The organism is Flavobacterium soli DSM 19725, assembly GCF_000422705.1.
Lineage (GTDB): Bacteria > Bacteroidota > Bacteroidia > Flavobacteriales > Flavobacteriaceae > Flavobacterium > Flavobacterium soli.
The window spans coordinates 1-57,671 of sequence record NZ_AUGO01000009.1 but is presented as its reverse complement, the minus strand read 5'-3'; the positions used below and the strand labels follow the sequence as shown (position 1 = coordinate 57,671).

Here is a 57,671-nt window from a genome sequence, read left to right as displayed (position 1 = left end):
ATAAATCAGGGCTTTTCATTAAGGACGTTTCCTCAATCTAAAATCCTAAATCTAACAATCTAAATGAAACTATTAGTAGATAGTGGTTCCACAAAAGCCGACTGGATTTCTATCGATGAATCCGGAAAAGTTCTTTTTACCACGCAAACATTAGGATTAAATCCGGAAGTTCTTGGAAAAGAGGAAGTCATATCGCGTCTTGAAGATAAGTTTGATATTTCTCATAATAAGAAAAATGTCTCCCATTTATATTTTTATGGAGCAGGTTGCGGAACCGAAAGGATGAAAAATTTCTTAGCTGATATTTTTCAGGAGTATTTTACAAATGCAATAATTTCTGTCCACGAAGATACCTATGCAGCAGTTTATGCTACGACACCAAAAAACGAAAAAGCAATTGTTTGTATTTTAGGAACAGGTTCTAATTGCAGCTATTTTGATGGAAAAGTGTTGCATCAAAAAGTACAATCGCTTGGCTATATTGCTATGGATGATTGTAGTGGAAATCAGTTTGGACGTCATTTAATTCGTGGTTACTACTTCAACAAGATGCCAAAAGATTTGGCTGAAGCTTTTGAAAAAGCACACAATCTCGAAGCCGATGTGATCAAGCATCATTTATATAAAGAAGCTAATCCGAATGCTTATTTAGCCACTTTTGCTAAATTTTTGATTCAGCATAAAGAACATGAGTTCTGTAAAAAGATCATTTATTCATCCATGCAAGATTTTGTAGATTTTTATATTACACAATATGAAAATTGTAAGGAAGTTCCAGTACATTTTATTGGCTCAATCGCCTTTTATTTGAGAGAAGAATTAAAAGAAGTGATGGATAAAAACGGACTGCATTTAGGAAATGTACTTCGCCGTCCAATTGACGGATTGATTCAGTATCACTCTTTAAATAAATAATAAATGGAAATTGCTATAATAGCACATGATCGTATGAAAGCTGATATGGTGCAGTTTCTAAACAAGAACAAGGCACTATTAATTGCAGAGAAAATCTCACTGATTGCTACCGGAACAACAGGTTCCAAAGCTGAAAATGCGGGATTCAGGGTTCAAAAAATGCTTTCAGGACCTTTGGGTGGAGATGCACAAATTGCTGCAAGAGTAGCAGAGGGAAAAACCCAAATGGTTTTGTTTTTCAAAGACCCAAACTCCAGCCATGCCCATGAAGTGGATATCAATATGCTAATTAGAGTGTGTGATGTACATAATATTCCATTAGCAACCAATGAAGCAACAGCACAATTGTTGTTGAATGCAATTAGTATGTAGTTTTCAATCCCAGTATTTAGTTTACCATATTGCGTAAAATAAAAAAGTCCAATTTCTAATTTGAAATTGGACTTTTTTTATTGATTTTTTTAGTGTTTACAACACCCACTATTTATTTACTGCGACTTAAAACCAATTACTACTTAATAGCAATCATAGAAATTTCGACATTTACATTCTTTGGCAAGCATGCTACTTGAACTGTTTCTCTTGCAGGAGCGGTTTTTTCATCAAAATAACTTCCATAAACTGAATTTATTCTAGCAAAATCATTCATGTCCATGATAAAAATTGAAGTTTTAATTACGTCCTCAAATGTCATTCCGGCGGCTTCAAGAACAGCTTTCATATTTTCCATTACTTGCTTGGTTTCGGTTTCAATGTTATCTAAAACTAGTTCCATTGAGATTGGATCAAGAGCAATTTGCCCAGAAGTATAAAGTGTGTTGCCCACTAAAACGGCTTGATTGTAAGGTCCAATTGGAGCTGGAGCTTTATCAGTATAAATTATTTTTTTCATATTGCTTTAAATTAATTTCAAAACTCTCAACTCATCACTCTACCTTATGACTCGATCAGGCTGTGTTCGTTTTTCCCACTTGATATCACTCAACATTCCAGATTTAATTCCGATGAAAAATCCCCAATAGGCATTTTCACCAAAAGGTGACCAGTTGAAATCCATTCGCCAACTCAATAAATCGCGTTCAAATCTCAATTGGGTAAAAGTAACACCATTTTGAACAAAATCATATCCCGTAGAAACACCCAGCTTCCATTTTGGACTGATGTCTACATTTCCGGAAATCATGATAGAATTACCCGTAATTTCATTTTGTCGAGCAGCATTTCCGTAGGTGAGAGAATAGGCTAGGGTCATGTCCCAAGGTAGATTGGTATTGAAAAATCCATCAAATTCTTCCTCTTCTTCCTCTTCTTCATCGCCAAATTGACTTCCTCTTCTGTCTCCAATATCCCTATTGGTACCAAATAGATCGTCTTCTCGACCACCGTTTCTAGCACCTTGTTCGTTTCTATTTTCGTTTTGGTCATTGCCTTCGCTTGAGAAAGAGTAATTTAATGTGATATTGGCACTGGTCATTCGAAATAAACTTCCGCCATTATCAATATTATACTTTCTAATACGTCTATTAGCGTTGTTAAGTGCATAAGGATCTAGGGTTGCACCAAAATTCACATTCATTTTATCCTTGAATAAAAGCGTTCCACCACTCACACGAACGGGAGACCAAGGCAAAGAATCGGCTGCAATGTTATAGCTAGTAGAAAAATTCAAATTGTTTAAAAGCATTACTTTCTTTGGTTCTGTTTTGGTAGAATCTTTGTCGGTCATTTTTGCTTCGAAAGTATTGCTAAGTCCAAAAGAAATAATGTTTGAATTGGTACGTCCCGGTGCCGAAAAAATCCCTTCTTCAAATCGTGTATAATCTTTTCTGATCGTTCCAGTTCCATCGGTATCATAGGTATCCCAATATTTTTCAAAACTTGGAGTATAACTGTATGATACATTTGGTCGCATCACGTGGCGAATTGCTTGAATCTTTTTTTCTTCACCAAAATTAAAAGTTCCATAAATCGTTGTTCCAATACTGCTCGAAAAGGAGTAGGTTCTAAAGGCATCAAATCCATTCACATCTTCTTTTACTTCTTGACCTTGCTCTACATCAAATCTTCTGTTTATTGTCTTTAGGTACCAAACTTCGTTATAATTAGCTCCAGTTGAAACACTAAAGTGCTTAAATATCTTGAAGTTGGTACTCAAAGGAATAGAGTGTTGGAGACCGGTTCTGGCATCACGAAACATTTCGGGTTTAAAAAACAGGGAATCTGTTGTTTGAAAACGATTTTCACCTCGAACGTTATATTGAAAGTTGATGTTCTTGATGAAACCTTTCTTTGGAGCATCTTCTGAAGCAAAAGGGAAAATCCTGTCTACACTTACTTGCAAAGTAGGAAGGGTCATGTTAATTTGCTGTGTCTGGGTGTTTTGCGAATGATTTGCCGTGAGCGACATATTCACAGATGGAACCGTATTAAATGTTTTAGAATAGGAAATAGAGGAGTTCATCGTGTTGTTTAATCGAGAACCAACATTTACTGTATTTAATGAGTTTTGAAAATACGTGCTACTTCCTAAATTCACAGAAGCTGAAAATCTAGAATTTGGATTTGCTTTTGCATCTTGTGAATGTGACCATTGAATATTATAGATATTAGTCTTGGCATAATCAGGAAAACCTCTCTCGCTTGTAATTTGGTTTTCAAATCGAATGTTTACATTTCCTCTAAAACGATACCTTTTGGCATAACTCGATTCAAATCGCAAGGCATAACTACCATTGGTGTAATAATCTCCGAGAAAAGTAAGATCATAATTATCGCTCAAGGCAAAATAATAACCCCCATTTTGTAGTGAATAGCCTTGTCTTCTAGTGTCGGTAAAAGTTGGCATGATAACACCTGATTGACTGGTTTCAGTCATTGGAAAAAAAGCAAAAGGCAAGCCTATTGGTGTTGGCACATCTGCAATGTACATATTTGTTGGTCCTACAACAACCTTCTTTTTAGGAACAAATTTGGCTTTTCGGGCTAGAAAATAATATTCGGGATCGTCAATATCTTCGGCTGTAGTGAATTTTACATTTTTCATGAAGTAAACCGAATCATTTTCTTTTTTTGCAATTTCGGCAATAAAATTCAATTCCCCTTGTTGACTTCTGGAATTCCAAATTAAGACTTTCTTGGTTTTAAAATTAAAGCGAATAGAATCGGGTTCTACTACATTTGTACCTTGTTTAAAAACAGGTCTTTGGGTATAAGCTCCTGTACTGTCTTTGATTCTACCTGCATAAACTTCGTTCTTGGCATAATCCATGACGATTATTCCTGCTTTCAGTTCAACATCTAGATAATAGAGTTCTGCTTCGTTATATAAGGTAAGTAATTTGTTTTTCTGATCTACTTTTTCGTAGTCAACGGCAACCCGTTTTACGATTCCATCCAATGTAGATTTTTTTGGCTTGACCGTATCAATAATTGATGAATCTCCAATAACTTCATTAACTAGTTCAAGTTTTGGAACTACAATTTCTGTGCTATCTGGTTGTTTTTCAGCGGGAATAACAACATTCTTTTTAGGTAACTCTTGAGAATAAATTTTTGAGGTTCCCAATGTTAAAAAAATTGCTGATAAAACGATATGAAATAAGTTTGTACGCAAAGGTTTAAATGCTATTTTTGTAAAAATATGGCTCAATTTTTGAAGTGTCAAACATACTATAAATTTTCATCAAAATAAGTACTTTTCGAAATTATAACCATAAGGTTTTTATTAAAATTAACTTTTATACAAATTATGAAATCCATACACATACTTAAATCTTTCCTAATCATACTTTTATGCTTATTTTCAGCACTGACTTTTGGACAAAACGGCAAATTTAAGGTTGTTCTCGATGCAGGCCACGGTGGAAAGGATTTTGGTAATTCCCACCACGGATTTGTAGAGAAGAAAATAGCTTTGGCAGTAGTTTCAAAACTAGGCAAAATTCTAGATAAAAATCCTAATATTGATGTTGTGTATACTCGTCAATCCGATGTTTTTATAGAATTAAGAGAAAGAGCTAATATTGCAAACAAGATGAATGCCCATCTTTTTATCTCTATACATTGTAATGCTGTCAAAAACTTTGGTCCTTATGGAACGGAGACTTTTGTAATGGGAATGGATAGAAGTGCCATGAACTTAGAAATTGCAAAAAAAGAGAACGAAGTAATTGAGATGGAAGGTGATTATAAACTTAAATATAAAGGTTTTGATCCGAAATCTCCCGAAACTACTTTGGGACTAAATTTACTCAAAGAACAATATTTGGATCAAAGTATTAGCATCGCTGGAAAAATCCAAGAAGGTTTTAGAACTGGACTAAAACGTAAAAGTAGAGGCGTTAAACAAACACCGCTTTGGGTTTTAGATGCGACAATCATGCCAGGTGTTTTGGTAGAGTTGGGCTTTTTATCGAATAAAGAAGAAGGAGAGTATTTAAACTCAGAAAAAGGTCAGGACGAATTAGCAGAATCTATTGCAAATGCCATATTTAGTTACAAAAAGGAATATTTTGGAACAGGAGATAATGAAGTGGCAGTGGAAAAATATGTTCCTAAAAATGTTACTGAAGAAAAGCAAGTAACAACTAAAGAACCTGAAGTAAAAAACGACGACCCAAAAGAAACGGCGAAAGCTGATGAGAAAGGAGTGATTTTCAAAGTACAGATTTCTGCAAGTGGTAAAAAATTAGATCTTACACCTGCTAATTTCAAAGGTTTAGGCAATCTATCTATAACAACTGATAACGGTACTTTATTCAAATATATGTATGGCAATACCTCGGATTATAACGTTGCAAAACAAAATTTAGCTGAAGCTAAAGCAAAAGGATTCGATTCTGCCTATATTATTGCATTTAAAGACGGAAAAAAAGTAAATTTGCAAGATGTTATTAAAAACTAAAATACAGTTTAGTTTCTGATATTTATTTTAAATTTGTTTAAAAACGCTATACTTTGAAAATTACAAGAGAGATTAAAACAGCCATATTGGTAATTGCTTCAATACTGCTATTCATTTGGGGATACAGTTTTTTAAGAGGAAGTGACTTGCTAACAAATTACAGAACTTTTTATGTAGATTTTGACAATGTTGAAGGATTGGCTCCTTCGGCTCCAGTTACCATTAGTGGTTTAGCAGTTGGTAAAGTTGTTGCTATCAATCTTAATCATAAAACAGCAAAGTTAAGAGTAGAAATTCAAATTAAAAGCGACTTTCCAATTTCAAAAACAAGTGTAGTAAATCTTTACGAGCCAGGTGTTATTGGAGGAAAACAACTTCAGATTATCCCAAACCTTCAAGACCCAGTTCAAGCAGAATCTGGTGAAACCTTAAAAAGTGGAGTCGTCCCTGGGATGCTAACGGCATTGGGAGATAAATTAGGGCCTGTTCAACAAAAAGTGGAGCTTGTTTTGGTTAGTGCGGATTCTCTTATCAGCAACTTGAACGATGTTTTGGATGCTAAAACAAAAAATAACCTAAAAGCTAGTATCGAAAATCTGAATACCACGATGGCTAATTTCAGCCAAACCTCTAAAAGCCTAAACGAGATTATGGCGAACAATAAAGGCAAAATTGATGGTGTAGTAACAAATTTCGAAAAAATATCCTCTAATTTTTCTAAAGTATCTGATACTATTGCAAAAGCAAAAATTGGTGAAGCCATCAATAATCTTGAGAAAACGCTTGATGGGGTAAATAAAATAGTAAAAGATTTGGAAACCGGAAAAGGAACAATGGGGAAATTGCTCAAGGACGATGCAATGTATAATAATTTTACAAAAACCTCAAAAGAATTGGAATTATTGCTTCAAGATTTGAGATTAAACCCAACACGATATATCAATGTTTCGCTTTTTGGTAAAAAGAACAAACCTTATGTTGCACCAAAAGTTACAGATTCTATAAAGTAAAAATCAGTATATGAGTTATTTAGATAATATATTTTTTGCTATCATCCTGATTTTAGGAGTAGGATATTTTACTGTAAATGTCAAAAAAATCCTTCGCAATATTAAGTTAGGAAGAGAAGTAAACCGTTACGACAACAAATCGGAGCGTTGGAAAAATATGGCCATGATTGCTTTAGGACAATCAAAAATGGTAAAAAGACCTATTTCTGGATTTTTACATATTATTGTATATGTAGGTTTTGTGATCATCAATATTGAAGTACTTGAAATTATTATTGATGGACTTTTTGGCACACATCGTGTTTTTGCCTTTATGGGAGCTTTTTATGATGTATTAATTGGGTCATTTGAAATTTTAGCAGCATTGGTTTTAGTTGCAGTTATTGTTTTCTTGATTAGAAGAAATGTTATCAAGATCAAAAGATTCATTCATTCTGATTTAAAAGGATGGCCAAAGAGCGATGCCAATTATATTTTATATTTCGAAATTGTCTTGATGTCGTTGTTCCTTTTGATGAATGCAGCCGATTATCATTTGCAAAATGTAAGTGGTGGTTTTATGGATTTTCATCCGGCAGGATCTTTCCCTATTAGCCAATATATTGCGACTTTGTTTGACGGTGTTGCTAATGGAACAGTTTATATTATTGAAAGAGCAGCTTGGTGGTTGCATATTACGGGAATTTTGATTTTCCTTAATTATTTATATTTCTCAAAACACTTGCATATTTTATTGGCTTTTCCAAATACCTATTTTGCGGATTTGAATTCAAAAGGTCAATTTGATAATTTGGAATCAGTTACAAATGAAGTAAAATTGATGATGGATCCAAATGCAGATCCTTTTGCAGCAGCTCCAGCAGGTGCAGATGCTGTTCCGGCAAAATTTGGTGCAAATGATGTGCAGGATTTAAACTGGGTTCAGTTGTTGAATGCTTACACGTGTACAGAATGTGGCCGTTGTACTTCTTCTTGTCCAGCAAACATAACAGGAAAAAAGTTATCGCCTCGAAAAATCATGATGGATACTAGGGATCGATTGGTTGAAGTAGGAAATAATATTGATGCCAACAAAGGTGTTTTTGTTCCAGATAACAAAACGTTGCTGAATGATTATATCACACCTGAAGAACTTTGGGCCTGTACATCTTGTAATGCATGTGTAGAAGAGTGTCCTGTCAATATCAGTCCGCTTTCGATTATTATGGATATGAGACGCTATTTGGTGATGGAACAAAGTGCCGCTCCAATGTCATTGAATGCCATGATGACCAATGTTGAAAATAACGGAGCTCCATGGCAGTATAGCCAACAGGACCGTTTGAACTGGAAAAACGAAAATTAATACGTAGATAAAAATTCTCTTATAGGTGAGGTTAAGGGTGTTTTTAATTTCAAATCATAAATAAATTAGAAACAAAACGAAAATGAGAACTGAAGATTTAGACAAGCAATTGGTAAAAGCCACAGAAAACGGACATACAATCAGTCCTGTTTTGCCTGAAGGAGTAAAAAATTATCTAATTGACATCGATGGAACCATCTGTGATGATATTCCAAATGAAGAACCAGAAAGAATGTTAACGGCAGAAGTATATCCAGACGCGTTAATAACATTAAATAAATGGTATGATGAAGGTCATATTATTTTCTTTTTTACTTCAAGAACTGAAGCTCACAGAGAATATACCGAAACCTGGTTGAAAAAACATGGTTTCAAATACCACGGTATGGTTATGGGAAAACCACGTGGAGGAAATTATCATTGGATTGATAATCACTTGGTTAAGGCTACTCGTTACAGAGGAAAGTTTACCGATTTAGTAGATAAAGAAGTTACGATTCAAGTTTTTGATGACGAACACCACGAATAATTTTAGATTCAGATTAATTCTGAAATCTAAATTCTAAATTCTATAATTATATGTCAGAGATTTTAAATGTGCCAACAATGGCCGAAATGCTTGCCGAAGGAAAACAACCAGAAGTTCTCTTCTGGGTGGGTTGTGCAGGAAGTTTTGACGACAGGGCCAAAAAGATAACTAAAGCATTCGTAAAGATTTTAAATCGGTCGAATGTTTCTTTTGCCGTTCTTGGAACCGAGGAAAGTTGTACAGGAGATCCTGCCAAAAGGGCTGGAAACGAGTTTTTGTTCCAAATGCAAGCCATGATGAACATTGAAGTTCTGAATGCTTACGAAGCAAAAAAAATCGTAACGGCTTGTCCACATTGTTTCAACACTTTAAAAAATGAATATCCGGAATTAGGCGGAAAGTATGAAGTTATCCATCATACCCAATTTTTAAAATCATTGCTAGACGATGGAAGATTAACCATCGAAGGCGGACAATTTAAAGGAAAAAGAATCACTTTTCATGATCCTTGTTATTTAGGCAGAGCCAATAATGTATATGAAGCTCCAAGAGAATTAATCCAGAAATTAGATGCTGAATTAGTCGAAATGAAGCGTTCGAAGGCAAACGGATTATGCTGTGGTGCTGGTGGAGCTCAAATGTTCAAAGATGCAGAACCAGGGAATAAAGAGGTTAACATCGAAAGAACTGAGGACGCTTTGCAAACACAACCTCAAGTTATTGCTGCAGGTTGCCCGTTTTGCAATACAATGCTTACCGATGGTGTAAAAAATAAAGAAAAAGAAGGCGAAATCAAAGTTATGGACGTAGCCGAATTAATTGCAAATGCACAGGATTTGTAATTTCATATAGCTGAAATCCAAAATCTAAAATCTAAAATCAAATGTACGTTCCATTCGAAAATTTACCAGAAGAATCAAAAATATGGATATACCAATCCAACAGAAAATTTTCTGAAGAAGAATTTGCAGAAATTGAAAAAGATTTGCAAGTTTTTGTAGAAAATTGGGCCGCTCACGGAACCAGTCTTGAAGCTTCTTTTCAATTAAAATACAACCGCTTTATCATCTTGGCAGTAAATCAGGAAGTTCAAACGGCTACAGGATGTTCGATTGATTCGTCGGTTGCTTTTATCCAAAGTTTAGAAAAAAAATACGATGTAGATTTATTAGATAAAATGAATGTTACATTCAAATTAGGGGAACATGTTGCCCACAAACCATTAATCGATTTCAAAAAGATGGCTAAGGACAAAGCCGTAACAGCCAATACGATTGTTTTTAATAATTTGGTAAACAACATTGCCGAATACAACGAATCTTGGGAAGTTCCTGCTGCAGATAGCTGGCACAGTCGTTTTTTCTAATCTCTTTCCCCAAATGAAATATTTCGTTTTCCTACTAGTATTTGTTAGTCAAATTTCGCTTGCCCAAAAAAACAGCAGAACCGAACAATCTGTTTGGGTCGATAGCGTTTATAACCAAATGTCGTTTGATGAAAGGGTTGGTCAATTGTTTATGGTTGCCGCTTATTCCAATAAAGACACAGTTCATACCAATGCTATCGAAAGATTGATTGAGAATTATAAAATAGGTGGACTGATTTTTTTTCAAGGCGGACCTTATCGTCAAGCTAAATTAACCAATCAATTTCAAGCAAAATCAAAACTTCCAATGTTTATTGGGATTGATGCCGAATGGGGTTTGGCAATGCGTTTAGATTCTGTAAATCGTTTTCCTTGGAACATGACCCTTGGAGCAATTCAAGATAATAAATTGATTGAAAAAGTAGGAGAGGAATATGGAAAGCAAAGCAAGAGAATGGGGATACATTTCAACTTTGCACCTGTTTTAGATATCAATACGAATCCATTAAATCCAATTATCGGAAATAGATCTTTTGGTGAGGATAAATTTAATGTGACCGAAAAAGCACTATCGTTGATGAAAGGAATTCAACGCGAAGGAGTTTTCGCTACAGGTAAACATTTTCCAGGACACGGAGCTACCGAAACCGATTCGCATCACACTTTACCAATAGTAAATTTTTCGAAGGAAAGAATCGAAGATGTAGAGTTTTATCCCTATAAAAAACTTTTTAAAGAAGGTTTGGCTTCCGTTATGGTTGCACATTTAAATGTTCCAAGTTTGGAGCCAAGAGAAAATTATCCTTCTTCGATTTCTTATAACATCGTAACTAATATTCTTCAAAAACAACTTGGTTTTGAAGGTTTGATTTTTACGGATGCGTTGAATATGAAAGGTGCTAGTAATTTCAAACAACCAGGAGAAATTGACCTAGAAGCTTTTATGGCTGGAAATGATATTTTGCTTTTTGCCGAAAATGTGCCTGTTGCCTTAGAAAAGATTTGTATGGCATATCAAGACTCTATTTTATCAGAAGAAAGATTTGCTCATTCTGTAAAGAAAATTCTGCAATTTAAATACAAAGCAGGTTTGGACCACTACAAACCGATTGATACAACCAATTTATTCAACGATGTAAATCCAATTTTGAATAACGCATTTCAATATGAATTGTATGAAAATGCAACGACTGTTCTAATCAATCAGGATGCTATCTTACCTATTCAAAATATCGAAAATGAAAATATTGCCTACGTAAAATTAGGAGACGATAATAACAGTTCTTTTCTAAATACCTTAAAGCAATATACAGAAGTTACCGAAATTTCAGAATCCAATATTGATACTTTATTATTGAAACTTGAACCTTACACTAAAGTAATTGTAGGATTTCATAAAGCAGATGGAGCTTGGAAAAAACATGATTTTAAACCCGAAGAATTAGCAAAACTAGATTCGATTGCAAAGCGTAAAAAAGTAATTTTGGATGTGTTTGCAAAGCCATATTCTCTTTTGCCAATTACAGATTTCAGCAATATTGAAGGTTTGATTGTTTCGTATCAAAACACTGATGTTTCCCAAATTGTTTCAGGTCAGTTGATTTTTGGTGCTTTTGAAGCAAAAGGAAAATTACCGGTTTCCATCAACAATTCATTTGCGGTAAATGATGGTTTGAAAACAAAAAAAGTCGATGTTTTAGGATTTACAGCTGCTGAAAATGTAGGTGTTGATTCGGCTATTTTGTCTAAAATTGATAAGATTGCACAAAAAGCAATTGATTCAAAAATGACTCCCGGAGCTCAAATTTTAGTAGCCAGAAAAGGTAAAGTAATCTACCAAAAATCATTCGGTTATCATACTTATAATAACTTGATTAAAGTTAAAAATAGTGATATTTATGATGTTGCTTCATTGACGAAAATGATTTCGACTTTGCCAAATGTCATGCAATTATATGACAATAACAAAGTAGAATTGGATACAAAATTGAGTAAAATGTTGCCACTTTTCAATAAAACAGATAAGAAAAACATCACGTTTAAGGATTTGCTTTCGCACCAAGGAAGATTACAGGCTTGGATTCCCTTTTATAAGGAAACACTAGACAAAGATAAAAAACCAAGCGAAAAATATTATAGAGCAACACCCGATTCACAATTTTCAATTCAAGTTGCAGATAGTCTTTTTATTAGAAAAGATTATCATGATACGATAATGGAGACGATTGCAAAAAGTAAATTATTGCCTAAAAAAGAATACAAATACAGTGATTTTACCTTTATTATCTTGAAAGAATTTCTTGAAAATGAAACGCATCAAACTTTGGATGTATTGAGTTTTGATCATTTTTTCAAACCATTAGGAATGAACAATACGTTATATAATCCGTTGCAACGAATTTCAAAAGATCGTATTCCTCCAACAGAAAATGATACCTACTTCCGTTACCAAACAATTCAAGGTCATGTGCATGATATGGAAGCGGCAATGGAAGGTGGAGTTGCAGGTCACGCTGGAATTTTCTCAAACGCTATGGATATTGCGAAAATGATGCAGATGTATCTTCAAAAAGGAAAATATGCAGGAAAAGAATATTTTTCTGAAAGCACTTTTGATACATTCAATACTTGTCATTTTTGTAAGGAAGGAAATAGGAGAGGTCTAGGTTTTGACAAGCAGCAACTTCCAGGAACTTCAGGGCCAACTTGTGGTTGTGCTTCTGCATCAAGTTTTGGGCATACTGGGTTTACTGGAACAATGGCTTGGGCAGATCCTAATGAAGAATTGGTGTATATCTTTTTATCAAACAGAACTTTTCCAGACTCGAATGCTCCAAATACCTTGTCTAAAGCAAATATTAGGGAAGACATTCAAAAGGTAATTTATGAAGCGATCAAGAATTGATTCATAAAGTTAATTTCATCTAAATACCGCCACTGCGAAGCCTATTTTTGCTAATTTTGTTATACTAAAAAACAAAAATGAAAATAGCAATAGTTTGTTATCCAACCTTTGGCGGTAGTGGTGTAGTTGCCACAGAGTTAGGTCTAGAATTAGCCAGACGAGGCCACGAAATCCACTTTATAACTTACAGTCAACCCGTTCGTTTGGCACTTTTGAATCCAAATGTGCATTATCACGAGGTTAATGTTCCAGAATATCCTTTGTTCCATTACCAACCTTACGAATTGGCTCTGTCAAGCAAATTGGTTGATATGGTTAAGTTGTATAAAATCGAGTTATTGCACGTCCATTATGCTATTCCGCATGCTTATGCAGGCTATATGGCAAAGCAAATGTTGAAGGACGAAGGAATAAGCATTCCTATGGTTACGACACTTCATGGAACTGATATAACATTGGTGGGAAACCATCCTTTCTATAAACCTGCAGTAACCTTCAGTATCAATAAATCAGACATTGTAACTTCGGTTTCACAAAGTTTAAAGGATGATACGATGAAATTATTCAATATCAAAAAAGATATCACGGTTATTCCAAATTTTATCGAATTGGATAAAAACCTAAACGATAAAAGTATTCCATGTCGTCGTTCGGTCATGGCAAAGGAAAATGAGCGAATTATTACCCATGTGAGTAATTTCAGAAAAGTTAAGCGTATTCCAGATATCATCAAGATTTTCTATAAAGTTCAGCTTGAACTTCCGGCAAAGCTAATGATGGTTGGAGACGGACCAGAAAAGGAAAAGGCAGAAATTTTATGTGCTGAATTAGGGATTTTAGACAAAGTAATTTTCTTTGGAAACAGTAATGAAGTAGACCGAATTTTGAGTTACACCGATTTATTTTTATTACCATCTGAAACCGAGAGTTTTGGTTTGGCGGCTTTGGAAGCCATGGCATGGGGAATTCCTGTAATTTCGAGTAACTCGGGTGGTTTACCCGAAGTAAATTTCGACGGTATTTCAGGATATTTAAGCAATGTTGGAAACACTGATGAAATGGCTGAAAATGCTTTGAAGATATTGAAAGAAGATGCTGTTTTGGCGGAATTTAAAACCAATGCATTATCGATTGCAAAACAATTTGATATCAAAAATATTTTGCCACTTTACGAAGCTTTGTACGAACAGGCTTTAGAGAAGCAAAGTATTTAAACGATTGAAATAAGTAAACATTAAAATATACCTATGAAAAAGTTATTATTAGTTCCTATAATTGCCATTATTGTCTCCTGTAATTGTAAAAAAACGACAGTTACCGAAGAAAATAAAAAGCATAAAGAACCTTTGTTTGAAGTTTTAAGCGAATCAGCTTATCAAGGAAGAGACAATGAAACTTTCGAAATCATTAAGGATAATGCCAGTTTGAAAGAACTCTACAAATCAATAAATAATGAAAATGTCCCAACAATTGATTTTACAAATAATAGAGTTATAGCTTTATTTTTGGGGCAAAGAAGTTCGGGGGGACATGCTATAAAAGTCAAGAATATTACTGAAAAGGAAAATAAAATTTTTGTAGACATTGAAAGAATAGCACCTAAGCCTGGCGAAAATGCTACAATGGCAATGACGAATCCTTATAGTATTGTAAAAATAAATTCGAATAAAGAGATTGTGATTAACAAATAACTTTCAGTGCTAGCAAAAAAAAAACATCCGCCATTAAGCGGATGTTTCTATTTTATAAAATTTTTGAATATTAGAATCTGTATCTGATCCCTAAAGCTATATCTGGACCAAAGCTATCATTTCTCCAGTCCTCAGAACCAAAATGAATCTCTGGTCTGAAATCTAAAGACAATTGCAATGGGAAATCGAATACATATTCAATACCGATATCTCCAGCTGCAAATAATCCAAGACCACTATCATCAGCATCATTATGATCATAGCTCCAGCTTGTTAAACCTCCACCAACACCTGCATACCAGTTGAAACCTCCTTCGATATTCCAAACCCATTGGTATAAACCTGTTAGTTTAATAGCATCTACATGATTGCTAGTTCTCCAACCTAAATCTAATTCAAGACGGTTGTTGTCTCCTAAGCCTCTTTGGTAAGAAACTTCACCACCAAAACCGTCATTGTCACCAACACGGATACCCAGTGCATTTTTCGAAATTTCCTGAGCTTGAGAACTAAATGCTAAACCAATTAGCATAAAAGCTGATAAGATTAATTTTTTCATAAATTTTTTGTTTTAAGTTATTTTACAAAGTTAAGCAAATAACGAGCCAAAAAACTAGACAAAATCTATCAACATTCATCTAAAAGGTTACAAGATTCCTTAGAATTTTCTACTGTTGAGAACTATAAGTATCCAAATATTCTTTTATATTTTGACTACCAGAAGAAGGTATACCCACAGAAATTTCATCACTTGATAAAGTATAGTTGATATCAGTAGTACTATAAATCATTCCAATATTAGCTGCATAATATTGTGTAGAAACTACAACATCTTGTGGATTTAAAATGCTTATAGGAAAGTCAATTCCACCACCACTAAAAATGCTTGTAATTTCCAGACTAACAATAATCTTTATCACCTTTACATCTTGATACGTGTCATGATTTGGAACGCTAAAACTCTCCAATGATTCTTGAAAAACAGATTGCATGGTATAATTAAAAGTAAGCGGGAATTCTTCATATTGATAGTTAAAAGTACCATCAATACTACTCAATTGTTGTCCATCCGAAGCATTTTCTTTAAATAATACAAAATCAGAGACATCCAAAGAAATAGGAAAACCTTCTAACAAATCAACATTTGTAGAACCTGAAACTACAACTTTGTCACCACTTTTACGGATACTGTTTTCAGCCAATGAGCTTGTATAAAAACCAAAAGGCAATTCTTTCGTTTTCAATTTCTTATAGGAATTACCACTAATTGTAGTATCATTTGCTACATATAAAGAATCACGTCCAGGAAATTCACCTTCAACATCATAGGTCCAAAAAGCTTCATTTTCCAGCGGAAAATAATTTTTTTCAGAAGGCTGATCATCGTTATTTGAATCGTCGGTTGAGCAAGAATTCATAAAAACCAATAGAAGAATTGCAAAAAAGTAAGAGTGTTTCATAATTATGAGCTTTAATTAGAAAGCGAATATAGCAATTTTTACTCTTTTGTAAACAAGAAAGACGACACAAGTTGCTGACTGAATTTGTTTTCCATTTCAAAGTAGTCTTCCTCTACATGAAAATAATCCTCTTGATAGCGGTATAATTTCCAGCGTTTTTTGTTGTATTCCAATGCTGTTAGATTCTCAATCCAATCCCCTGAGTTCAAATACATCGTTTCACCATTTTTATTTTCCTTTCTCAAAATCTTTGGCTCATGGATGTGGCCACATACTACATAATCATACTTGTTTTCAATAGCCAAATCAGTGGCAGTAGTTTCAAAATCCGAAATATGTTTGACCGCTTTTTTTACACTGGCCTTTATTTTTTTGGAAAAAGAATAAGGTTCTCTCCCTAATTTTGTCAAGCACCAGTTCACAAAACGGTTCAATAAAATCAAGTAATCATAACCTAAACCACCCAGTTTTGCAATCCATTTCGAGTGCTGAACTGACGCATCAAAAACATCACCATGAAAAATCCATGCCTTTTTTTGGTCCAATTCTAGCACAAGTTTATCAACAACACTAAAATTACCCATGTGTGCATCGCTAAATTTTCGCAACATTTCATCATGATTTCCAGTAATGTAGTACACTTTCGTGCCTTTTGAAGCAAAATCAATCAATTTCTTGACCACCTTTAAATGTGCTTTTGGAAAATAGGATTTCCTGAACTGCCAAATATCAATAATATCACCATTCAAAACCAAAGTTTTAGGTTTGATGCTGCACAAATATTGGTGCAATTCTTTTGCATGGCAACCAAAAGTGCCTAAATGCACATCCGAAATCACCACTAATTCAACAGGTCTCTTTTTCAATTTGAATCAATTTGAAGTTTTACAAATTAACCATTCCTATATTAATTGAAATCAAAAGCAAGGTTAAGAAAATGATTTGTTTTCAGGAGCTTATCCAGCTTTCCGTTACAAGTCCTCATTCGAGAAGCTTTTTTTCCAAGTCTCAAAAGGTCCCGAAGCTTCGGGACCGTTGGTCGCTCTTTTGAGCCAGGAAAAAATAGCTTCTCGAATTCCGGGCTTTCCACTTCTCCCGAAGCTTCGGGACTGGGCTAGCTTCGCACCAGGAAGCTTTCAGCAAAAAGTAAAACCATTTTTTAAAAGAATCCAAGTCAAGTAACAACTGAAAACGTTTCTGAAATTAAGGCCTGAAAACCTTACACGAGACTGATCACAAATCACTGATTGCTGAACACTGCAAACTGAACACTGAAAACTTTCCTATTCTCACTTTTAATTCTATATTTGTTCAAAACAATAAAAAATGGCTGGAAATAGCTACGGAACATTATATAAGGTTACCACTTTTGGAGAATCTCATGGTGAAGCTTTGGGCGGAATTATTGATGGTTGCCCTCCAGGAATAGAACTTGATATCGAAGCAATTCAATATGAAATGTCAAGAAGAAAGCCCGGACAATCTGCAATAGTAACCCAAAGAAAGGAAGACGACCAAGTACAATTTCTATCCGGAATTTTCGAGGGTAAAACCACAGGAACCCCAATCGGATTCATCATTCCTAACACCAATCAGAAGTCGGACGATTATTCACATATCAAAGATGCATACCGTCCAAGTCATGCCGATTATGTATATGAACAAAAATATGGACTACGTGACTACCGTGGTGGTGGAAGAAGTTCGGCTCGCGAAACTGCAAGTAGAGTAGTAGCAGGAGCGGTTGCAAAACAAGTTTTAAAAGATATAAAAATCAATGCATTTGTATCATCTGTAGGACATATTTTTATCGATAAACCTTATCAGGATTTGGATTTTTCTAAAACAGAAAGTAATCCCGTTCGTTGTCCAGATGAGGCTTCGGCTCAAAAAATGGAAGAATATATCAGAGAAATACGTAAACAAGGCGATACTGTTGGTGGAACCATAACCTGTGTGTTGCAAAATGTTCCCATTGGTTTAGGTGAACCCGTTTTCGATAAACTGCATGCCGAATTAGGTAAAGCCATGCTTTCCATTAATGCTGTGAAAGGTTTTGAATATGGCAGCGGTTTTTGTGTAGCTAAAATGAAAGGAAGTGAACACAACGATCTTTATAATATTGATGGAACAACAAAGTCCAACTTATCGGGAGGAATTCAGGGTGGAATTTCAAACGGAATGGATATTTATTTCCGAGTTGCTTTTAAACCTGTTGCGACAATTATGCAAAAGCAGGAAACAATTGATAATCAAGGAAATGTAGTCGAAATGATGGGCAAAGGACGACACGATCCATGTGTTGTGCCAAGAGCTGTTCCAATAGTGGAAGCAATGGCAGCCATTGTTCTAGCCGATTTTTATCTACTTAATAAAACTTATAAATAATAAAATCACGAGCGATTTTCTATTCTTAAAAAACAAATTATGTTCAAATCCAAAATCAGTATTGTCACCTTTATTTCAGTTATTATAGCTTTAATCATTACGTTATTATACGAGTTTGATATTGCAACTTTCAATAACGAATTTATGATGGTGGTTCGTTGGACCGTTGGTGTTCTCCTAATTGCAAATGCCTTGCACAAAAAAAACCTTACCACTTGGATCTTGACCAGTATGGTGTTGGGAATCTTTATTGGTGTTGATTTTCCAAATTTTGCAGCAGCATTACAACCATTAAGTAGTGGTTTTATCAAATTAGTGAAAACAATTGTTGGTCCTATATTATTTGCAACACTAGTGTATGGAATAGCAGGACATTCAGATTTGAAACAAGTAGGTAGAATGGCTTGGAAATCGATGCTCTACTTTTTTTGTGCCACTTCATGTGCTATTTTCATTGGCTTGGCTGCCATCAATATTACTGAAGCAGGTGTTGGAATTGACATTGCAAATATGCCTCAGGAAGAATTGCCAACCGTTACAAAAAACAATACCGTACTTGAATCGTTGCCAGAACACGTGCATGGTGTTTATAAATTCACTAGTTTCTTCAAAGATTTGTTTCCAGAGAATATCGTGAAATCTATTTATGAAAACCAAGTTTTACAAATTGTGGTTTTTTCTGTTCTTTTTGGAATTGGTTTGGCTTTGGTCGAAGAAAAAAAGCGAAAACCCTTAGTAGATTTCACCGAAAGTTTGTCGGAAACCATGTTTAAATTTACAAATCTTATTATGTATTTTGCTCCAATTGGTGTTGGAGCTGCAATGGCTTATACCGTTGGTCATCTTGGAGTCGATATTTTGAAAAACCTCTTCATGCTTCTGGGAACTTTATATCTGGCACTGATTTTCTTCTTGTTATTGGTCTTGTTGCCAGTCGCTTTGTATCTAAAAATACCTGTGAAAAGATTTATAATGGCAATCAAGGAACCTGTTTCTATTGCTTTTGCCACAACAAGTTCAGATGCTGCATTGCCAAAAGCTATGAGTGCCATGGAGAAGTTCGGTGTGCCACGAAAAATAGTTTCATTTGTAATTCCAACGGGTTACAGCTTTAACTTAGATGGAACGTCCTTATATCTTTCACTAGCCTCAATATTTGTTGCACAAGCAGCGGGAATAGATTTGAGTTTCGGAGAACAATTGATTATTGCTTTTACGCTAATGATTACTTCAAAAGGTGTTGCAGCAGTTCCAAGGGCATCGTTGATAATATTGATTGCCACAGCCGATCAGTTTGGACTTCCAGTCTTTGTAATTGCAGCAATTCTAGGAATCGATGAATTGATGGATATGGCAAGAACTTCTGTAAATGTTGTTGGAAATTGCCTTGCAACAGTTGTTATTGCTAAATGGGAAGGTGAATTTGATGAAGCCGCTCCCTATAGGGATTAAAACAAAAAGAAATAAATATAAAAAAGCAACTATTTAGCCTGTTATTAGGATAACTTGGTTGCTTTTTTATTACAAATGATTTGAGAAATATTTGACCTTAAGAGGCTGATGTTGTAAATTTATTGTTAAATTATTTGATGTGTTGAATATTATGTAGGATAATTACATAAATATTGAAAATTAAATTATAGCTTTGATTAAATTTAATTAAAAAACATAATTATGAAAAGAAAATTACTTATCGCGGGTTTACTCTTAAACTCATTTTTAGTGGCTAATGCTCAATCAGTTGTATTTGAGGACAGCTTTGAAACTTATGATGATTTTTTAATCACAGGTATTGGTGATTGGTTAACAATTGACTTAGATGGATCAACTACTTATTCAGGTGGAGGAGGAATTGATTGGGCAAATGAAGGAGCGGCTCAAGCTTTTATGGTATTTAATCCAACCGCTGCACAAGTTACCAATGCTACTTCAGGTACCGAAGTTAGGAATTTTGATCCGAAGACAGGTCTTAAATACATGGGAGCTTGGGCTTCTGTAACACCTTCTAATAATGATTGGTTGGTTAGTCCTGTACTAAATCTTACTGGAGCAACAGGAAGCAGTTTGAGTGTTTGGGTAAAATCAATGTCTAATTCTTATGGTTTAGAAACTTACAAGATTGGTGTATACACAGGAACGGGAACACCAACTACTGCTGCAGATTTTACTATTATTTCGGGAGCAGCTAATTTAGTTGCACCTTATCCTGCATGGGCAGAAAGAATACAATCATTAGCTGCATATGATGGACAAAACATAAGAATTGGTATCCTATGTAATTCTAATGATCACTATATGTTTATGGTAGATGATTTTAAAGTAACTGCTGCAACTTTAAAAGTAAACAATAATCTAGAAACTAGTTTTTCAGTTTCTCCTAACCCAGCTACAACTATTGTAAATTTGAATAATGATGCAAACATCTTAATGAATGAAGTTAAAGTTACTGACATCAATGGTCGAACAGTAAAGTCTGTAAAATTAAATAATGTTTCTAACACTCAAGTCGATATTTCTGATTTAGCTTCGGGTGTTTATCTAATGAATGTGTCTTCAGATCAAGGGACCATCACCAAAAAAATTATCAAAAACTAATAATTATTTTCAAATAGATTTGAAAGACTCCTCAAGAAATTGGGGAGTTTTTCGTTTAAAGCGATTTGATTTCAATGATTATTTTATCGTAATTTTACCATCTAAAAATTATTTTTTTGAGAACTTCTTTTTTCCGTACAATTGAGCAACCTTCGATTTTTAAAAAAAATCTTTTGATCTGGACTCAACAATTCCGTGAGATCGCTTTTTTGGATAGTAACGATTATCCTAGCCAGTATTCAAATTATGATATGGTTGTTGCTGTTGATGGACTTACTTCACTAAAAACCGATTTCCATAATGCATTTGATGATCTCAAAAGCTACCAGCAAACTACAAAAGACTGGCTTTTTGGTTATTTGGCGTATGATCTGAAAAATGATACCGAAACATTAAGTTCTGCAAATTATGATGGATTGTCTTTCCCGGATTTGTTTTTCTTTCAACCCAAAAAAATATTTTTATTAAAGGATAATCATCTTGAAGTGCAGTATCTCAGAATGTGTGATGATGAATTTGAAGAAGATTTTCAAGAAATTCAACAAGGAAATTATAATCCTAAAGAGATGGATATTCTTAAAATCCAGCAGAGAATTTCGAAAGAAGACTACATTTTTAAGGTAGAAAAAATGCTGGAGCATATTCATAAAGGAGATATTTATGAAGCCAATTTTTGTATGGAGTTTTATGCTGATGATGCTCAAATTGATCCGCTCGAAAAATTCTTGAAATTAAATGAAATCTCAAAATCGCCATTTGCTGTTTTTTTTAAGAACCAACATCAGTATTTGTTATCGGCTTCACCTGAACGTTATCTGAAAAAGCAAGGCGAAACTATTATATCCCAACCTATAAAAGGAACTTCCAAACGATTTTCTGATGTGATTTTGGATGAAAAATCGAAGCAAGATTTGCTAAATAATCCAAAAGAACGATCGGAGAATGTGATGATTGTAGATCTTGTTCGCAATGATTTGTCTCGAACGGCTCAAAAAGGTTCGGTAGAAGTAGAAGAACTATGTGGATTGTATTCCTTTTTGCAAGTGCATCACACAATTTCAACCGTAGTTTCTAAATTGGATCCAGAATATGGTCCTGTAGATGTGATCAAAACTACTTTTCCGATGGGAAGCATGACGGGTGCTCCAAAAATTTCGGCTATGAAAATTATTGATGATTTGGAAGAAACCAAACGCGGTTTATATAGTGGAGCAGTCGGTTATTTTACTCCCGAAGGCGATTTTGACTTTAATGTCGTGATCAGGAGTATTTTATATAATGAAAAAAATAAATATGTGTCGTTTTCGGTTGGAAGTGCCATAACAGCATTATCAATTCCTGAAGATGAATATGAAGAATGCTTGCTCAAGGCAAAAGCGATGCACACCGTTTTGAATTCTTAAAGTGCATGGAAACCCGAAATCTTTTTCTTATTTTTGAAAATGATTTCGAAATTCCAAAAGCATCTGTCACAAAATCTTCCTTTTCTTTCTCAAAAGAAACTTTTAGTAGCCGTTAGTGGCGGAATTGATAGCATGGTTTTGCTAGATTTGCTTCAAAAATCAGGTTTTGAAATTGCTCTCGCACATTGCAATTTTAAACTTCGAGATCAAGAAAGTGATCAAGATCAGGCTTTTGTAGAGAATTATGCTCGAGTAAATAATATTTCCTTTTTTGTCACTCAATTTGATACAAAGGCTTTCGCCGAAGATTTTAAATTTTCCATCCAAGTTGCCGCTCGTGAACTCCGTTATAAATGGTTTTATGAGATTTTGGAAACCAATAACTTCGACTATATTCTCACGGCTCATCATGCAGATGATGCTATCGAAACCTTTTTAATCAACTTATCGAGAGGTTCTGGTTTAGAAGGTTTTACTGGAATTCCGGTTCAAAAAGACAAAACAATTCGACCATTATTGCCTTTTTCAAGGGAAGAAATCTTGCAGTATGCTCAAGAAAATGCAATCGAATGGAGAGAAGATAGTAGCAATGCTTCAGATAAATATTTGCGTAATAAAATCCGACAGGAAATGGTTCCGATACTGAAATCGTTGAATCCAAATTTTCTGAATTCTTTTCAAAATACGCTCGAAAACCTCCAACAAGCCCAATCTTTAGTTGATGACGCTTCGAGAATTGTGTATCGAAAAGTGGTTGCAGATGAAGATAATCAGAAGAAAATCGATCTGAAGGAATTATTACAATTGCCTAATTATAAAGCCTATTTATTTCAGTGGTTAAATCCGTTTGGTTTCAAGGCTTGGAATGATATTTACAATCTTGTAGAAAGCCAATCCGGGAAACAAATTTTTGCAGAAGGTTTCAAGCTTTTGAAAGATCGTGACCATTTGATTTTGTCACCACATATCGAAATTGACAAAGACGAAAAATATCTGATTAAAGAAGGTCAAAAAGAAGTTAATTTTCACATAAAGTTGTCGTTTTGTAAAATTTCGACTAGTACAAATGCTTCAAATACAACTATATTTGTGGACGAAAATAAATTGAATTATCCATTGGTACTCAGAAGATGGGAGGAAGGAGATATTTTTCATCCGTTAGGAATGAACGGAAAATCTAAAAAAGTGAGCAAGCTTTTTAAAGACGAAAAATTATCACTGATTGAAAAAGAAAATACTTGGATTTTATGTTCTGATAATCAGATTGTTTGGGTCATTGGTATCCGACAAGACGAACGGTTTAAAATTGAAAAAACTACAAAACAAATCATACAAATAGCGTTACACTAATGAAAAAAATAATTTTTTTACTACTCACTGTTTTAGCTTTCTCGCATACAAATGCCCAAATTCTAAATCCCGTAAAATGGTCTACTCGTGTTGAAAAAATTTCGGATACCGAATTTAATTTGGTTTTTGAAGGAGATTTGGATCCAGAATGGCATTTATATTCCCAATTTACACCAGATGGAGGGCCAATTCCTTTAGAAATTTCGTTTAAAGATGCTGCAGGAAATTATCAATTGATTGGAAAAGCTGTAGAAAGCAAAACTAAAAAGGCTTTCAATGATATTTTTGGAGTGGATGAAATTTTCTTTTCTGATAATTTCACGGTAAAGCAAAAGGTAAAAATCATCAACCTGAAATTAACAAGTATAGATTCTGAAGTTGATTATCAGGTATGTAAGGAAGTTTGTATCAACGGTAGTAAGAAATTAAAGTTTGATTTGCCAAAAATAGCAGTAACCAAAACAGCTGAGCCAGTTGTAGAAGTTGCAGCAGTTCCAGTTGATACAATAACTACAATCGTAGCAGTTGATACTGTTAAACAAGAAACTACTGTAGCAGAAGTTGTTGAAGATCAACCAAAAGTAGAAGAAAAGGAAGAAGACAAAAAAGGACTGATTTCTATATTTTTTATTGCGTTTCTATCAGGTTTTGCAGCATTGTTGACGCCTTGTGTTTTTCCGTTAATTCCAATGACGGTAAGTTTTTTTACGAAGCAAAGTAAAACTAGAGCTGCCGGAATTAGAAATGCGATTACTTATGGAATATCTATCATCGTGATTTATGTCGCATTAGGAAGCATTGTGACTGCTGTTTTTGGTGCCGATGCTCTAAATGATTTGGCTACAAATGTTTGGTTCAATTTAATTTTCTTTGTTTTGTTGGTGTTTTTTGCAACTTCATTTTTGGGAGCTTTCGAAATCATGTTACCAAATTCTTGGGCAAATAAAGTGGACAGACAAGCTGATAGAGGTGGAATTGTAGGTATATTGTTTATGGCTTTGGCTTTGGCAATTGTATCATTTTCTTGTACAGGACCAATTGTTGGAACGTTATTATTTGAGGCTGCATCTCAAGGTGGAATAGGACCAATTGTTGGAATGTTCGGATTTTCATTGGCTTTAGCCTTACCTTTTATGTTGTTTGCAATGTTTCCAGGTTGGTTGAACACATTGCCAAAATCTGGTGGATGGTTGAATACCGTAAAAGTATTTTTAGGATTTTTAGAATTGGCTTTAGCCTTCAAATTCCTTTCAAATGCAGATTTGGTTTTGCAATTGCATCTACTAGAAAGAGAAGTTTTCTTGGCGATTTGGATTGCCATTTTTGGAGCATTGGCTCTGTATTTATTCGGGAAAATTACATTACCCCATGATAGTCCACTACCGTTTATATCAGTTGGAAGACTGATGATGGGACTTTTTGTATTGACTTTTACCGTTTATTTAATTCCTGGACTTTGGGGAGCTCCATTAAAAATTATTAGTGCATTCCCTCCACCGATGACATACAGCGAAAGTCCAAACGGAGTAGGAAATACTGCCATTCATTCTGGAGGAGGTGCAGCAGTTTCAAAACTTCCAGAAGGAGCAAAATATGGTCCTCATAATTTGATTGCTTTTGATGATTATGAAGATGGATTGGCCTACGCCAAAAGCGTAAACAAACCAATTTTGCTTGATTTTACAGGCCATGCATGCGTGAATTGTAGAAAGATGGAAAACAATGTCTGGTCAGACGAAATGGTTTTACCAATTTTGAGAGAAGATGTAGTTTTGATTTCGTTGTATGTAGATGACAAGAGAGCATTGCCAAAAGAAGAACAATTTTATTCTAAAGAGACGGATTCAGAAATTGAAACCATCGGTGATAAATGGACTGATTTTATGATTTCAAAATATAAAACCAATACGCAACCTTTATATGTATTAACTGATTTGGAAGGCAATAGCTTAAATAAGACTAAAGAATCCATTAGTTATGTGAGTGTTGATGAATATCTAGATTGGTTGAAAAATGGTTTGAAAAATTTCAAAAAATAAATTAAAATATAAATAGTTCAAAGGTGTAGCGTTTTTCTCTACACCTTTTTTTTATGTCAAAAATTCAATTTTAGAGACTTTTAAAATTGTAGCATATTTCATTCAGTATCTGGGTAATTGTGTTCTGATTTGGGTAAAAAATATACAAATTTTAAATATATCAATCTGCTAAAGTATTGGTTTTATTGTGTTTTTACCAATGGCACGTGTCTTGCTTTTTCTGTACAAAATAAAAAACCTTGTACAATCAATAAGCAGATTTAATATGAAAAGTGAAGCCATTACTTCAGAACAATTATACTCTTCGAAAAATGATAGTAGCACTACGGATACTAGTTTTTCTCATTCCATGTTCCAAATGAATCTTCAAGCATTGCAAAAAACTTTTTCTCCAATTGCAAAAATTGAAGACTTTGTAGCTAATTCTTTAGAAAATGTTTCAAGAATGAACGTGATCGTTTTAGCTGGTACTTTCCTGCTATTATTTTCTGGAGCTTTTTTAGTATATGAATTACAGCCAGAATTTGTTGAATTCAATATTGGCAGAATGGAATCTACAATTGGATTTGGTTTTTTGATTGTGACCATGGTTCTTCTGGCTTTCAAAGCAAGTTTTTTTCTTTACAAAGGATATTTATATTTGAAGTATAAGCCAATTGATTCTGTTTCGGATGAATTATTGCCAACTTGTACCGTTATTGTTCCAGCTTATAATGAAGGGAAATTGGTTTGGGATACACTCTTTAGTATCGCTAACAGTGATTATCCAGAAGCAAAATTACAGTTGTTAGCAATCGATGATGGAAGTAAAGACGATACTTGGCATTGGATGCAAGAAGCAAAAAAACGTTTGGGAGACCGATTGACTATTTTGCAGCAACCTAAAAACCAAGGAAAACGTCATGCACTTTACAGAGGTTTCAATCTTGGAACTGGAGATGTTTTTGTCACGATTGATAGTGATTCTATCATCAAAACCGATACTTTAAGAAACTTGGTGAGCCCTTTTGTAACGAATGAAAACTGTGGAGCTGTTGCAGGAAATGTTCGTGTTTTGAACAATAAAAAGGCAATTCTTCCAAAGATGTTAAATGTTAGTTTTGTAATGAGTTTTGAGTTTGTTCGTTCGGCCGAAAGTATGCTAGGTTCTGTACTTTGTACTCCTGGAGCTTTAGCAGCTTATCGTAGGACAGCAGTATTTGCTTGTTTGCCTGAATGGATCAATCAAACTTTTATGGGGCAACCTTCTGATATTGGAGAAGATAGAGCCATGACTAATATGATCCTAAAACAAGGACATCACGTGTTATTTCAAAAAAATGCTTATGTTTTAACGGATGTTCCAGAACAGTACAAAGGTTTGTATAAAATGTTCATCCGATGGAGTAGAAGTAACGTTCGTGAAAATTTAATGATGGCAAAGTTCGTCTTCAAAAATTTCAGAAAAGAATCAAAATTTGGAGCCAGATTATTGTTTATCAATCAATTTCTAACCATTGCATTATCCTATCCATTCTTGATTTTTATGTTGTTTTTTGTAGTGATGCATCCACTTTTATTTTTGAGTTCTACACTTTTAGGGATACTAATTGTTTCTAGCTTTCCCGTATTTTTTTATGCGAAGCGATACAATTTTTCAGAATCATTATGGGCTTATTCTTATAGTATATTGTACACTTTTGGATTGTTTTGGATTACACCTTATGCGATTGCAACAGCAGCAAAGAGAGGATGGTTGACCAGAGAATTACCTGCTAAATAATTAAAATCATTATTCTATCATATAAAAAAAACGGAGCATCAAGCTCCGTTTTTCATTTTATACTATGCAAAATTTAGTCAAGGTGTTCAAATTCTAATGATCCTTGCGTGATAGTCACGTTAGTTCCATTATAGCTTGCTGTATAATTAAAGGTTGCTACAATCGTATTTCCATTGTGTGAAACAACTGTAATGCTTCCTTGTGTTAGAGCATATTCATTATCATCATTTCCAACATAAGAAGCATCAAAACCTGAGTCAGTTAGACTATAAGTTCCAGGTTCCACGTCTTTTGGAAGTTCAATTCTATAAATACCAAAGTCATTATTCAATGCGGTCTGATAACCAGTAACTGCAATAGAATTATCCATACTGTTTTCCAAAATCCAAAGAGCATTACCGTTGTCATCACCGGCATTTATAGTAAATACTCCGCCACCATTTTTAGACAAACTCATACTTCCATTGCTATACAAATTTGCACTTTCCAACGATACATTTTCAATGACACCATTTGTAACTTCAATGGTTTGACTTCCCATAAAATCAACTAAAGTTCCAGAAAAAGTTCCAGAGATAGTTCCTTCGGCAGTATTAACCTCCGTTAAAGTTACTGTAAAGGAACCTCCATCTTCAGCAGATGAAAACATATTGAAAGAAGAAAGCGAAGGGATGTAGCTCATGCTACCTGGCATATCGCCTTCAAAAGTATAAGTTCCTGTAGAAAGATTGCTAATTGGAAATTGAAGTGTAACGGACGATTGATCCATTTTTGCTGCAATAATTTGAAGTACCATAGTAGAAACTCCATCCATATCTACTGTTGTAACGGATGCAGCTGCACCACCACTGAGAGATTGCCAAGCCTGCCCGTCTATGTTTGCTGAGATGGTAGCACTAGGTGTTGTGTTTTCTCCTGAATCATCGCTTGAGCATGATTGAAATGTTGTAAATAAAATAACAGCGAGTAATCCTGTAATTTTTTTGATCATAATTTAAAGGTTTGAGTTAAGCGTCAAATATAGAAACAATTGCCGGATATTCTTACAATTATTTAATGTTAACTTAATGCATACTTTTTAAATTATTTAATTTAGTAATACATTCTAAAATCCAACATTTTGCAAATGTTATAATGTTTTTCAAAAAGAGCTTCCACAACTTCGGTTACGTCATCTTCTTCTTGGCAAAGACTAAAAAAAACATTATCTAAAGCCATACTTGTTATAGTTAAAGATGATTCCCCATAACCAGAAATCGCTCTAGCTCCTGTAACATCTAAAAAATATTGTGCTTCTTCGTTGTTTAGATTTAAAGGTTTTGCATTTGAAAAATGGATGATCTTACCTTTCATTTTTCCTTCAAAAAGTTCGGCTATTTCTTCTAAACTGTAGTAATAATTGTGCAGACAGATGTTGTTTTCTTCGCCTTGCATCACCAAATAAATGATTTCATAATTATTAAAATGATGGTCTTCATAAAGCAAAATATTTAAGCTATCTTCCAAACCTTCAATGGTGTCACAGGTTTTATAAATGCTGTCGATACCTGTTTTTAGAGCAAGTTGCTCCAAGTGTTTGATGGTTTCTGTCGCACTTTCGATTTCAATATCGGGAACGGCTTCGAGGCAAAAAATAAATTTATCGGTGTTCATAGCAAATTAGAAGGGGTTTTGGCAAATTTAAAAAAACGCAAGGAGTTATTAGGTTTCCTTAATGCCAAATTAAATTTAGATAATAGATTCCTTATCTTTATCAACTATAAAACAATACAATATGAAAAAAACATTTTTCTTGCTTTGTGCAGCAGTTTTAATTTCTTCCTGCAATAAAAAGGATACAACAGTAGCTGAAAATACCGATAAACAATTTGATGCATACAAGGAATATTTTGTAGATGAATTATGGAAATTGAGTCCAGAATGGGCTTCAAGCCAAGGTTTTCATAAGTACGATAGCGTTTTGATAGTTCCAAATAGTGCCAATGACAAAAGAGTACTCGGTTTTGCAAAAGTGCAATTGGATTCTATGGGTAATTATAATTTGGAACAACTTTCAGATCATAATAAAACCGATTATTATATGATGAAAAATCTTCTCGAAGGTTTTGTTTTTTCTATAAACGAATTAAAATCTTCTGAGTGGGATCCATCAGGATATAATGTTAGCGGTTCTTTTGCCCAAATCCTGAATGGAAGTTATGATAGTTTGGACAACCGACTTCGCAATTTTAATATCAAGATGAACAATATTCCGGCTTATTATGAAGCTGCTAAGCAAAACGTCAAAAATCCAACTCGCGAACATACTGATTTGGCTATTGCACAAAATCTTGGTGGTATTTCCGTTTTTGAAACCGATTTGAAAACAGCTTTGGATAAAAGTACCTTGTCTCAAATCGAGAAAGTAGAAATTCTAACCAAATCAAAAGTTGCAATAAAAGCAATTCAGGATTATGCTTCGTGGCTGCAAAAATTAGAGAACAAGACACCACGTTCATTTCGTTTAGGTAAGGATTTGTATGCAAGAAAGTTCGATCTTGATATCCAATCTGGGTATAATGCCGAAGAAATTTATCAGAAAGCTATTTCGCAGAAAAAAGAATTGCATGAAAAAATGTATGTTCTTGCCGATAAATTATGGTCAAAATACCTGGGAAATACTCCTAAGCCTTCGGATAAATTGGTTTTAATTCGACAAGTAATTGATGAAATTTCGTTACAACATACGACTCCAGAAAAATTTCAATCGGAAATTGAAAAGCAAATTCCCGAACTTACTGCTTATGTGAAAGAGAAAGATTTGTTGTACATCGATCCATCAAAACCTTTGGTAGTTCGAAAAGAGCCAGATTATATGGCAGGTGTCGCTGGAGCCTCTATTTCGGCACCTGGACCTTATGATAAAAATGCCAATACTTATTATAATGTTGGGAGTTTGTCAGGTTGGTCTAAGGAAGAATCTGAAAGCTATTTGAGAGAATACAACGATTATATTTTGCAAATTTTGAATATTCACGAAGCTATTCCGGGACATTATACACAATTGGTGTATAGCAATCAATCGCCAAGTATTATCAAAGCCATTTTAGGAAACGGAGCCATGATTGAAGGTTGGGCAGTTTATACCGAAAAAATGATGCTCGAAAGCGGCTACAAAAATTCTGATGAAATGTGGCTGATGTATTATAAATGGAATTTGAGAACGGTTTGCAACACGATTTTGGATAATAGTGTTCATACCAGAGAAATGACTAAAGAACAAGGAATTGGGCTTTTGACAAGAGAAGCTTTTCAGCAAACGGCTGAAGCCGAAGGAAAATGGAAGCGAGTGACATTGTCGCAAGTTCAGTTGTGTTCGTATTTTACGGGTTATACCGAGATTTATGATTTTAGAGAAGAACTCAAAAGCAAACAAGGATCAGCTTTCAATTTAAAGCAATTTCATGAAAAATTCTTGAGCTATGGAAGTGCTCCAGTAAAATATATCAAGGAATTAATGTTGAAGGACGAAAAATAATTTTTCTAAGTTTCCATAAAATAATGCACTGTTTTTAATCGATAATCAAGATTAGAAACAGTGCATTTTTAGTATAGATTAAACTTTATTTTATTTTTTCAAAAGTATTTCCTTCCGTGATATCACCTGTTTTGAAGCCTTTATTAAACCAATACATTCTTTGTTCGGAAGTTCCATGTGTGAAAGAATCTGGTACTACATGCCCTTGCATTTTTTTCTGGATGGCGTCATCACCAACGGCATGAGCGGCACTCAAAGCTTCCTCAATATCGCCTGGCTCGAGCATTTGGTTCACTTTTTCGTTATGATGTGTCCAAACTCCTGCATAAAAATCGGCTTGCAATTCTAGTGCAACCGAAAGTTTATTGGCTTCGGCTTCACTCATGCCTTGTTGCATTTGCCTCACTTTTCCAGAAGTTCCCATAAGTGTTTGAACATGGTGACCAATTTCGTGAGCCACCACATACGCTACAGCGAAATCGCCACCTTTGGCACCAAATTTACTTTTTAATTCGGCAAAAAAGCCCATGTCCATATAGACTTTCTGGTCTCCAGGACAATAAAAAGGTCCAGATGCAGATGTTGCTCCACCACAAGCCGTTTCTACTTGACCTGTAAAAAGAACAAGGTTTGGCTCTTTATAAGTCATACCATTTTCCTTGAAAATTTTATTCCAAACATCTTCATTGTCAGTCAACAAAGCATCAACGAATTTACCCGTTTCGATTTCTTCTGCTGTAAGTTCTCTTTCGGTAGTTTGGGTATTTTGCTGCTGATTGAATTGCTCAATTACAGGGACTAAATTTTGTGCTTCTTGTCCTCCAAACATTGTGATGAGCAAAATGATGACACCAATAATTCCTCCACCAGCAACTACTTTTCCGCCCGACATTCCTCTTCGGTCCTCCAGATTACCACTTTCTCTTCTTCCTTGCCATTTCATAACTTAATTTTTAGTTGTTTTTTATATTATTGGTCCATTTTAAAATTACTTCTTCCAAAGTAGCTCTGATAATTGGCTTTGTAATATAATCGTCCATACCAGCTTCTAAACAATTTTCCTTTTCTCCTTTAACCGTTCCTGCAGTTAGTGCAATTATCGGAATGTCCTTTCCAGCTTCGGTTTTTCGAATTACTTTCGTGGCTTCATAACCGTTCATCACGGGCATTTGGATATCCATCAAAACAATATCTGGATGAATTGTTGCAAATAGATGTACTGCTTGTTCGCCATCTGTTCCTTCATAAATGAATATATCTGGAAAAAGATTTTTCAGTATCGTTCGAGTCAGCAACATATTGATCTTATTGTCTTCAACAACAAGAATTTTTAAATTTGAATTTAAAACTACATTATTTTTTTTAGATTCCATCGTTTTTGTCTCTTTTTCAAACTCATTTTCGTTGGAAGTTACTAAAATTAAGTCAAAATAAAACGTGCTACCCTGATTGATTTTGCTTTCAAGTTGCAATTTGCTATCCATCAAGTTTAGCAATTGATTTGAAATTGTGAGTCCGAGACCAGTTCCTCCAAATTTTCGAGTGGTCGAATTATCTTCCTGGGAGAAAGCTTGAAATATTTTTTTCTGATTTTCCTTTACAATTCCTATTCCCGTATCGGTTACTGAAAAGCGTATGGATTTTTTGCTTTCGCTGATGTCTTCCAGCACTGAAATTTTCAATTCAATCGAACCATTACTTGTAAACTTGATGGCATTGCTCAAAAGATTCAACAAAATTTGTTTGATCCGAACCGGGTCAAACCAAACGAAGGCTGGGATTGAAGGATCGATAGTAGTTTTAAGTTGCAACTTTTTATGATCCGATTCTAGTCTAACCAAGTCAATAACTTGCTTCAAGAGTTCATGGATATCATTTTTACGAATGTCAAGTTCTAATTTTCGGGCTTCTATTTTTGAAAAATCTAAAATATTATTAACAATATCCAAAAGCGAATGAGCTGATTGGTTGATCGTTAGCATGTATTTTTCTTGGGAAGCTTCTAATTTTGTATTCATCAAAAGATCCGTGAAACCTATGATTCCGTTTAAAGGTGTCCTGATTTCATGACTCATGTTGGCCAAAAATTCCGACTTTGCTTTACTTGCTGATTCGGCCATTTCCTTTGCAATAATAGCAGCTTCGGCTTCCTTTTTTTCGGTAATATCAATTAAAATTCCTTCGATATAATTGATTTTGCCATCTTTTTTAATCACATCGCCAAATTCTTCGACCCATACAAAGTTGCCATTTTTGTTCTTGATACGATAAGTAAAGTTAAAAGGTTCTTTATTTTTTAAAGCTGCTTTGGTTGCAAGCGTCACTCGCTCTCGGTCATCAATATGTACCAAATCGATCAGATTTATGGCATTCTCAAGAAAAATGGATTTGTTGTAACCCGTGAGTTTTTCAATTTCATCATTGATATAAATTTTGGTCAGCTTTTCATCGTTATTAGACAGATAAACGGTTCCAGGTATGTTATTGGCTAGAAGCTTGAATTTTTCTTCACTTTCATAAATCGTATTTTCATTGATAGATCGTTCAATAACTGCCGATATATTATTTGCAAGAGTTTGGAGTATATTAATCTCATCCTCAGTCCATTCTCGTTGGTTACTGCAATCATCAAATCCTACAAAACCAGAGAAACGGTCCTTCAAATAAATGGGAAGGATGAGTATCGATTTGATTTCGTTTGCAATTAGCAGATTTTTTAAAAAACCATCAGCAAGATTTTCAATAATGGCATTTAGCGGTTTTTTGTTTTTGGCAGAATCAATTATCTCTTTGAAATCGATATGATCAAAGTGTCGTAAAGGGGTAATTTGAAGCACTACATTTTCCTTTGCCCATTTGTATTTTTGATGAATCAGATTTGTTGCAAAATCATTTTCATAGTAGTAAACATGATCGGCATTGGTGGCTTTTCCCATAATTTCGAAGGTTTCGGAAAACATATCAAAGATACTTTTGCTAAGCAAAAATTTCTCTGTACATAATGCCAAAGCCGAAAGCAAGTCGCTTTTGTATGCTAATTTTTTTTCAGCATTTAAACGCATTTGGGATTCGATAGCCAAGGAAATGATATCCGAAATTGATCGTACAAAATTGATATCCTCATTGTCCCAAAATTTCTTTTCATTGCAGGTTTCAAAACATAAAACGCCTTCAATCTTACCATTTAGAATGATACTCACATCCAGCATCGATTTTATTTGACTATCAGTATAATAATCAATAAAGAAAAATTCATCTAAATTTTTCATTGAAATATCCGAGGCAATCACAATTTTATTTTTCTCGATGTCTCTAAAATAGTTTGGAGCATCTTTTTTTTCAAAAATTTGTCCTCTCGAAAAAGTATCTGTATTTAATTCATAAAGTGTATTGCAAACCAAACGATCTGGGGAATATTTCCAATAGCTAACTCTGTCAATAGTTGTGTCTTTTGCTGCATTTTTGATAACAAGTTCAATGATGTCATCTAGGTTTTCGAAAGTACTAAAATTTGTAGTCGATAATTTGTTGATGGTGGCGTTATACTTTTGAATTTTAGCTTGACGGTTTTGATTTTCAAATTCAATATTTTTCAAAGCTGTAATATCTCTAGCAATCCCCGAATATCCAGTAATTTCTCCAAGCGGACCCCGAAGTACAATTACTTTTTGTGAAGCCCAAATTACGGATCCGTCTTTCTTGATAAGTGGCAACTCAATGGCAGGAAAATCATTTTCAGTTTCTACCAGATCTTCATAAAAAGTCATCAACTTTTCACGGTTGTCTATGCGGATAAAACTTGAATAATTTTGGCCAATGATTTCTTCTTTACTAAAACCAAGATGAGCAATAGTAAAATCGTTGATAAAAGTGAAATTACCATCTTGATCGGTTTCAAAAATAATGTCAGTTGCCGTTTGAATTAGATTTTTGTATTGGTTTTGAATCTTAACCTGATCGGTAACATCCTGACCAATCCCAACAATTAGATCATCATTGTATTTTTTGTTTTTCCATTGGATATATTTGTATTCACCATTTTTACATTTCAGTTTCCTGATATGCAAATCTTCATCTCTTGCGGGATCATTATTTTTAGGATTAACAATTTCAGTGCTTTCTGTCAATTCCCAAAAATTCAACCCATTGATTTCACTGGGTTCATATCCTAAAACCGTAGCGATAATATCATTGCTATAGCTCAATTCACCTTTGCTATTTGTTCCAATAATTAACGAATTTCCTTTGTTTACAATATCATTTGCAAAAAGTAATTTGTCTTGAGAATTTAGAATCGCAATGTGCCTGATATAATGAATCAAAATGATAAACATTAACGAATACAAAATGATAATGAACAAATCGATTTTAATGAGATCAACTAGATAGAGTAAATAGAAAATGGTAATTAAAATCACCACGAAAACCCAATATTTTCGCAAGGAGTAGAAAACATTTGGGGCAAAGAAGAACATGATGATAAGTTCCGAAAAAGTAACAAGTTCGAAAGGAAAATAACAGATTTTGAATAGGGTATAGCTCAGTAAAAAGGTATAAGCCGAAACAAATATCTTTTGGAAATATTTTTGAACAAAGGGTACCTTGTCACTAACAAAGTAGAGAATTAGAAGCGAAATTCCGATGGAAGTATTTTCTATGAATTCGCTTTTGAGCCTAATCTTAAATAGTTCCAGCAACAACTCTGTAATAGGGAAAATCATCCCGAAAAAAATCAGGTAGATTCTATACTGCTCGATATTGGTTTTATTTTCGGAAAAATTAGCAACAAAATCTTTGTTATAGTACGAAATTCTTCTAAGAATAGTTAGAAAAATTAATGACGATATACTTGCCGCTATCAATACAAACCACCAATTGAAATAAAAAGGTGTTTCGATTTGAAAATCTTTTATATGACGTGTTATCGGATGATTTTCATCGGGTTGTAGTAAATTGGATGCATCCAAAAAAAAATTTTGAGAAAATACATTTTTACTACTAACAAAAGGCGAAACCATCAACAGTAAGAAAAAAAAACATCTGTTCAGGAAAAGCATAACTAATTCTTGGTTAATGGTTTATGCAATTATTTATGATGAAATTAATTCTTGTAAATATAGCTAAATAGAAGGTTTGTTGGGGACATATTAAAAAAAAATTCCAAAATCTGTTAATGATTTTGGAATTTTCTTATTTGCTGTAAATGCTAATATTCTGATGATCCAATTTCGTCTAGTTCATCTTTTTCTTCCATAGGGATTGCATTTCTATAAATGATATACTGTGCTGAACTAAAAATAGGAAGTGTAAAAAAGATACCAATGCACAAGGCAAAAAAACCTAACATAGCACAGATAAAGAAGATAATCATAAGCAATAAGATCATCCAAAAACGTTTGGAAACGGTGACAATACTTGCTTTAATCGCTTCCATTGCTGATAGGTTTCCAAAGATGATGAATGGGATAGTAAGTAGCGTAAGTAAAGGAACTAACGCTGCTAAAATCAAATTTACAATCGTAATTATGATCATTAAACTTAAATCATCTAGGAAATACAATTGCCCTAACTGTGACAAGGTGCTAATTCCGGATGATACAAATGTAATGACTGCAGTTGCTAAAAACAGCTCCTTGAAATGTTTAGTTTTATAGTGAGAAAATGCTGTTGAGAAATCAAAGTCTCTATTGGTTTCCGCATTATGTGCAATTTGCATAATTCCAGCCACTACAGGTGAAATCAAGGCATATCCTACTACCGATACTGCCATATTTACTAGCAAAAATGTTGTACTTACATTTCCAGAACTGTACTCCGTGAAGAAGTCAGTAAAGTTTAAAGCCAGTCCCAAAATGCCTCCAACTCCTAATGTTATCATCAAAAGAACAATGGCTAAAACAATGATGATAGCTCCTGATAATAATGCAATTTTTTTGAAATTTTCGAATGTCTGGCTTATAACATCCCCCAAATCAAGATGGTAACCGTGCTTTTTAATTTCTTGAACTTGCTCTAAAGTTGATTTCATTGAAGTGTGATTATTTTGTTTTTTATTATTTTATGAGGCATTGAAGATAAAAAAATTATATCCATTTCAGAATTTTTTTTATCATTTTTAATTTGCCTTTGTATGGTGCATAACGAAAAGGAATATCAAGCCAGTTTGCTTTCTTGACAATTGCTTTTTGGTGCGAAAAAGTATCAAAGCTTAGTTTTCCATGATAGGCTCCAATTCCTGAATTTCCAACACCACCAAAAGGAAGTCTCTTATTTGAAAAATGCACAACCGTGTCATTCACGCATCCGCCACCAAAGGAATAGTCTTGAATTATTTTTTCGGCGAAAGCGTTATTTTCTGTGAAAACATACATCGAAAGTGGCTTTTCTGATTTTGAAATTATTCGCTTCAAATCATCATTATTCGAGTAGGAAAGAATGGGTAATATGGGCCCAAAAATCTCCTCTTTCATAAGAGCACTATCCAAATTTGGTTCGTCAACGATGGTAGGAGAGAGGTAGTTCTCATCTTCATTATGGCTTCCGCCGAAAGCGATATCTTGAAATTCTATAAAGCTAACAAGTCTTTTGAGGTGTTCCTTGCTAATAATTCGAGTAAAATCAGGAGAAAGTTCTGGATTTTCTCCATACGCATTCTGGATTTCTTTTTTTAGCAGTGAAATAAGTTCGTTTTTAATTTTTGGCTTGACCAAAATATAATCTGGAGCAATACAAGTTTGTCCCGCATTGATAAATTTTCCCCACACAATTCGTTTTGCAGCCAAAGGGAGGTTTGCTGTTTCATCCACAATACAAGGATTTTTTCCGCCAAGTTCTAAGGTTACAGGCGTTAAAAATTCGGCTGCAGCCTTATAGATCAGTTTTCCAACGGCAACACTTCCGGTGAAAAAAATATAATTCCAGCGGTTTTTTAGTAATTCTTCGGATAATCTCTTGTCACCTAAAACGACAATAACATGTTTGGGATCAAATGTTTCTCGGATGATTTTGGAAAGTAAGCTAGATGTATTTGGCGTTAATTCCGAGGGTTTTAAAGTGACTTTGTTTCCGGCTGCAACGGCTGCAATTAATGGACACAATGCAAGTTGGAAGGGATAATTCCAAGGCGAAATAATCAAAACGCTTCCATAAGGTTCACTGTAGATGTATTCTCTTGAGGGGAAATTTAAAAAAGAGGGCAAAACCTTTTTAGGTTTTGCCCATTTATTGATGTTCTTTATGGTATAATTTAATTCATCGATAACGATATTGATTTCGGTTACAAAGGCTTCAAATGCAGGCTTTTTGAAATCGTTATACAACGCTTCACTAATTTCTTTTTCATACAATTTTACGGTGTATAATAGTTTTATTAGCGACTGTTTCCTGAAATTGATATTGTTTTTATAGTCCATTTTAAAATTATTGATACTGCAAGTTAATTTTAAAAATTGGATAAAACAATTGCGTTTTACAAGAATCCGAATCTGAAACCGAAATAGGCATCCGCTTGTTTACTATCGCTTGTAGCAGCAGTAATGATTGAATTTGAACCTAGGAAAAATCCACCTAATCTGAAACCAAAACCAGCTGTTGTTCCAGAAAGCTCATTGTTTCCAATTGGCAGGAAAGCTTCGAAAGGTCCAAGACTTATTCTAGGAGTGATTGAAATTGAGTTTTGAGCTGTAATTTGGTCGTTATTTTCGTTATCACCCATTTTTTGTTGCATGAAAAAGGTTACTGATAATTTAGAAATCACTTTAAGGTCTGCATATAAATTAAAAACAGTAGGAAGCTTTACTTTGATATCCTTACTATTTTCTGTTTTCTCATAGTATCCTAGGGCCTCATAAGACTCTAAGACTTCCTCAATATCTTCTAAACCTTCAACATCATTAAAATCATTAAGGTCAATTCCAGGATTATTATTGACATCCAATTTGTATGTAGAAGAAACATTATCCTCTCCTTTAAAAGTCATACTTCCGATGTTTTTTATAGAAGCTCCAACTTTTAGTTTATATCCACTGCCAATTTTGTTTTTCAGTTGATAATCGACTCCAAAATCAGTAGCCATACCATTTAGATTTCCAAATAGTGAGCCAGTATAATCGCTGGAGTCAGAAAAGCTTTCGCCAAAGTTACCTGAATAGGCAATATTTAGATTAGCTGTTGCATTCGTAAGCTTGTTTTCTAAACCATTGTTAGTGATATCACCATTAAATTGGCTCAAGCCCATATTTGCATAAGAACCAGGAAATAATAGTTTCAAGGTGACACCTCCATTAATTCTATTTCTGTCTTTTTCCCATAATTTTTTTGCAGCCGAAAAGCCTATTTCGCCCCAAACTGTTGCATTTACACGCTGGTTGCCATTACTATTAATGGTTGATGGGAGTGCATTTAGAATATCAGATTCATTAACAAGTGCATCTCCTAATTCTGAATTAACGTTAACAACGTTTGCCGTAATATGACCTTTTGAAGTAACGGCAAATCCCCAACCGCGAAAATTAAAGGCCACGCCCGGAAGGGCAAGTTCCGCATCTAGACTAAAATCTACACTTTTGTCACCGTTAAACAGAAGGCCTTCAATATCTTCTCCATCTACGATATCGCTAAATCCGATTTTGTTATTGGAAACATTTAGGCTTAATGCTGCAATTTGAACCTCAAATCTGCTATTTAAGTTAGCAAATTCAGAAGGGTTCATGTTTCCGTTCAGGATTCCAACACGTTTGGAAGTTGTAATTCCAGCAAAATGATCCTGACTAAAGCTAATTCCATAGACAAGACAACATACTAAGAGTGTAATTTTTTTCATAGGGGTACATGTTTTTGTTATGTCAAATATATGAAAAATTAGCATTTAATTAACACGTGCATTGTAAAATACCTAATTATGGGGATATAGAACCATGTGCTCTTATGAATTTTAAGTAACCACCTCAAATAATGATTATTAACTTACACATTTCTCCAAACCACTTCATCTGGAACTGGAGCAACAATGCTTACTTCTTCTTTTGATACAGGGTGTATAAAAACCAATTTTCGAGCATGAAGATGGATGCCTCCGTCAGGGTTACTTCGGTCAAAACCATATTTTAAATCGCCTTTAATTGGAGAACCAATCGCAGACAATTGAGCTCGAATTTGATGGTGCCGTCCTGTATGCAGGTTTATTTCTAAAGCAAAATAATTGTTGAGTTCCTTGATGATTTTATAATCCAAACTGGCAACTTTGCTTTCGGGAACTTCTTTTGAATGTGCTTTTGAGGTATTATTTTTTTCATTTCTTTTCAGATAATGAACGAGTTTAGCTTCTTTTTCTGCGGGTTTATTTTTGACAACAGCCCAATAGGTTTTTCGGGTTTCCCTGTTTGCAAACAATTCATTCAATCGTGTCAATGCCTTTGAAGTTCGTGCAAAAACCACAATTCCAGTTGTTGGTCGGTCAAGCCGATGCACCACTCCTAGGAAAACTTCACCAGGTTTATTGTATTTCTCCTTTATATATTCCTTGACGACTTCGCTTAGAGGTTTGTCGCCCGTTTTATCGCCTTGTACGATATCGCCAACACGCTTATTAATCACAATAATATGATTGTCTTCGTGCAGGACTTGGAGATTGTTTTTATCGGAAACTATTTTCATTACCAAATTATCAAATTACCAAATTTTCTAATTTGATTAGTATTGTTCTTTTTCATTCGGGAAATCACTCGACTTAACATCTGCGACATATTGACCAATAGCTGTAGTCATTCCGTCATATAAATCCATGTAGCGTCTTAAAAATCTCGGACTAAATTCGTTGTTCATACCCAACATATCGTGAATAACTAAAACTTGTCCGTCAACACCGCCACCAGCACCAATTCCGATAACGGGAATAGCGATACTTTTAGCTACTTTTTCAGCCAAATGAGCTGGAATTTTTTCTAAAACCAATGCAAAGCAACCGATTCTTTCCAACAATTTTGCATCTTCAATCAACTTTTCAGCTTCAGCATCTTCTTTTGCACGAACGGTGTAAGTTCCGAATTTATAGATAGACTGTGGGGTCAAGCCCAAATGTCCCATAACTGGAATTCCAGCATTCAAGATCTTCTTTATAGAATCTTTAATTTCGCTTCCACCTTCCAGTTTTACGGCGTGACCACCGCTTTCTTTCATGATTCTGATAGAGGAACGAAGTGCTTCTTTTGGGTCAGATTGGTAGCTTCCAAAAGGCAAATCTACCACAACTAAAGCTCTAGAAATTGCCCTCACAACACTCGAAGCATGATAAATCATTTGGTCTAAAGTGATGGGTAAAGTCGTTTCGTGACCCGCCATTACATTCGAAGCCGAATCGCCCACTAAAATCACATCTACACCAGCGGTATCCACGATTTTTGCCATAGTAAAGTCATAGGCCGTCAACATCGAAATCTTTTCGCCATTGGCTTTCATTTCAATTAGCGACTTGGTTGTAATTCTTTTATAATCCTTTTTAGCTACAGACATCTCAGTTATAAGTTAAGAGTTATAAATTATGAGTCGTTAATTGATTTTCAATTTGACCCAAAAATAAGTTTGTAAATGTACAAAATTGCTTTTGGTAAGGTTGTACCATCAAATGTGTTTTTTAGCTAACTTTACAATGGTAATTTTAAATATCTAATTATGAGGAAGTTGTTTTTAGTAGGATTGATTTTTACTTGTCAAATGATAACAGCACAGCAGGCTGAAGTTCAAAAAGTTATTGAAGATTTTTTTGTTGCTTTTCATGCAAAAGATACCATCAAGATGAAGGATTTTTGTGATGATAAAATGATCCTAAAAATTATTGAAGAAAATAAGAATCAGGTTTTTACAGAATCATTTTCAGATCTTTTGAGATCTATTGGTACTACTCCAGAAGATATTAAATTTCAAGAAAATATTTTGTCATATGACATAAAGATAGATGGAAAATTGGCTTCTGTTTGGGCTCCTTATGAGTTTTATGTAAACGGAAAATTGAGCCACAAAGGAGTTGATGTGTTTCAATTGTTTTATGATGAAAAGCAATGGAAAATCATCAGTTTGATTTATAATATCCGATGAGTTTAGGCAATGGGTAATTTGAAATAAAAACTGCTTCCCAATCCCAATTCACTTTCCACACCAATGCTTCCTCCTTGAGCTTCAATAAATTCTTTAGAAATGGCTAAACCTAATCCAGTTCCCGACTTATGACTGCCTGGAATTTGGAAATACTTGTCGAAAACTTTCGATTGGTAACGCTTGTCGATTCCTTTTCCTTTATCTTTAACTTGAAAAATTAGCTGATTGTTTTCTTCTTTTAATTTTACAACAACCACACTGTTTTCTGATGAATACCGAATGGCATTGGTCAGGAAATTAATCAAAACCCAAGATGTTTTTTCGCTATCGGCTCTCACTTCAGATAAATTAACATCAGCTTCAACTTGCAATTCAATTTGCTTTTGTTCAGCTTGAATTTTAACCGCTTCGGTTGCATATTTTACAATGTCATTCGGATTGCTTTTCTCAATATTCAACTGAATATTTCCGGTTTCTAATTGCGATAATTCTAATAATTCGCCTGTGATTTTCAATAATCGCTGACTGTCATCTTTAATACTGTCTATCAATTGTTTCTGGTCGTCATTTGTAGTTCCTGTCGAAGTGTTTTCTAATAATTGCAAACTCATTTTAATCGATGCAATTGGCGTTTTCAATTCGTGTGAAACGGTTGCTATAAAGTTGGTTTTTGCAAAATCTAGTTCTTTGAAAATCGTGATGTTTCGCAAGATAATTACGTTTCCAATATCAATTGATTGTTCTTCTCCTGTTGGTTTTATCGTGATGTTTACCGTTTCTTTTTCGAAATAACTTTCTTTTCCATCAGCAAAAATTTTCATAGGATGTGTTTTCGGACTTTCCAATTCATTAATGATTAAGGACTTCATCAAATCGTTTTTCAAGGCCAAAGTTGTTGCAAATTGTCCTATAACTTCTTCTTGTTTTAGTCCGATAATCTTCAATGCTTCATCGTTTACAAACAAAATAATTCCATCATTATCTAATCCAATAATTGGGTCGTGCATGTTGTTAATTAACGTTTCCAATCGTTTCTTTTCGAAAGTCAATTTATGCAAACTACTATTAGAATATTCTTCTAATTTTTCAGCCATCGAATTGAACGATTTTGCTAAATCGCCATACTCATTATGATTTTGAAAATGAACACGTTCAGAGTAATTTCGGTTGGCAATTTGCTTGATGCTTTCGGTCAATTCCTTTATCGGATTGGCAATATTATTAGGCAAATTAACTAACAAATTAAAAGCAATTAAAAAGCATAGAGTCCCCACAATTGCAATCCATAGATTGGCGGTTTCGGCGGTTTCTTTTGCAATATCGCTTTTTTCTTTGATGGCATTCATATTGAGTTTCATAATCTCAAAAATATCCTGCCTAATTTGGGATTTCAAGCTTTCATCCGTTCTGTTTTTTTCTAATAGTTGAAAATTTTCCTGCAGATTCCGGGTTACTTTTTCCTCACCAGTTTCAGTAATATTGGCGAGTTGTTTTTTTAAATTGGTTTCGAATAAAAGAATTGCTTTGGGTTCATCTTTAGTAATTTCATCCAAAGAAGAAAGCATATTTCTAGAATATTCAAGTGTTATATAATTTGCTTTGAGTATGTTTTGCGTGTCTTTTTTTATGGAGAAAATATAAAAGGCACTCACCAAAGAAAGTATTATTATTAGGGTGAATAATAATCCTACACCAAGATTTAGTTTAGTTTTAATTTTCATATCAAGAAAGAATTACAAGGTCAACATTGGATTTCGAAAGGCTATTTAATAATCGTCTGAAAATAGTTGTAGACAAAATTACTTTAAATAAATTGAAATGCGGTTTGCCAATACAAACCGTCGTAATGTTTTTTTGCTCCACAATTTTCAGCATCGCATCAGTAATATTCGAACTTTCAATCTTGATTACTTCGGCACCTAATTGTGTTGCCAATTTGAAATTATTAATCAGGTGACGCTGTTTGTCCAATGCAATTTTATTCGGACTTTCTTTTGGTGTTTCCACATATAAAACATACCAACTTCCGTTGTAATAACTCGCCAAACGTGCCGCTTTTCTAATCACAATTTTAGCCGTTTTATCATTGCTACTAATACAAGCCAGAAGTTTTTCGTGCTTTAAAGCCAGATTTTTCGGAACTTCATTCTCCACTTTCCGAACCACTTGACTGGCTACTTCTTTTAAAGCCAACTCACGCAACTGCAGGATTTGTTCGGCTTTAAAAAAGTTAGCTAATGCAGTTTGGATTTTATCTTCTGTATAGATTTTTCCTTGTTTCAATCTTGAAATCAAATCCTCCGAAGTCAAATCGATATTCACTACTTCATCTGCCAATCGCAACACATTATCGGGAACCCGTTCTTGAACATCAACGCCAGTAATGCGTTTTACATCTTCGTTCAGACTTTCAATATGCTGAATATTCACAGCCGAAATCACATTAATTCCAGCTTCTAAAATCTCCAAAACATCTTGCCAACGCTTTTCATTTTTGCTTCCTTCGATATTGGTGTGTGCCAATTCATCTACAATCACGACTTCAGGACGTAAATTGATAATCGCCTGAACATCCATTTCTTCGAGATTTTTTCCTTTGTAGAAAATACTTCTCCTCGGAATGACAGGCAAACCGTCTAACAACTCGTGGGTTTCTTTTCGAAAATGGGTCTCGATATAACCAATTTTTACATCGATTCCGTTCTTCAAAAGTGTGTGAGCTTCTTGCAACATACGAAACGTTTTTCCTACACCAGCACTCATTCCGATGTAGATTTTAAACTTTCCTTTGCGTGATTTCTGAATTAAATCTAGGAAATGTTGAGCGTTATTTTGTTTTTCTTGTTCCATATTTCAATGTCTTCAAAGAAATAATCTTTATAATTTGCCACAGATTAAAAAGATTTTCACAGATTTCAAAAATCCTTTTAATCCTATTAATCTGTGGCAAAAAAATTAAAACGAAATCGCCAACGAAGTCGTCAAAAAGGTATTGCTATCCGTCGGATTACCATCTTTCAAAAAGATATCATCTTTGCTGGATAAATTTCTAGCTTCAATTCTGAACATCACATTATCGGAGACTAAATAATCAAAATTGGCTGAAAATCCGTAAGTTTTAAATCCGTTTTCCGTTCCAGTTGCAATGATCACACCTTGTTTATCTTGGTAATATTCACCTCTAACAGCAATTTGAGTTTTAGCTGTTGGCTTGTGTTGCAAAATCAAAACGGGCGAATACCAAACGTCATAATCACTACTTCCATTTACGGTTTGTTGTGCACCAATATCAAATCCAGCGGTTAAATTCGTCTTATCTGAAAATTTAAATTGGCCATAAAAATTATTGAAATAGCGCCATTTTCTATCGTTATCAGGTTGCTCGTTTCCAACATACGTACTCCAGTTTAAAGTCGTTTTGCCAGTTGGTTTGTACGTGATTTGCGTACCAAAAGCAGGAGTTTGATTGCCATCGATTTTCTGAATACGTTGCCAACCGTTCAAATACATCGCTGCCAAATACCATTTTTCGGATGGCGAAGTATAGCCAATTTTTGCTCCAGCTTCATAGTAGGGCGAATTGTCGGCCAAAATACTTCTGGTTAAAGTTTGGCAATCTTTTCCAATCGCACTTTCAAAACCGATGTGAGAAGGCATAATTCCGGCATCAATCCATAAATTATGTTTTGATGAAATTTTTACACCAATATTGGCTTCAAAAACATTTTTCAATAAATCTTGTTCCGCTGACAGGTTATATTCGGCATAAGTTCCTGCCATAATTGCCAAATTTCCACGAACATTATCTTTTGCATAATTCACTTTTGCCAAACCTAAATTCAGATTTAATTCATTGTGTTTGTTGTGACTATAAATAAATCCTGGACGAACATGATTCTCTGGATTTCCAAAATCATAACTGTAATAGGTTTCAATATAACCTGAAAACGTCAACGGACTTTTCTCTTTTTCTAAATCTTGGGCGTTTATTGTTGTACATCCGAATGCTACTAAAGCAGTAATTACTAATTTTTTCATTTTGTTTAATTATTTTTATTTGAAGCTAATCCAGCTATCCGTTTCAATCTTTTCTTTTTTTAAAGAAAAAAAAGAAAAGGATTTCCACTACTATCTGGGCTAGGGCATTCAGTTTTAAAGGACTTTTATTTTAAATTTTTACAATTCAAACCTGTCAGGTTTACGATCCTATTTCAATTTATCCAATTCTATATTTAATTGCAGCACATTTATTTTTTCAGTTCCAAGCATTCCTAAAAGTGGTTTCTCGGTATTCTTCTGAATGATTTCCAACACTTTTTCTTCCGAAATTTTTCTACTTTCAGCAATACGTTTCGCCTGAACTTTAGCACCTTGAACCGAAATATTTGGATCTAATCCGCTTCCAGAAGCTGTAACCAATTCAGATGGAACCTCACTACGTTTTACGGACGGATTTTTTAATAAGAAGGTATCAATTCTGGTTTGAACTTCTGCCAAATAATCAGGATTGTTTGTTCCTTTATTGCTTCCGCCAGAACCAGCTCCATTATAATCTACCGCTGATGGGCGAGACCAAAAGTACTTATTCTCCGTAAATTTTTGGGCCACATTAATATGGTGATTTTTTCCCTTCACGGTAACAATTTCACCTTTCCCTTGGTTGGGAGCCAATTGTGCAATTCCGAGGATGCTCAACGTGTAAATTCCGGAGAAAAACACGGCACAAAAAACGGTTAACCGGATCGCTGGTATTATATTTTCTTTCATAACTATATATTTATTGTTTTTTTAATGGTGTTATGTAATTCGCAAAAATGCTCATTTCATGATATTTATTTTTTTGCCACTAAGGCACTAAGACACTAATTTTTTTGCCTCAGATTAAAAGGATTAAAAAGGATTTTAAATCTGTGAGAATCTTTTTAATCTGTGGCAAATTTTATTTTTATAATTAAACAAATAATGACACTACTAAATCAATCAATTTTATTCCAATAAAAGGAACGATCACGCCACCAATTCCATAGATGAATAAATTTCTACGCAACAAAGCCGATGCACCAATTGGTTTGTAAGCAACGCCACGTAAAGCCAGTGGAATCAAGAACGGAATCACAATCGCATTGAAGATTACAGCTGATAAAATAGCACTTTCCGGACTGTGCAATCCCATAATATTCAAGCCTTGCAAGGCTGGAATCGCTGTGATAAAAAGTGCAGGTATGATCGCAAAATATTTGGCAACGTCATTCGCAATGGAGAAAGTCGTTAACGTTCCTCTGGTCATCAAAAGTTGCTTTCCAATTTCTACAATCTCAATTAATTTGGTTGGGTCATTGTCTAAATCGACCATGTTTCCGGCTTCTTTGGCAGCTTGGGTTCCGCTGTTCATAGCTACACCAACATTGGCTTGGGCTAGGGCAGGAGCGTCGTTTGTTCCGTCACCCATCATCGCCACCAATCTTCCTTCGGCTTGCTCTTTTTTGATGTAATTCATTTTATCTTCAGGTTTTGCTTCAGCAATAAAATCATCGACACCCGCTTTTTCCGCGATAAATTTTGCCGTAAGCGGATTATCACCCGTAACCATAACTGTCTTGATTCCCATTTTACGTAAACGTTCAAAACGCTCTTTCATTCCAGTTTTGATGATATCCTGCAATTCAATAACACCTTGTACTTGATTGTTTTTGATGACCACCAAAGGCGTTCCACCGTTGGAAGAAATGTCAATTACTTTTTGTGAAATATCTTCTGGAAACGAATTTCCTGCTTGAAGTGCGATATTTTTTGCAGCATCTTGAGCACCTTTTCTAATGTTGGTGCCGTCTTTCAAAACCACACCCGAAGTTCTGGTTTCGGCAGTAAATTTGATTAAAGTTGCACCTTCAATAGATAATTTATTGGCAACTTCAACACCTGCTAGTTCAACAATACTTTTCCCTTCTGGTGTATCATCTGCAAGCGAACTCAACACAGCCGATTTGATAAAATCGTCTTGTGAAATACCGTTGGTTGGATAAAAAGCAGTTGCTTTTCGGTTTCCGATGGTGATAGTTCCGGTTTTATCCAAAAGCAAAACATCAATATCTCCAGCAGTTTCAACCGCTTTTCCTGATTTAGTAATTACGTTAGCACGTAAAGCCCTGTCCATTCCGGCAATTCCGATAGCAGATAATAATCCGCCAATGGTTGTTGGAATCAAGCACACGAAAAGCGAAATAAACGCTGCAATTGTAATTGGGGCATTCGCATATTTTGCAAATGGAGCCAACGTTACGGTTACGATAATGAACACTAATGTAAATCCGGCTAACAAAATCGTTAAGGCGATTTCATTTGGTGTTTTTTGACGGCTTGCACCTTCAACCAATGCAATCATCTTGTCAAGAAAACTTTCTCCTGGTTCAGATGTTACAATTACTTTTATTTTATCAGAAAGTACTTTTGTTCCGCCAGTTACGGATGATTTATCGCCACCAGCTTCACGAATTACTGGAGCACTTTCGCCAGTTATGGCACTTTCGTCTATTGTTGCCAGACCTTCAATGATTTCACCGTCGGTGGCAATGATATCGCCAGCTTCGCAAACAAAAATGTCACCTTTTTTTAATTCGGCAGAAGAAATGGTCTGACCGTTTTCTAATCTTGCAGGCGTTTCTTCTCGGGTTTTTCGCAAGCTGTCAGCCTGAGCTTTTCCTCTTGCTTCGGCAATGGCTTCGGCAAAATTTGCGAAAAGCAATGTTAGAAATAAAACTAGAAAAACGATGAAGTTGTAGGCAAAACTTCCTTGTGAACCTTTTCCGGATAAAATCCAAAGACAAACAAAAAACATTATGGCTGTTCCAATTTCGACAGTAAACATTACCGGATTTTTGAACATTATCTTAGGGTTGAGCTTCACGAAAGATTGTTTGAAGGCCTCGCTAACCAACTCTTTTTGAAATAAATTATTTTGAGATGCACTCATTTTATTTAAAATTTAGATTATTTTTTCTAAACCATTAGGATATTATGGTTCATTAAGAATAATTAGAAGTTTAATTTTATATTCAAAAAAACTCAACTTTTCTTAATCTCTTAATGGTTTAATTTTTATTTACCAGAAAAATATTCAGCGATTGGACCTAACGTTAAAGCTGGGAAAAACGATAAAGCGGCTACGATAAAAATCACTGCAAAAACCATCAATCCAAAGGTGGATGTATCCGTTTTTAAAGTTCCGTTACTTTCTGGGATGTATTGTTTTTGGGCCAACATTCCGGCAATAGCAACAGGTCCCATGATTGGTAGATAGCGTGCGAAAAGCATCACAATTCCCGTAGCGATATTCCAAAACGGAGTATTATCACCCAAACCTTCAAATCCACTTCCGTTATTGGCTGAAGAAGAGGTGAATTCGTAAAGCATTTCACTAAATCCATGATAACTCGGATTCGCCAACCAACCCGATAAAGCTTCTGGATTTCCAGCATATAAATGACTTGCCAAAGCGGTTCCAACCAAGATTAAAAAGGGATGCAACAAGGCAATAATCATTGCGATTTTCATTTCCTTGGCTTCGATTTTCTTTCCGAGAAACTCAGGAGTTCTTCCCACCATCAATCCGCTGATGAAAACTCCGAGAATTATAAAAATATAGAAGTTTAAAAATCCAACGCCAACACCACCATAAAAACAGTTGATCATCATTCCGAGAAGCGTTGTCATTCCAGTAATTGGGGTCATACTGTCGTGCATTGCATTTACAGACCCATTACTTGTAACTGTCGTATAAGTTGCCCAATTTGCGGAAGCAGCCGAACCAAAACGAACTTCTTTTCCTTCCATGCTTCCCATATCTTGGGCAATTCCCATATTGGAAATGGCAGGATTTCCATTCATTTCACTTATTACGGCAGGAATCAATAGCATTAGAAAGCCCAATGTCATTACACTATAAATTGTCCATGATAGCTTTTTACGTTTCAAGATAAACCCTAAAGCAAAAACCATTGCAATTGGAATTAAAAAGATGGAACCATTCTCCACTAAATTGGTCAAGTAATTTGGATTTTCCATTGGATTGGCTGAATTCGGACCATAGAATCCTCCGCCATTGGTTCCCAATTGTTTGATGGCCACAAAAGCGGCAACTGGTCCGCGACTGATATTTTGTTCGTTTCCTTCAAGAGTTGTGATGGTATCTTTTCCTTCAAAAGTCATTGGAGTTCCATTCATCACCAAAATTATTGCTACTACAAATGATAAAGGCAATAAAACTCTTGTACAAGATCTCACGAAAAAACTATAGAAGTTTCCTAAAGTTGTAGACGTTTTTTCCTTCATTGCCATAAAAACAGCGGCACAAATTGCCATTCCGCAACCCGCACTGATAAATTGCCAAAGCATTAAAGTCAATTGTCCTAAATAAGACAATCCGCTTTCGCCAGAATAGTGCTGCAAATTGGTATTGGTAATAAAACTGATCGAGGTGTTAAAAGCCAAATCGCCACTCATCGATGGATTTCCGTCGGGATTAAAAGGCAACCACGCCATATTGGTCAACACCAACATCGAGATTATAAACCAAACCACATTAATAGTCAAAAGTGCTACCAAATGCTGTTTCCAGTTCATTTCCTTTGACGGATCAATACCACCAATTTTGAAGAAAAGTTTATCGATCGGATTAAAAAATTTGTCCAACCAAGTGCTTTCGTAATTAAATATTTTGCCGATGTAACGACCAAGGGGAATGGCTAAAAGCATAACCAATCCGTACATAACGATAATTCCGAGTATTTCAGAGTTCATATTTAGAATTTTTCGGGTTTAATTAAAACATAGCAGATGTAAACAAAAACCGCTATGGCGATGATGAAAAGTGGTATCATAATTTAGATTTTTTCAAAGAATTGAATCATTTTAAAAAATAAGGCGAATAAAATCAATCCGCTTGCAAAAAGGATTATTGTCATCATACTCCGGAAGTGTTTATTTGTTTGAGATATTCCGCCTTGAGCGATTGAGGAAAGAGATTGGAAATACTGCAATGACGCAGTTCCATAAAAGTGGAAACCGAAAAAACATAGACATTCGAGATGGCATTTTTGGTTTCGTAACTTCCGGTAGCAAATAATTTTTCGGCTAAAGCCAAACATTTCTTGGCTCTTACAATATTTCCAGAAACGATAGCTGATTTTGTAATTTCAGCAAAGCGTTCGGCTTGATTGTAAATTGTGGTAACCTGATTTTTCATTAGTATGAATTTTTATGTTCATTCGCCTAATGCCAAAAGCTGTTCCAATAAAATAAAAATAATGTAAGGTGTTGTGGTTGTTGATTTTGTGATTGATGTGCCAAAAATTGGGTATAAAAAAGCCTATCAAAATGATAGGCTTTTATTGTTTTGGAAGTATTTGAATTTAAAAATAACTAATGAATATTGTATTCATCTAATTTTCTATACAAAGTAGCAATCCCAATTTCTAACAATCGTGCAGTTTCAGCTTTATTGCCTTTAGTATAATTTAATACTTTCTGAATATGTAGTTTTTCAATACTTTGCATTGAAAAAGCCGACATCGTTTTATTAGAATTGTCCTGAATGTGTTGCATTTCATACGGCAAAACATCTGATGTTAAGATTTCATCAGCTAAAATCACGGAACGCTCTATGATGTTTTTTAACTCACGAACATTACCTGGCCAATGATAAGCTTCTAGTTTTTGAAGAAAATCATTCGATATTTGAAGTTCTTTTTTATTGGTTTTCGCTGAAAATTGCTTGACAAAATAACTCGTCAAGGGCGAAATATCTTTTATTCGTTCACGTAATGGTGGAATTATAATTTCGAAAATATTCAACCGAAAATACAAATCCGAACGGAAATTATGGTTCTCGCTTTCGGTTTTTAAATCTCGGTTGGTTGCTGCAATTAATCGAAAACTTGATTTTTTTGGAGTAGTATCTCCAACTGGAATATATTCGTTGGTTTCTAAAACTCGAAGTAATTTGGCTTGTAAATCGATTGGCATTTCTCCAATTTCATCCAAAAATAATGTGCCACCATTGGCTTCTTCTATAAAACCTTTTTTATCTTTTAAAGCTCCAGTAAAAGCACCTTGTTTGTGTCCAAAAAGTTCGCTTTCCAGAATTTCCTTGCTAAACGTACTGCAATTTAGGGCAACGAAAGATTTTCCGACACGATTGCTGTTTTCGTGAATTGCCTGTGCAAAAACTTCTTTTCCAGTTCCGGTTTCGCCTGTCAATAAAACGGTTGAATCGGTTTTGGCTACTTTTTTTGATAAATCAATGATTTGCTCCAATGCTTTTGATTTTCCGATGATAGTATCAAAGGAATATTTATCGGAAATACGTTTTTCGAGTTGCTGAACTTTCTTCTGCAATTGCGATTTATCAATAGCTTTATACAAAAGCGGAATGATCTTATCATTGTCGTCGCCTTTAACGATATAATCGAAAGCACCGTTTTTCATGGCTTGAACACCATCGGCAATTTTACCAAAAGCGGTCAATAGAATCACTTCGACTAAAGGAAAATTCGACTTGATTTTTTCAAGAAAATCTACACCATTTCCGTCGGGAAGCTTTACATCACACAAAACCACATCAATGTCATTTTGTTCTAATTTCTTGAACCCCAATTTTAAATCGCCAGCTTCAATCACGTCAAAACCTTCCGATTTTACGATTCGAGCCAGAAGTCCGCGAAGTTTTTCTTCGTCGTCAATGATGAGGATATTTTTCAATGTAAAAGATTTTACGTCTATATAATAAGGAGTAGTTTTAGCAATCGGCCATATTCACACTAATTGCCAAACCACCTTCAGAAGTTTCTTTGTACTTCGTATTCATATCTTTTGCGGTTTCCCACATCGTATTGATCACTTTATCCAAAGGAACTTTTGCATTTTTAGGATCGGTTTCCAGAGCCAATTCGGCAGCATTTATGGCTTTAATAGCACCCATGGTGTTTCGTTCAATACATGGAATTTGCACCAAACCGCCAATTGGATCACAGGTCAAGCCCAAATGATGTTCCATTGCAATTTCTGCAGCCATCAAAACTTGGGCGGGTTTTCCACCCATTAATTCACACAAAGCTGCAGCAGCCATTGCTGATGAAACGCCAATTTCTGCTTGACAACCTCCCATAGCTGCAGAAATGGTAGCACCTTTTTTGAAAATACTTCCAATTTCTCCGGCAACCATTAGGAATTGCTTGATTTCTTTTTCGGTTGCTTGATGGTTTTCAATTACCATATAATACATCAAAACGGCAGGAATAACACCAGCACTTCCGTTGGTTGGAGCTGTTACAACTCGGCCTAGAGCCGCATTAACTTCATTAACTGCCAAAGCAAAACAGCTTACCCATTTTAGAATCTGACGAAATTTTACTTCAGTTTTTCTAATACATTCAAGCCATTCTTGCGGATTGCTGTAATTGGCTAAACCAATCAGATTCTGATGCATGTCAAAAGCACGACGGCGAACGTTTAATCCGCCAGGAAGAATGCCTTCGGAATGACAGCCAATATACATACATTCGAGCATTGTGTTCCAAATTCGCATCAATTCGCTATGAATATCTTCTTCAGAACGCATCGATTTTTCATTTTCATATACGATTTCAGAAATGCTTTTGTTTTCGGTAATTGTATACTCTAGTAGTTCAACCGCATTTTGAATCGGAAAAGGAAAAGCACATTTGATTTCGATTTTCTTTTTCGCATTTACACGTTCTTCTTTCACCACAAAACCACCACCAATAGAGTAGAAGGTAGAGGCATATTCTTTTTCATCCTTTGTATAAGCTGTAAAAGTGAGCCCATTTGCATGAAAAGGAAGGAAATTTTTATTAAATACAATATCTTGAAGAAAAAAGAAAGGGACAATAATTTCGTTGTCAAGATTGATTTCGTTCTTGTTTTCGATAGATTTGATGATACCATCAATATTTTGAATCGGAATATATTCAGGATCCTGACCGCTCAAACCAAGCATTACAGCTAAATCAGTAGCATGTCCTTTTCCCGTCAAGGAAAGTGAACCATATAAATCGACTTTTACTCTTTCTATATTTTGAAGTAATTTTTCTTCTCTTAATTCTGCCAAAAAACGTTCAGCGGCACGCCAAGGTCCCAGTGTATGTGAGCTAGAAGGCCCGACACCAATTTTAAGCATATCAAAAACAGAAATACATTCTTCCATAGCAATCATAATTTTAATACCGCAAATATAGTTGTATAAAAGTTTATTTTGAAAATAGTCTATTTGAAAATTTGATGATTTGGTAGTAATAATGTGATGATTTTGGATAATTCTAAAAAATAATGGTCAAAAATCTTCAGTATTGTATTTCGTTTATAAATTGAATAGTTTTCAAAATACCCATTTGTAGTTATTTTTCAGTTTACTGTTTCTTTATAAGTTTGAAGCGTAAAACTATTCTTTAAGAGATGAAAAAAAACAACTGCTGTATTGGAGTATTTTTTTATGTATGATGCTGCAGTATTCCTGCAATCATAATGACGAGTTCGATATTTTTTCTACCAATAACAATGAAGATGGAGAAATTCGATTTACTTTGGATTTTACAAATGCTGAAAATGTAGATTTAGATTTATATGTACAAACACCAAATGGATCAATTATTTTTTATGGAAATCTAGCAGATGATGGTGGAATCATGGAAACGGAATGTTTAGGAAAAGAGTGTTTGTCTGCATCTCATGAAAGTATTTTTTGGACAAAAGCAACGGCTCCATCGGGAGTTTACAAGTATTGGATAGAATATTACGGATCTGAAAAAAGTGAGAATGTTTCCGCTGATTATGCGTTAAAAGTAATAACTAATTCTCAAGTTACAACAACCAAAACAGGTAGGCTTAAAAATGGTATCAGTCCTACTTGGTCATTTGAATTTAAAAATGAGAGATAAAAAAAGGGGCCAATCAAAATGATCAAATCCCCTTTGTTTTTATTTGAAGTAAGAAAAAGTTTCCTCATTCTTAATAGTCAACAGCGTTTCATAAATTAATTTAATCACGTTTTCAACATCCTCTCGATGCACCATTTCAACGGTTGTGTGCATGTACCGTAACGGCAAGGAAATCAAGGCAGAGGCAACACCGCCATTACTATACGCGAAAGCATCAGTATCGGTTCCAGTAACTCGTGAAGAAGCTAATCGTTGAAAAGGAATTTTTTTAGCTTCGGCACTTTCAATAATTAAATCTCTTAGGTTATTTTGAACCGCTGGAGCATAGGTAATTACCGGACCTTTACCAATTTGAATTTCACCTTCAATCTTTTTATTTATCATTGGAGTAGTGGTGTCATGACAAACATCCGTCACGATGGCAACATTTGGTTTGATGGTTTTGGTAATCATTTCGGCACCTCGAAGTCCAACTTCCTCTTGAACAGCATTCGTAATATATAAACCAAAAGGTAATTTCTTTTTATTTTCATGCAATAAACGAGCTACTTCTGCAATCATAAATCCACCCATTCGATTGTCAATTGCACGACATACAAATTTATCATCGTTCATAATCATGAATTCATCTGGATAGGTGATAACACAACCCACATGAACTCCTTTTGCCTCAACTTGTTCCTTCGTTTCACATCCAATATCTATAAACAAATTATCAATTTTAGGGCTTTCCTCCTTATCTCTATTTCGAGTATGGATCGCTGGCCATCCAAAAATCCCTTTAACAATTCCCTTTTTTGTATGAATATTGACTCTTTTTGATGGAGCAATCTGATGGTCTGAACCTCCATTTCTGATTACATAAATCAATCCGTTTTCAGTAATATAATTCACATACCAAGAAATTTCATCAGCATGACCTTCAATTACTACCTTATAAGGAGCATCTGGATTAATCACCCCAACGGCAGTTCCATAAGTATCCGTTATAAAAGTATCCACATAAGGTTTTAAATAATTCATCCAAATTTTTTGTCCCTCAGCTTCAAATCCTGTTGGAGAAGCATTGTTTAAATATTCCTCTAAAAAAGTAAGCGATGATTTTTTTAATATCGATTTTGTACTCATAAATATTTTTTTTGCTAATTTATTAATTTGGCATTACACTTGTATATATAATGTATAATTTTGACCTAATAAATTTTCAAAACAATGAAACTTATAAAAAGTATCTTCTTTATAATGGTATTATCTTTTTCAACAATAACTTATGCCCAAGAAGATAAACGCGATGATTATCTCAAAGAAAAAGATACTTTGCTAGGTGAACCAATTCAATTAGAAGAAGTCATCATCAACCCCAACCAAATAAAAATAGACGAAGCCGCAAAAAAAAGATTTCTTATACTACAACGAAGAGTATATAAGGTGTACCCTTACGCAAAAACAGCATCTGAAAGACTTACCCAACTCAACAAAGGAATGGCTAGCCTTAAAACAAACAAGGAAAAGAAAAAATATTTTAAGATAACTGAAAAATATATTACCGAAGAATTCGAAGAACAACTCAAAAAACTTTCAAGAAAAGATGGTCAAATTTTAGTAAAACTGATCCATCGTCAAACAGGAAGTACCACTTTCGATTTAATAAAGAATCTAAAATCAGGTTGGAAAGCATTTTGGTCCAACACCACGGCTAAGCTTTTTGATATTGATATCAAGACTGAGTATGATCCAATGAAAGTGAACGAAGACTATCTTATTGAAACAATACTCATGAGAGCTTTCAAAAACAAACGCCTTGTAGAACAGCAACCAGCTTTTCCTATAGACTACGATGATGTATCGGATTATTGGATAGAAAAGCTTTCAAAGCCAAAAGAGCAAAAAGATTAAACACATACAATATATATAGTTACTATAATTTCATACCTATATATAATGTATAATTTCATTGGTAGCGAATCTTCCGGCTTCGAATAATTCCATATTCCCGCTGGTGCCACTCGCTTTGCAACAGCTCTGACGGCAGTTGCAAGAGCTCAAACAATGTCACCATCGGGGCTATTTGGCAAACAAAAGGCATTTTTGGAAGCTTTCACGGTATGCAGGCCTGCTAAATTTTGCTTCTGGCTTCGGGTTTTATTTCATTCGCATCACGTTTTGCGGTTATTTTTCAAGCCAAGGGAAGGTGTAAGGCATTTCAAGAGTGCTGTGGTTGAAAAAACTTTGCTATTCAATATTCACGTTTCCAGTGATTTGAAAAAAACCTTCAAAAAAAGATGAATTAAAGCTTGCGGGAATGGAAATCTTGTGTACTTTTGCACCCGCATTCAAGGCGAAGTTCTTATACAGGTACTGGAAAAAGATCAGGAAAAAATCTAAAAAAAGATTTGCGAGATTCGGAAAAGGATTCTATCTTTGCCACCCGCAAAACAACGGATTTTTCGAG

47 protein-coding genes are annotated in these 57,671 nt (G+C 34.6%); 22 read left to right on the top strand and 25 right to left on the bottom strand.

Translation table 11 applies throughout. The features are described from left to right. Positions 1–63: 63 nt before the first annotated feature. Both G508_RS0112165 and G508_RS0112160 read left to right on the top strand, forming a co-directional pair. Positions 64–915 carry a BadF/BadG/BcrA/BcrD ATPase family protein gene (locus G508_RS0112165; RefSeq protein ID WP_026705584.1) on the top strand — a complete coding sequence of 284 codons (852 nt, stop codon included), beginning with the start codon at positions 64–66 and terminating at the stop codon, positions 913–915. 3 nt (positions 916–918) lie between these two features. Continuing rightward, complete coding sequence (locus G508_RS0112160; protein WP_026705583.1) at positions 919–1,287, top strand: methylglyoxal synthase; 369 nt, start codon at positions 919–921, stop codon at positions 1,285–1,287. Positions 1,288–1,426: 139 nt separating this feature from the next. Here G508_RS0112160 and G508_RS0112155 read toward each other — a convergent pair whose 3' ends face one another. Continuing rightward, complete coding sequence (locus G508_RS0112155; RefSeq protein ID WP_026705582.1) at positions 1,427–1,807, bottom strand: RidA family protein; 381 nt, start codon at positions 1,805–1,807, stop codon at positions 1,427–1,429. Between the two features lie 39 nt (positions 1,808–1,846). After that, positions 1,847–4,528 carry a putative LPS assembly protein LptD gene (locus tag G508_RS0112150; protein WP_035694725.1) on the bottom strand — a complete coding sequence of 894 codons (2,682 nt, stop codon included), beginning with the start codon at positions 4,526–4,528 and terminating at the stop codon, positions 1,847–1,849. A 135-nt stretch (positions 4,529–4,663) separates the two neighbouring features. On the opposite strand from G508_RS0112150, the gene G508_RS0112145 reads away from it, so the two are divergent. From G508_RS0112145 to G508_RS0112105, 9 genes are all read left to right on the top strand, one after another. After that, positions 4,664–5,818 carry an N-acetylmuramoyl-L-alanine amidase family protein gene (locus G508_RS0112145; RefSeq protein ID WP_026705580.1) on the top strand — a complete coding sequence of 385 codons (1,155 nt, stop codon included), beginning with the start codon at positions 4,664–4,666 and terminating at the stop codon, positions 5,816–5,818. 53 nt (positions 5,819–5,871) lie between these two features. Continuing rightward, positions 5,872–6,828 carry an MlaD family protein gene (locus tag G508_RS0112140; RefSeq protein ID WP_026705579.1) on the top strand — a complete coding sequence of 319 codons (957 nt, stop codon included), beginning with the start codon at positions 5,872–5,874 and terminating at the stop codon, positions 6,826–6,828. Positions 6,829–6,838: 10 nt separating this feature from the next. Further along, a complete protein-coding gene (locus tag G508_RS0112135) occupies positions 6,839–8,173 on the top strand; it encodes a (Fe-S)-binding protein (protein ID WP_026705578.1) in 1,335 nt (444 codons plus the stop codon). Between the two features lie 82 nt (positions 8,174–8,255). Further along, positions 8,256–8,702, top strand: coding sequence for an LNS2 domain-containing protein (locus G508_RS0112130; RefSeq protein WP_026705577.1), 447 nt, complete (start codon positions 8,256–8,258; stop codon positions 8,700–8,702). Between the two features lie 50 nt (positions 8,703–8,752). Next, on the top strand, positions 8,753–9,544 hold the full coding sequence (locus tag G508_RS0112125; protein ID WP_026705576.1) for a (Fe-S)-binding protein: 792 nt from the start codon (positions 8,753–8,755) through the stop codon (positions 9,542–9,544). 41 nt (positions 9,545–9,585) lie between these two features. Continuing rightward, a complete protein-coding gene (locus G508_RS0112120) occupies positions 9,586–10,068 on the top strand; it encodes a hypothetical protein (RefSeq protein WP_026705575.1) in 483 nt (160 codons plus the stop codon). 13 nt (positions 10,069–10,081) lie between these two features. Then, positions 10,082–12,973, top strand: coding sequence for a glycoside hydrolase family 3 N-terminal domain-containing protein (locus G508_RS0112115; RefSeq protein WP_026705574.1), 2,892 nt, complete (start codon positions 10,082–10,084; stop codon positions 12,971–12,973). A 77-nt stretch (positions 12,974–13,050) separates the two neighbouring features. Then, positions 13,051–14,187 (top strand): N-acetyl-alpha-D-glucosaminyl L-malate synthase BshA, encoded by a 1,137-nt coding sequence (bshA, locus tag G508_RS0112110; protein WP_026705573.1) that lies wholly within the window; start codon positions 13,051–13,053, stop codon positions 14,185–14,187. 33 nt (positions 14,188–14,220) lie between these two features. Beyond that, positions 14,221–14,664 carry a protease complex subunit PrcB family protein gene (locus tag G508_RS0112105; protein WP_026705572.1) on the top strand — a complete coding sequence of 148 codons (444 nt, stop codon included), beginning with the start codon at positions 14,221–14,223 and terminating at the stop codon, positions 14,662–14,664. A 70-nt stretch (positions 14,665–14,734) separates the two neighbouring features. Here the strand turns inward: G508_RS0112105 and G508_RS0112100 are convergent, their stop codons facing one another. The 3 genes from G508_RS0112100 to G508_RS0112090 all read right to left on the bottom strand — a co-directional run bounded on the left by G508_RS0112100 (position 14,735) and on the right by G508_RS0112090 (position 16,990). Next, positions 14,735–15,223 carry a hypothetical protein gene (locus G508_RS0112100; RefSeq protein WP_026705571.1) on the bottom strand — a complete coding sequence of 163 codons (489 nt, stop codon included), beginning with the start codon at positions 15,221–15,223 and terminating at the stop codon, positions 14,735–14,737. A gap of 109 nt (positions 15,224–15,332) precedes the next feature. Next, positions 15,333–16,124 carry a hypothetical protein gene (locus tag G508_RS0112095; RefSeq protein WP_157486006.1) on the bottom strand — a complete coding sequence of 264 codons (792 nt, stop codon included), beginning with the start codon at positions 16,122–16,124 and terminating at the stop codon, positions 15,333–15,335. 38 nt (positions 16,125–16,162) lie between these two features. Further along, positions 16,163–16,990 (bottom strand): UDP-2,3-diacylglucosamine diphosphatase, encoded by an 828-nt coding sequence (locus tag G508_RS0112090; protein WP_026705569.1) that lies wholly within the window; start codon positions 16,988–16,990, stop codon positions 16,163–16,165. A 460-nt stretch (positions 16,991–17,450) separates the two neighbouring features. Between G508_RS0112090 and aroC the strand changes: the two genes are divergently transcribed. The 7 genes from aroC to G508_RS0112050 all read left to right on the top strand — a co-directional run bounded on the left by aroC (position 17,451) and on the right by G508_RS0112050 (position 27,661). After that, positions 17,451–18,512 (top strand): chorismate synthase, encoded by a 1,062-nt coding sequence (gene aroC / locus G508_RS0112080; RefSeq protein WP_026705567.1) that lies wholly within the window; start codon positions 17,451–17,453, stop codon positions 18,510–18,512. Between the two features lie 39 nt (positions 18,513–18,551). Next, positions 18,552–19,964, top strand: a complete 1,413-nt coding sequence (locus G508_RS0112075; RefSeq protein ID WP_026705566.1) for a dicarboxylate/amino acid:cation symporter — start codon at positions 18,552–18,554, stop codon at positions 19,962–19,964. A gap of 270 nt (positions 19,965–20,234) precedes the next feature. After that, a complete protein-coding gene (locus G508_RS0112070; RefSeq protein ID WP_169628033.1) occupies positions 20,235–21,107 on the top strand; it encodes a T9SS-dependent choice-of-anchor J family protein in 873 nt (290 codons plus the stop codon). A 116-nt stretch (positions 21,108–21,223) separates the two neighbouring features. Continuing rightward, positions 21,224–22,510, top strand: a complete 1,287-nt coding sequence (locus tag G508_RS0112065) for an anthranilate synthase component I family protein (RefSeq protein ID WP_026705564.1) — start codon at positions 21,224–21,226, stop codon at positions 22,508–22,510. A 39-nt stretch (positions 22,511–22,549) separates the two neighbouring features. After that, entirely contained in the window at positions 22,550–23,860 is a 1,311-nt protein-coding gene (gene tilS, locus G508_RS0112060; RefSeq protein WP_026705563.1) for a tRNA lysidine(34) synthetase TilS, read from the top strand. Continuing rightward, entirely contained in the window at positions 23,860–25,899 is a 2,040-nt protein-coding gene (locus G508_RS0112055) for a protein-disulfide reductase DsbD family protein (RefSeq protein WP_026705562.1), read from the top strand. The genes tilS and G508_RS0112055 overlap by 1 nt, the downstream gene beginning before the upstream one ends. Positions 25,900–26,164: 265 nt before the next feature. Next, complete coding sequence (locus G508_RS0112050) at positions 26,165–27,661, top strand: glycosyltransferase (RefSeq protein ID WP_026705561.1); 1,497 nt, start codon at positions 26,165–26,167, stop codon at positions 27,659–27,661. Positions 27,662–27,734: 73 nt separating this feature from the next. On the opposite strand, the gene G508_RS0112045 is transcribed toward G508_RS0112050, so the two are convergent. Next, entirely contained in the window at positions 27,735–28,652 is a 918-nt protein-coding gene (locus G508_RS0112045; RefSeq protein ID WP_026705560.1) for a DUF6252 family protein, read from the bottom strand. Positions 28,653–28,753: 101 nt separating this feature from the next. Beyond that, a complete protein-coding gene (locus tag G508_RS0112040) occupies positions 28,754–29,314 on the bottom strand; it encodes a DUF6642 family protein (RefSeq protein ID WP_026705559.1) in 561 nt (186 codons plus the stop codon). 121 nt (positions 29,315–29,435) lie between these two features. Between G508_RS0112040 and G508_RS0112035 the strand changes: the two genes are divergently transcribed. Further along, positions 29,436–31,178, top strand: a complete 1,743-nt coding sequence (locus G508_RS0112035; protein WP_026705558.1) for a DUF885 domain-containing protein — start codon at positions 29,436–29,438, stop codon at positions 31,176–31,178. 85 nt (positions 31,179–31,263) lie between these two features. Here G508_RS0112035 and ypfJ read toward each other — a convergent pair whose 3' ends face one another. The 7 genes from ypfJ to panB form a co-directional block, all read right to left on the bottom strand. Continuing rightward, positions 31,264–32,121, bottom strand: a complete 858-nt coding sequence (ypfJ, locus tag G508_RS0112030) for a KPN_02809 family neutral zinc metallopeptidase (RefSeq protein WP_026705557.1) — start codon at positions 32,119–32,121, stop codon at positions 31,264–31,266. A 10-nt stretch (positions 32,122–32,131) separates the two neighbouring features. Then, positions 32,132–36,145 (bottom strand): PAS domain S-box protein, encoded by a 4,014-nt coding sequence (locus tag G508_RS19590; protein WP_169628032.1) that lies wholly within the window; start codon positions 36,143–36,145, stop codon positions 32,132–32,134. Between the two features lie 239 nt (positions 36,146–36,384). After that, on the bottom strand, positions 36,385–37,206 hold the full coding sequence (locus G508_RS0112020; protein ID WP_026705556.1) for a DUF2189 domain-containing protein: 822 nt from the start codon (positions 37,204–37,206) through the stop codon (positions 36,385–36,387). Between the two features lie 55 nt (positions 37,207–37,261). Beyond that, positions 37,262–38,590 carry an aldehyde dehydrogenase gene (locus G508_RS0112015; protein ID WP_026705555.1) on the bottom strand — a complete coding sequence of 443 codons (1,329 nt, stop codon included), beginning with the start codon at positions 38,588–38,590 and terminating at the stop codon, positions 37,262–37,264. 56 nt (positions 38,591–38,646) lie between these two features. Continuing rightward, positions 38,647–39,999 carry a hypothetical protein gene (locus tag G508_RS0112010; RefSeq protein WP_026705554.1) on the bottom strand — a complete coding sequence of 451 codons (1,353 nt, stop codon included), beginning with the start codon at positions 39,997–39,999 and terminating at the stop codon, positions 38,647–38,649. A 143-nt stretch (positions 40,000–40,142) separates the two neighbouring features. Next, on the bottom strand, positions 40,143–40,832 hold the full coding sequence (locus tag G508_RS0112005) for an RluA family pseudouridine synthase (RefSeq protein WP_026705553.1): 690 nt from the start codon (positions 40,830–40,832) through the stop codon (positions 40,143–40,145). A 36-nt stretch (positions 40,833–40,868) separates the two neighbouring features. Next, positions 40,869–41,687: a 3-methyl-2-oxobutanoate hydroxymethyltransferase gene (gene panB, locus G508_RS0112000; protein ID WP_026705552.1), complete on the bottom strand. Its 819-nt coding sequence runs from the start codon at positions 41,685–41,687 to the stop codon at positions 40,869–40,871. A gap of 159 nt (positions 41,688–41,846) precedes the next feature. On the opposite strand from panB, the gene G508_RS0111995 reads away from it, so the two are divergent. Beyond that, positions 41,847–42,269, top strand: a complete 423-nt coding sequence (locus tag G508_RS0111995; RefSeq protein WP_026705551.1) for a nuclear transport factor 2 family protein — start codon at positions 41,847–41,849, stop codon at positions 42,267–42,269. A 2-nt stretch (positions 42,270–42,271) separates the two neighbouring features. On the opposite strand, the gene G508_RS0111990 is transcribed toward G508_RS0111995, so the two are convergent. The 10 genes from G508_RS0111990 to G508_RS0111950 all read right to left on the bottom strand — a co-directional run bounded on the left by G508_RS0111990 (position 42,272) and on the right by G508_RS0111950 (position 54,489). Continuing rightward, complete coding sequence (locus tag G508_RS0111990; RefSeq protein WP_026705550.1) at positions 42,272–43,990, bottom strand: ATP-binding protein; 1,719 nt, start codon at positions 43,988–43,990, stop codon at positions 42,272–42,274. Position 43,991: 1 nt separating this feature from the next. Continuing rightward, the gene (locus G508_RS0111985) at positions 43,992–45,119 is read right to left on the bottom strand and encodes a histidine kinase (RefSeq protein WP_026705549.1); all 1,128 of its coding nucleotides are present in this window, start codon (positions 45,117–45,119) and stop codon (positions 43,992–43,994) included. A gap of 105 nt (positions 45,120–45,224) precedes the next feature. Next, on the bottom strand, positions 45,225–46,307 hold the full coding sequence (locus tag G508_RS0111980; RefSeq protein ID WP_026705548.1) for a porin: 1,083 nt from the start codon (positions 46,305–46,307) through the stop codon (positions 45,225–45,227). Between the two features lie 168 nt (positions 46,308–46,475). Beyond that, positions 46,476–47,036 carry a K(+)-transporting ATPase subunit C gene (locus G508_RS0111975; protein ID WP_026705547.1) on the bottom strand — a complete coding sequence of 187 codons (561 nt, stop codon included), beginning with the start codon at positions 47,034–47,036 and terminating at the stop codon, positions 46,476–46,478. A gap of 184 nt (positions 47,037–47,220) precedes the next feature. Beyond that, entirely contained in the window at positions 47,221–49,239 is a 2,019-nt protein-coding gene (gene kdpB / locus G508_RS0111970; protein WP_026705546.1) for a potassium-transporting ATPase subunit KdpB, read from the bottom strand. 125 nt (positions 49,240–49,364) lie between these two features. Continuing rightward, a complete protein-coding gene (kdpA, locus tag G508_RS0111965) occupies positions 49,365–51,065 on the bottom strand; it encodes a potassium-transporting ATPase subunit KdpA (RefSeq protein WP_026705545.1) in 1,701 nt (566 codons plus the stop codon). A gap of 2 nt (positions 51,066–51,067) precedes the next feature. Then, complete coding sequence (locus G508_RS20600) at positions 51,068–51,145, bottom strand: potassium-transporting ATPase subunit F (protein ID WP_084625983.1); 78 nt, start codon at positions 51,143–51,145, stop codon at positions 51,068–51,070. A gap of 83 nt (positions 51,146–51,228) precedes the next feature. Next, positions 51,229–51,510: a DUF7674 family protein gene (locus G508_RS0111960; protein WP_026705544.1), complete on the bottom strand. Its 282-nt coding sequence runs from the start codon at positions 51,508–51,510 to the stop codon at positions 51,229–51,231. A gap of 176 nt (positions 51,511–51,686) precedes the next feature. Further along, positions 51,687–53,024 carry a sigma-54-dependent transcriptional regulator gene (locus tag G508_RS0111955; protein ID WP_026705543.1) on the bottom strand — a complete coding sequence of 446 codons (1,338 nt, stop codon included), beginning with the start codon at positions 53,022–53,024 and terminating at the stop codon, positions 51,687–51,689. Positions 53,025–53,061: 37 nt separating this feature from the next. Further along, positions 53,062–54,489 carry an L-serine ammonia-lyase gene (locus G508_RS0111950; RefSeq protein ID WP_026705542.1) on the bottom strand — a complete coding sequence of 476 codons (1,428 nt, stop codon included), beginning with the start codon at positions 54,487–54,489 and terminating at the stop codon, positions 53,062–53,064. Between the two features lie 289 nt (positions 54,490–54,778). Between G508_RS0111950 and G508_RS0111945 the strand changes: the two genes are divergently transcribed. Then, complete coding sequence (locus tag G508_RS0111945; RefSeq protein ID WP_026705541.1) at positions 54,779–55,219, top strand: hypothetical protein; 441 nt, start codon at positions 54,779–54,781, stop codon at positions 55,217–55,219. A 39-nt stretch (positions 55,220–55,258) separates the two neighbouring features. Here the strand turns inward: G508_RS0111945 and G508_RS0111940 are convergent, their stop codons facing one another. Beyond that, positions 55,259–56,347 (bottom strand): M42 family metallopeptidase, encoded by a 1,089-nt coding sequence (locus G508_RS0111940; protein ID WP_026705540.1) that lies wholly within the window; start codon positions 56,345–56,347, stop codon positions 55,259–55,261. Between the two features lie 84 nt (positions 56,348–56,431). On the opposite strand from G508_RS0111940, the gene G508_RS0111935 reads away from it, so the two are divergent. Further along, positions 56,432–57,115 carry a DUF4294 domain-containing protein gene (locus tag G508_RS0111935; protein WP_026705539.1) on the top strand — a complete coding sequence of 228 codons (684 nt, stop codon included), beginning with the start codon at positions 56,432–56,434 and terminating at the stop codon, positions 57,113–57,115. Positions 57,116–57,671: the final 556 nt, after the last annotated feature.

Bases quoted from the DNA above. Each gene is read 5' to 3' on its own strand.
- G508_RS0111960 (WP_026705544.1), bottom strand. From the start codon at position 51,510: ATGAAAAATCAGGTTACCACAATTTACAATCAAGCCGAACGCTTTGCT.
- G508_RS20600 (WP_084625983.1), bottom strand. From the start codon at position 51,145: ATGATACCACTTTTCATCATCGCCATAGCGGTTTTTGTTTACATCTGC.
- G508_RS0111985 (WP_026705549.1), bottom strand. From the start codon at position 45,119: ATGGAACAAGAAAAACAAAATAACGCTCAACATTTCCTAGATTTAATT.
- G508_RS0112145 (WP_026705580.1), top strand. From the start codon at position 4,664: ATGAAATCCATACACATACTTAAATCTTTCCTAATCATACTTTTATGC.
- G508_RS0111950 (WP_026705542.1), bottom strand. From the start codon at position 54,489: ATGGAAGAATGTATTTCTGTTTTTGATATGCTTAAAATTGGTGTCGGG.
- G508_RS0112015 (WP_026705555.1), bottom strand. From the start codon at position 38,590: ATGGACTATAAAAACAATATCAATTTCAGGAAACAGTCGCTAATAAAA.
- kdpB (WP_026705546.1), bottom strand. From the start codon at position 49,239: ATGAGTGCATCTCAAAATAATTTATTTCAAAAAGAGTTGGTTAGCGAG.
- G508_RS0111990 (WP_026705550.1), bottom strand. From the start codon at position 43,990: ATGAAAATTAAAACTAAACTAAATCTTGGTGTAGGATTATTATTCACC.
- ypfJ (WP_026705557.1), bottom strand. From the start codon at position 32,121: ATGAAATGGCAAGGAAGAAGAGAAAGTGGTAATCTGGAGGACCGAAGA.
- G508_RS0111980 (WP_026705548.1), bottom strand. From the start codon at position 46,307: ATGAAAAAATTAGTAATTACTGCTTTAGTAGCATTCGGATGTACAACA.
- G508_RS0112035 (WP_026705558.1), top strand. From the start codon at position 29,436: ATGAAAAAAACATTTTTCTTGCTTTGTGCAGCAGTTTTAATTTCTTCC.
- G508_RS0112040 (WP_026705559.1), bottom strand. From the start codon at position 29,314: ATGAACACCGATAAATTTATTTTTTGCCTCGAAGCCGTTCCCGATATT.
- G508_RS0112055 (WP_026705562.1), top strand. From the start codon at position 23,860: ATGAAAAAAATAATTTTTTTACTACTCACTGTTTTAGCTTTCTCGCAT.
- G508_RS0111935 (WP_026705539.1), top strand. From the start codon at position 56,432: ATGAAACTTATAAAAAGTATCTTCTTTATAATGGTATTATCTTTTTCA.
- G508_RS0112155 (WP_026705582.1), bottom strand. From the start codon at position 1,807: ATGAAAAAAATAATTTATACTGATAAAGCTCCAGCTCCAATTGGACCT.
- G508_RS0112050 (WP_026705561.1), top strand. From the start codon at position 26,165: ATGAAAAGTGAAGCCATTACTTCAGAACAATTATACTCTTCGAAAAAT.
- G508_RS0112165 (WP_026705584.1), top strand. From the start codon at position 64: ATGAAACTATTAGTAGATAGTGGTTCCACAAAAGCCGACTGGATTTCT.
- G508_RS0112045 (WP_026705560.1), bottom strand. From the start codon at position 28,652: ATGATCAAAAAAATTACAGGATTACTCGCTGTTATTTTATTTACAACA.
- G508_RS0112120 (WP_026705575.1), top strand. From the start codon at position 9,586: ATGTACGTTCCATTCGAAAATTTACCAGAAGAATCAAAAATATGGATA.
- G508_RS0112115 (WP_026705574.1), top strand. From the start codon at position 10,082: ATGAAATATTTCGTTTTCCTACTAGTATTTGTTAGTCAAATTTCGCTT.
- G508_RS0112130 (WP_026705577.1), top strand. From the start codon at position 8,256: ATGAGAACTGAAGATTTAGACAAGCAATTGGTAAAAGCCACAGAAAAC.
- G508_RS0111975 (WP_026705547.1), bottom strand. From the start codon at position 47,036: ATGAAAGAAAATATAATACCAGCGATCCGGTTAACCGTTTTTTGTGCC.
- G508_RS0112125 (WP_026705576.1), top strand. From the start codon at position 8,753: ATGTCAGAGATTTTAAATGTGCCAACAATGGCCGAAATGCTTGCCGAA.
- bshA (WP_026705573.1), top strand. From the start codon at position 13,051: ATGAAAATAGCAATAGTTTGTTATCCAACCTTTGGCGGTAGTGGTGTA.
- panB (WP_026705552.1), bottom strand. From the start codon at position 41,687: ATGTCTGTAGCTAAAAAGGATTATAAAAGAATTACAACCAAGTCGCTA.
- G508_RS0112075 (WP_026705566.1), top strand. From the start codon at position 18,552: ATGTTCAAATCCAAAATCAGTATTGTCACCTTTATTTCAGTTATTATA.
- G508_RS0112105 (WP_026705572.1), top strand. From the start codon at position 14,221: ATGAAAAAGTTATTATTAGTTCCTATAATTGCCATTATTGTCTCCTGT.
- aroC (WP_026705567.1), top strand. From the start codon at position 17,451: ATGGCTGGAAATAGCTACGGAACATTATATAAGGTTACCACTTTTGGA.
- kdpA (WP_026705545.1), bottom strand. From the start codon at position 51,065: ATGAACTCTGAAATACTCGGAATTATCGTTATGTACGGATTGGTTATG.
- G508_RS0112005 (WP_026705553.1), bottom strand. From the start codon at position 40,832: ATGAAAATAGTTTCCGATAAAAACAATCTCCAAGTCCTGCACGAAGAC.
- tilS (WP_026705563.1), top strand. From the start codon at position 22,550: ATGATTTCGAAATTCCAAAAGCATCTGTCACAAAATCTTCCTTTTCTT.
- G508_RS0112100 (WP_026705571.1), bottom strand. From the start codon at position 15,223: ATGAAAAAATTAATCTTATCAGCTTTTATGCTAATTGGTTTAGCATTT.
- G508_RS0112010 (WP_026705554.1), bottom strand. From the start codon at position 39,999: ATGAAAAAAATTACACTCTTAGTATGTTGTCTTGTCTATGGAATTAGC.
- G508_RS0111940 (WP_026705540.1), bottom strand. From the start codon at position 56,347: ATGAGTACAAAATCGATATTAAAAAAATCATCGCTTACTTTTTTAGAG.
- G508_RS0111995 (WP_026705551.1), top strand. From the start codon at position 41,847: ATGAGGAAGTTGTTTTTAGTAGGATTGATTTTTACTTGTCAAATGATA.
- G508_RS0112135 (WP_026705578.1), top strand. From the start codon at position 6,839: ATGAGTTATTTAGATAATATATTTTTTGCTATCATCCTGATTTTAGGA.
- G508_RS0112160 (WP_026705583.1), top strand. From the start codon at position 919: ATGGAAATTGCTATAATAGCACATGATCGTATGAAAGCTGATATGGTG.
- G508_RS0111945 (WP_026705541.1), top strand. From the start codon at position 54,779: ATGATGCTGCAGTATTCCTGCAATCATAATGACGAGTTCGATATTTTT.
- G508_RS0112095 (WP_157486006.1), bottom strand. From the start codon at position 16,124: ATGAAACACTCTTACTTTTTTGCAATTCTTCTATTGGTTTTTATGAAT.
- G508_RS0112020 (WP_026705556.1), bottom strand. From the start codon at position 37,206: ATGAAATCAACTTTAGAGCAAGTTCAAGAAATTAAAAAGCACGGTTAC.